This window comes from Hydrogenophaga sp. (genome assembly GCF_019635465.1).
Classification (GTDB): domain Bacteria; phylum Pseudomonadota; class Gammaproteobacteria; order Burkholderiales; family Burkholderiaceae_C; genus Hydrogenophaga.
Window position 1 is genome coordinate 57,341 of sequence record NZ_JAHBZK010000005.1, and the last position, 54,772, is coordinate 112,112.

Here is a 54,772-nt window from a genome sequence, read left to right on the forward strand (position 1 = left end):
GTGGCTCGAAGGCTATGAAAATTGGCTCGCGCAGAAGGCGGGAACCCAGGCCGCGAAGCACCCCACGCCGCCGATGCTGCTGCCGCTCAAGGTGCGCAGCGTCGAACTCAAGAACCGCATCGTCGTCTCGCCCATGGCGCAGTACAAGGCGGTCGACGGCGTGGTCGGCGACTGGCACTTCATGCACCTGGGTGCGCGCGCCGCGGGTGGTGCGGCGCTGGTGATGGTGGAGATGACCAGCCCCGCGCCCGAAGGCCGCATCACCCCCGGCTGCCCCGGGCTGTGGAACGACGAACAGCAGGCCGCCTTCGCGCGCATCGTGCGCTTCGCGCATGCCAACGGCGACGGCGCGAAGATCGGCATCCAGTTGGGCCACAGCGGGCCCAAGGGCTCCACACAACTCGGCTGGGACGACATCGACGAGCCCTTGCCGAGCGGCAACTGGCCGCTGCTGTCGGCCAGCGCCGTGGCCTATGGCGCGCAGAACCAGGTGCCGCGCGCCATGACCCGCGCCGACATGGACGCGATGACCGCCGCCTTCGTCGAATCCACGAAGCGCGCCGCCGCTGCGGGCTTCGACTGGCTGGAGCTGCACTGCGCACACGGCTACCTGCTCTCGGCCTTCATCTGCCCGCTCACCAACCAGCGCACCGACGACTACGGCGGCTCGCTGGAGAACCGCTGTCGCTACCCGTTGGAGGTCTTCAAGGCCATGCGCGCCGTGTGGCCGGCCGACAAACCCTTCAGCGTGCGCATCTCGGCGCACGACTGGGCGCCGGGCGGCAACACACCCGACGACGCGGTGGCGATCGCGCGCCTGTTCAAGGCCGCGGGCTGCGACGTGATCGATGTCTCGTCGGGGCAGACCACACGCCAGGCCAAACCGGTCTACGGCCGCATGTACCAGACCCCGTTTGCCGACCGCGTGCGCAACGAGGTCGACATCCTCACCATGGCAGTGGGCGCCATCAGCGAGGCCGACCACGCCAACAGCATCGTCGCCGCGGGTCGCGCCGACCTGTGTGCGGTGGCCCGCCCTCACCTGGCCAACCCGGCATGGACCCTGCACGAGGCCGCCAAGCTGCAGACACGCGCCATCCAGTGGCCCGCTCCCTACCTGAGCGGGCGCGACCAGCTCTACCGCGAGATTGCACGGCAACAGGCCATGAACGCGAAGGGGTCTGCTGATGCATAAATCGCCACTGCGTAGCCCCCCAGAACGCTCGCTCTCTAGGCGCCAAGCGCAGTCAGGCTGGAGGCCTGGCGAGCATTGGCAACGACGAGAGCGAGCGTTCTGGGGGACTACCCGAAGGGCCGGGGCTGCGAGCCAGGCATCGTGTTGTTGCAACCCTTGGCCGGGCAGCCAGCCCTGCCAGCGGGTCGCGCCGAACGCTGCCTGGCTCGCAGCGCCGGCGCAGCGGCGATTTGTGCATCAGCAGACCCCAAAAGAAGAGGAGGCAAGCAAGTGAGCGAACTGCAAGAAACGCTGGACATGGAGGCGCGTGCCCACAGCGAGCACGCCCAGGAATTGCGCCTGTGGCTGCGCCTGCTGACCTGCTCGCAACTGATCGAAAAGCGCGTGCGCGCCGGCCTGCGCGAGCACTTCGACACCACCCTGCCGCGCTTTGACCTGATGGCCCAGCTGGAGCGTCACCCCGAGGGTCTGAAGATGAAGGACCTGTCGCACCGGCTGATGGTCACCGGTGGCAACGTCACCGGCATCACCGATCAGCTGGTGGCCGAGGGCCTGGTCGAGCGCACCGGCGTCGAGGGCGATCGCCGCGTCTTTCGTGTGCGGCTGACCGAGCTGGGCCGCCGCAGTTTTGCCGACATGGCCGAGCAGCACGAGCACTGGATCGTCGAAGCCTTCGAAGGCCTGACCCCGCGCGAACTCGAACAACTTCACCGCCTGCTTGGCAAGGTCAAGCAGTACCAGAAAGAACTCGAATGAAGCACCCGATCCCCGACCACAACCCGATGCGCGGCCAGTACGGCCCCGCACCTGCAGCGCCCAGGCATTTTGCGCTCGCCATCGCAGACGGCGTGGCCACCGTGACACTGAACCGGCCCGACCGCAAGAACCCGCTCACCTTCGACTCCTACGCCGAGCTGCGCGACTGGTTCACCGGCCTGCAACGCGCCACCGACGTGAAAGCCGTGGTGCTGACAGGCGCGGGTGGCAACTTCTGCTCCGGTGGCGACGTGCACGAAATCATCGGCCCGCTCACCACCATGACCATGCCCGAGCTGCTGGCCTTCACCCGCATGACCGGCGCCCTGGTGAGCGCCATGCGCGCCTGCCCGCAGCCCATCGTCGCGGCCATCGACGGCGTGTGCGCGGGCGCGGGCGCCATGATGGCGCTGGCGTCCGACCTGCGCCTGGGCACGGCGCGCGCCACCACCGCCTTCCTGTTCACGCGCGTGGGCCTGGCCGGCGCCGACATGGGCGCCTGCGCGCTGTTGCCGCGCCTCATCGGCCAGGGCCGCGCCAGCGAGCTGCTGTTCACCGGCCGCGCCATGAAGGCCGACGAAGGCCTGGCCTGGGGCTTCTTCAACGCACTGCACGAACCCGATGCACTGCCCGATGCCGCCCAGAAGCTGGCGCGTTCGCTGGCCGAGGGCCCGACCTTCGCGCACGGCATGACCAAGACCATGCTGCACCAGGAGTGGGCCATGACGCTGGACCAGGCCATCGAGGCCGAGGCCCAGGCGCAAGCGATCTGCATGCAGACGCAGGACTTCCGCCGCGCGTACGAGGCCTTCGCGGCCAAGCAGCGCCCGGTGTTCGAAGGCGACTGATCGATCGAGAAAGTGAACCCACCCATGGTTGCCTTCGACCGTCCCCACGGCATGACCCCACCGCAATCGCAATGGGCCCTGCCCTTCTTCGGCGAACACCACCGCACACTCGCGCTGGGCCTGGCCGACTGGGCCGGGGCGCAGCAGGTCGATGAGACGGACGACCGGTGCGCCTGCCGCGACTGGGTGGCCCGCCTGGGCCATGCGGGCTGGTTGCGCTATTGCGTGCCCGCCGCGCACGGTGGTGCCCTGGACAAACTCGATTCGCGCGCCCTGGTGATCCTGCGCGAGACGCTGGCCTTTCATTCGCCACTGGCCGATTTCGCCTTCGCGATGCAGGGGCTGGGCAGCGGCAGCATCACGCTGGGCGGCACAGCTGCGCAGCGCGACCAGCGCCTGCCCGCAGTGGCCGAAGGTCGTCAGATCGCAGCCTTTGCGCTCAGCGAGCCCGACGCCGGCTCCGACGTGGCCGGCATGCAGACGCGCGCCCAGCCCATGGACGGCGGCTGGGTGATCGATGGCTGCAAGACCTGGATCAGCAACGGCGGCCTGGCCGACTTCTACGTGGTTTTTGCCAAGACCACGGCCGACGCCGGCGCACGTGGCATCAGTGCCTTCGTGGTGCCTGCCGACGCGCCGGGGCTGGACACCTCAGAGCACATCGACGTGATGGCCCCGCACCCGCTGGCCACCCTGCGCTTCAATCAATGCCGCGTGGGCGCCGACGCCTTGCTGGGCACGGTCGACACCGGCTTCAAGCTGGCCATGCAGACGCTGGACATCTTCCGCGCCTCGGTGGCCGCCGCCGCGCTGGGCATGGCGCGGCGCGCCTTTGCCGAGGCCGTGGCGCACGCCCGGCAGCGCAAGATGTTTGGCCAGCACCTGGCCGACTTCCAGCTCACACAGGCCAGGCTGGGCGAGATGAGCGCGCTGATCGATGCCGCTGCCATGCTGACCTACCGCGCCGCCTGGATGCGCGACGAGAGCACCACCGAGGGCGCCGGCACACCCGCCTACACAGCCGCGGCCGCGGCGGCCAAGCTCACCGCCACCGAGAACGCGCAGCGCGTGATCGACATGGCGCTGCAGATGTTTGGCGGCCGCGGTGTCCGGGTGGGCGAAGTGATCGAACACCTTTATCGCGACATCCGCTCGCTGCGCATCTACGAGGGCGCCAGCGAAGTGCAGTTGCTCATTCTCGGCAAGGCCGCATTGAAGACATGAACTCCGCGCAAACCGACCGCTTCGTGCACGACCGCCTGCCGCCACGCGATCAGTGGCCCGAGCTGCGCTACGACACGCCCGAGTTGCAGGCCATTCCCGAGCAGGTGAACCTGGTGCAGGCGCTGTTCGACCGCGCCTTCGTCAATGGCCACGCCGATCGCCCGTTTCTGCGCAGCGATGCGCGCACACTGACCTACGCCCAGGCACGCGAAAGCGTCAACCGCATCGTGGGCGTGCTGGTGAACGAGCGTGGTCTGGTGCCCGGCAACCGCGTGCTGCTGCGCGGCGGCAACTCGGTGGCCATGTCACTGGCCTGGCTGGCCATCGTCAAGGCGGGCCTGATCGTCGTGGCCACCATGCCCTTGCTGCGGGCCAAGGAGCTCACGGCCATCATCGACAAGGCCCAGCCCGCCTTGCTGCTGTGCGATGACGCGCTCACCGCCGAACTCGAAGCCACCGACAGCGGCCTGCCCATGCTGCGCTTCAACTGCGACGGCGCCGACAGCCTGGAGGCCCTGGCCGCCCGGCAGCCCGCGCGCGCCGCGCCCTGCCCCACCTCGGGCGACGACATCGCGCTGCTGGCCTTCACCTCGGGCACCACCGGTGTGCCCAAGGCCGCCGTGCACACGCACCGCGACGTGCTGGCCGCCTGTGAGTGCTGGCCACGCCACGTGCTGCGCGCCACGCCCGACGACATCGTCATGGGCTCGCCGCCGCTGGCCTTCACCTTCGGCCTGGGCGGCTTGCTGATCTTTCCGATGTGGGCCGGCTGCTCGGTCTACTTCCCCTCGATTCCGTACACACCCGAGGCCATGGTCAAGCTGCTGATCGCACAGGGCGCGACCATTTGCTACACCGCGCCCACCTTCTACCGGCAAATGGCCGCTTTCGCGCAGCAGCAGCACGCGACACAGGGTGGCGTGGGCCGCCTGCGCATCTGCGTGAGTGCGGGTGAGGGCCTGCCCGATGCGACCCGGCAGTTGTGGAAGCAGGCCACGGGCATTGAAATGCTCGACGGCATCGGCGCCACCGAGATGTTCCACATCTTCATCTCCGCGGCCCCCGAGGCTGTGCGCCGCGGCGCCATCGGCACGGTGGTGCCCGGCTACACCGCGCGCGTGGTCAACGCAGACGGTCAGGACGTCGCCGATGGCGAGATCGGTCGACTCGCCGTGGTGGGCCCCACCGGCTGCCGCTACCTCGACGATGCCCGCCAGACGCAGTACGTGCGCGACGGCTGGAACTTCCCCGGCGACGCCTTCACGCGCGACGCCGATGGCTACTACCACTACCAGGCGCGCACCGACGACATGATCATCACCGCCGGCTACAACGTGGCCGGTCCGGAGGTGGAGTCCGCCTTGCTGAGCCACCCGGCCGTGGCCGAGTGCGGCGTGATCGGCCGCCCCGACGAGGACCGAGGGCAGGTGATCGTGGCCTACGTGGTACTCAAGTCGGGCCACAGCGCCGACGCCGCCATGGTCAAGGCCCTGCAGGACCACGCCAAGGCCAGCATGGCACCGTACAAGTACCCGCGCGAGGTGGTGTTCGTCGAACGCCTGCCGCGCACCGAAACCGGCAAGCTGCAACGCTTTGCGCTGCGCCAGTCGACGTAAGAGGACTCATGCAGACACTTCACCCTCAGGGCTGGACGCCCCCCAAGGGCTACGCCAATGGCGTGGCCGCCCGCGGCACGCAGATCTTCGTCGGCGGCCAGATCGGCTGGAACGGCCAGCAGCAGTTCGAGAGCGACGACTTCATTCACCAGACACGCCAGGCCTTGCAGAACGTGCGGGACGTGCTGGCCTGCGCCGGCGCGGGCCCCGAGCACATGGTGCGCATGACCTGGTACATCCTCGATCGCGACGAATACAACGCCCGCCTGCGCGAACTGGGTGATGCGTACCGCAGTGTGATGGGCCGAGAGTTTCCGGCCATGACCTGCGTCGAGGTGCGCCGGCTGGTGGAGGCACGGGCCAAGGTGGAGATCGAGGTCACGGCGGTGCTGCCGGACTGAGGCGCTGAGCCCGCTCAGTACTCGCGAAGCAGTACGCCTTCGCTGACCAGATCGGGCAGTGTGAAGCGGACCTGACAACCCCCACCCGGTGTGGCGTCGCAATGGATGCTGCCCCCATGGTGCTCGACGATGCGCGCCGCCATGGCCAGTCCGACACCCAGGCCTTCGAAGTCCTGCGAATGGTGCTGCCGCTGGAACAACAGGAACAACCTGCTCGCGCGCTGGCGATCGAAACCCGTGCCGTTATCGCGCACGAAGAAGGTGAAGGTGCCGTCCGAGCCGCGCTCATGGCCCACCGTCACCCTCGGCTGCGCCGCATCGCGCGAGAACTTCACGGCGTTGTCGAGCAAATGGCGAAACACCTGCGCCAGCAGCATGGGGTCGGCTTGCACCGAGGGCAGGTCGGGCGCGATATCCCATTGCACGCGCACGTCCTGAGCGGCACTGGGCAGGTGCGCCTTCACCTCCTGCACCAGCGCGCCGAGCGGCACCTCCTGCAGGGCCGGCCGGGCACGGCAGAGGTACAGGTAGTCCTGCAAGGCCTCGACCATGGCGGTCATCCGGCTCAAACCCGCTTGCGCCTGCTCGGCATACGCCGCGAGCACGTCGTCGCTGATTTCGGTGGCCCGCTCCCGCGCCAGCCCAAGGTAACCCCCGATGTGGCGCAGCGGCGCACGTATGTCGTGGGCCACCGCCTGGGACAGGGACTCCATCTCGCGCTGGATGACAGCCAGCGCATGGCTGTTGGCCTGGCATCGCAGCCGCAGGCTCTCGTCTCGCGTGCGCACCACCAACGCCTCACGGTCCTGCCACCGTGACAAGTCCAGCAGCGTGGCGTCGAACCCGAGATAGGCCCCGTCGGGGCCGGCCAGCGGTGTCGCAATCAGCAGTGCCGAAAAGCTCTCACCGTCGTGGCGGTGGAGGGTCAAGCGCAGCTCCCGGCGCAAGCGGTGGGTCTTCAGGTCGGCGATGAACGCCTGCAACTCCCGTCGACGCAGGTCATCGATCACGCCCAGGAACCTGTCCAGGGCCTCCATGGGCTCGGCGGCAGCGTCGAACCAGGACCGGGCGGTATCGTTGACCTTGCACACCACACCGTCGGCCGTGACCACAAACAGCGCGGACACCGAATGGTTGCCCGGCACAGGCGGCCAGGTCAGCAGCGGCGGAACGGGTGAATGCGAATGGTCCATGGGGGCTGATCGGTGGATGCATCATGCATCGATCACCCCCCCCATGCCACTACGGCGAAACCCGCGTCGGAAACCAGCGTCAGGTGCGAACCTTGCCGTCGCCGGTGAGCATGGACAACTCGGCAAAGCGCGAGGCCACGTGGTTGGTGCTGCTCAGCGAGATGGCAAAGCCGCCGAGGCTGGTATCGCCCACCGCTTCCAGGCCATTGACGATGTTCTCCGAGTTGACGCCCTTGCCGCCGGCACGGCGGGCACCTTCGACGAACAAACGCGCTGCGAGGTAGCCCTCGAGGCTGGAGAAGTTGGGTTGCACCTTGTCGCCGCCGCGAGCAATGGCGTCGAAGAAGTCGCGCGTGATCGGGCGTGCGGTGGAAAACGGGTTGGGCACCACCTGCGAGATCGCCACACCGGCGCCCACCTTGCCGAGCTCGTCGGCCAGGGCCTGCGTGCCCACGAAGGACACGTTGAAGAAGGTGCCGCCGTAGCCGGCCTTGCGCGCCTCCTTGATGAAGGCCGCGCAGGATTTGTACGCACTGATCTGCACCACGGCCTGCGGCTTGGCGGCCACGATGGTCTCCACCGCCTTGGCCACGTCCACCGAATTGCGCTCCACGGTCGCCGTGACCTTGGGCTTGAGGTTGCGCGATGCCATGGCCAGGGTCACACCGTCGAGCCCGGCCTTGCCGTAGGAGTCGTTCTGGTGGAACACCGCGATGTCGTTGAGGCCGAGGCTGGTGAGCTGGCGCACGATCAGCGCCGTCTCGTCGTTGTACGACGCGCGCAGGTGAAAGGCGAGACGGTTGAAGGGCTGGCGCAGGCCCATGGCACCGGTGAAGGGCGCAATGAAGGGAATGCCGGCCTGCGTGGTCAGCGGCAGCGCGGCCAGGCTGGTCGGCGTGCCGATGTAGCCGAACAGCGCGGTGCAGCCGCGTGAGAGCAACTGGCGGGTGTTCTCGGCGCAGCGATCGGGCTCGTAGCCATCGTCGAGTTTGACGATCTCGATGCGCTGACCACCCACGCCACCTTGCTGATTCACAAGATCGAAGTACAACTGGGCGCCCGCATTGAACTGGATGCCCAGCTGAGCGGCGGGGCCCGTGAAGGCGGCCGATTGACCGAGCACGATGCGGTTGCTCTGCGCCAGCAGATGCGGGCTGGCCAGCGCCGCCGCGGCGCCTATGGCCACGCCGGTGAAACGGCGGCGCGTAAGGTCGGTCGAGGCGGAACGGATGGGGGCGTGAGACATCGTGAAAGGCTCCGGGAGGCAGGCGTGCAGCGTGGGGAAATGGATCGACGATCCCCTGTACCCCTATGGGGTATCAGAACGTTGCGCCATGCTACCGATCGTTCGGGAAATCGCAGGCGCGCTCGCCGCCCCCAGGCGACCGTTGATCGCAGGACCTCAGAAACGACGCGCCAGCTCCAGCCCCGCCGACCAGCTGCGTCCCGCCCCGGGCTCGAAGTAGCGCCCGTTGCCGTCGTTGACGATCACCGAGCCCGCGTGACGGCGATCGGTGAGGTTGTCGATGCGCACGAACTGGCGCCATGTCCAGGGGCCGACCCGCTGCTCGAAGCGGGCACCCAGGGACAGCAACGTGTGCGCGCCAGCCGCATCGGTGTTGAGGTCGTTGACATAGACCCGACCGGTGTGGCGCGCCTCCATTGAGAAGACACCGCCCACCGCGCGCGCCCAGGGTGGCGTCCAGGCCAGTTGCGCAAACAACTGCTGCGCGGGCACGCCGGGCAGGGCGTTGCCGGCGGGGAAGCGCGCATCGGCCGAGGCCAGATAGAGCGCCTGCAGCCAGGTCCAGGCGGAGGTGAACACGAGGTCGCCCCAGGCGTGCTCGGCCGAGAGTTCGACGCCACGCCGCTCGGTGCGCCCGGCGTTGGTGTACACCGTGCGACCACCGCTGCTGCTGTCCACCACGATCTCGTCGCGCGTGCGGGTGTGAAACAACGTGGCGCTCCACAGCCCATCGGCATGGCGCCCGCGCAGGCCGAGCTCGGCGTTGCTGCTGCGCGAAGGGCGCAGTGCGGTGTTAAGCCCGGTGGCGCCCGAGCTCTGGTATGCCACCTCGTTGAGCGTGGGGATCTCGAAGCCCTGTCCCAGGCTGCCATACAGCTGCAGATCGGGGTCCAGTTGCCAACGCGCACCGAGCACCGACACGGTGCGCGCGTACGACACGGCACCGCTGTCGTCGCCATTGGACAGAAAGCGGTCGCTGGAGCGGTAGTCGGCGTGGATGTGCCGCACACCGCCTTCGACGGTGAAGGCGTCGCGCGAGTAGCTGGCCCGCAGGTAAGGGTCGCGCGTGGTGGCGCGGTTGGTTTCGTCGCGCCGCAACAGGCCTTGCACACCGATGGCCGTCGGCGCGCCGCTGGGGCCCGTGAAGTTGTTGAAGCCCAGGCGCAGATCGCTCTGATGATCGACCGCCAGGCCGGCACTGAGGTCGGCGCGCCCGCTGCCCCAGGTCCCTTGCCAGCGCCAGCGCGCATTGAGCCCCTGGTAGACGCGATCGAGGTCGATCACGCCGCCCGAGCTGGTGGCGGCGTTCTGCGCCGTGGGCGGGATCGACTGGAACTGCATCACATGGCGCTGCCCGGCGTAACCCATCAGCTCAAGGCTGTGCCCGCCGCCCAGGGCGTGGTCCCAGGCCACACCCGCCTGGGCCTGCGACACCGACTTGCGTGTGTTGAAGTCGATCGCCTGGCTGGCGGTCTGCGTGGGATCGGCGTCGAACTGCGCGCGGGTGAGCCCCTGCGGGTCAAGCGCAAAGCCCGTCTGCCGGTTGAACAGCAGCACGGTACGGCCACCGTCGTGCGCGCGCACGAGCTTGGCGTTGGTGGTGCTGCGGTGTGCCGACGACTGCGGTCGCAGGCCATCGGTCTCGAAACGACCCGTGTCCAGTGCGTAGAGCCAACCCGGGTCGCTGTCGCCCCCGGTCGATGCGCCCACACGCCCGCTGAGCTGCGTCGACAGGCGCCACAGGCCATGGTCACCCAGAGCCAACCCGCCGCGCCACTGTGCGGGCTCGCCACCGTCCTCGGTGTACAGCAGGATGGCGGCACCGCTGGAAGCGCCGTAGAGCGTGGCCAGCGGGCCGCGAACCACCTCGATGCGCTGCGCGCTGCTCAGCGGGAAGTTGGCCGCCTGACCGGCACCGTCGGGGGCGCTGGCCGGAATGCCATCCACGAACAGACGCACACCCCGCACGCCGAAGGTGGACCGCGCGCCAAAGCCGCGCACCGACACCTGCAGGTCTTGCGCGTAGTTGTTGCGGTTGCGGATCACCAGGCCCGGCACCCTGCCCATGCCCTCGGACAGGTTGATCTGCAACTGCCCACTGCGCAGCTCCTCGCCCTCCACCACGTCGATCGACGCACTGCCACGCCAGCGCTGCTCGTACACGCTGCTGCCGGTGACCACCACCGGGGCCAGCGCACCAGGTTCCACTGGCAGGGTCTGGCCCAGCCCGGCGCCTGCCGACAGTGCCCCCCATGCCGGCCACAGGCGACGCGCGCGCTTCACGCACGGACCTCAGCGTGGGGGCAAACGGGTGCTGAGCAAAGGGGCGCCTGGGTCATGGGGTTCCTTGGTGGCGTTGGGCGTTGGGCGTTGGGTGATCGAGCGGCCGACCCGCAGAACGCTCAACGCCGAACCCTCAACGGCCCGGACGCTAGCGCGCATCGGCGGCGCAGCACAAGCCCCACGCCGCTTCGCGTCGGGTTGTGACGAAACGGAACACCCGCCCAGGGATAATGCGCGCCCGCCATGGCCCAGTCCCACCCCACCCCAGCGCGCGTGCTCAGCATCGCCGGCAGCGACGCCGGCGGCGGCGCCGGCATCCAGGCCGACCTCAAGACCATGGCGGCCCTGGGCTGCCACGGCATGAGCGCCATCACGGCCATCACCGTGCAGAACACCCTCGGAGTGCGGGCGGTCCAGGCTGTGGCCCCTGCGCTCGTGGCAAGCCAGATCGACGCGGTGATCGAGGACATCGGTGCCGACGCGGTCAAGATCGGCATGCTGCCCGAGGTCGCCACGGTGCACGCGGTGGCCGAGGCCATTCGGCGCCATCGGCTGGCGCGCGTGGTGCTCGACCCGGTGGCCGTTGCCAGCAGCGGCGACCGGCTCATCGACGCGGACGTGCCGCCCGCCCTGATGACCACGCTGCTGCCCCGCGTGACCCTGCTGACCCCCAACCTGAGCGAAGCGGCCAGCCTGGCCGGCCACGCGGTCAGCACCGTGGACGACATGCGCCGCGCCGCGCAGCGCTTGCGCGAACGGGGCGCCCAGGCGGTGCTGATCAAGGGTGGGCACCTGGACGGCCCCGCGCTCACCGACCTGCTGCTTGACGACAGTGGCTTCACGCTGTGGACAGACAGCCGCATCGACACGCGCAATACGCACGGCACCGGCTGCACCCTGTCCAGCGCCATTGCCTGCGGACTGGCGCGCGGGCTGACGCTGGTCGACGCCATCTCGCAGGCACGCACCTACCTGCGTGGCGCCCTGCAATCGGCCGCGCACTGGCGCCTGGGCCAGGGGCGCGGCCCGCTCGACCACGCCCACCGCAGCCGTTGACCCAGGTCATCACCGCGGCATGGGGCGGGCGCTATGCTGCGCGTCTGCCAATCGTCACATCCGAAATCGTCATCCCCATTAGGAGCCCGCATGAGCAAGAAGACCACCAAGCCCGTCATGGCCGTGAACATCGGCATCGCCGAAAAAGACCGCGCCGCCATCGCCAAAGGCCTGAGCCACCTGCTGGCCGACACCTACACCCTGTACCTCACCACCCACAACTTCCACTGGAACGTGACCGGGCCCATGTTCAACAGCCTGCACACCATGTTCATGGAGCAGTACACCGAGCTGTGGAACGCCGTCGACCCGATCGCCGAGCGCATCCGCTCGCTGGGTCATGTGGCGCCGGGCAGCTACGCCGAATTCGCCAAGCTGAGCTCGCTGCCCGATGCGCCCACCACGCCACCCAAGGCCCTGGAGATGGTGGCCATCCTGGCCAAGGGCCACGAAGGCGCCGCCCGCACCGCGCGCGCCATGTTCGATCTGGTCGACAAGGCCAGCGACGAACCCACCGCCGACGTGCTCGTGCAACGCCTCACCGTGCACGAACAGGCGGCCTGGATGCTGCGCTCGCTGCTCGAGGCGTGATCGGCGCGGCGGCCGGCCCGGGCGACACCGGCCGGCTGCCCCACCACAAGGCCAGCCCCATCAGGCCCACGCCCAGCCATTGGGCGGGTGCCAGCCAGCGCTGATACACCAGCGCATCGCACAGCAAGGTCACCGCCGGGTACACGAACTGCAGCAAGGCGGTGCGTGAGGTGCTCAGGCGGGCCATGCCACCGTAGATCAGCACATAGGCCAGGCCCGTGTGCACCACCCCCAGCGCCACCAGCCAGGCCCAGGGCGCACCCCATGCGGGCCAGCCCTGCGCCAACAGCCAGGGCCACAACAGGGCCGTGCCCAGCGCGCATTGCCACCAGGCCAGCGCCAGCGGTGGCACCGGTGTGCGGGCGCGCAGCAGCAGCCCGACCCCCGTCTGCGCAACCACCGCCACGCCGCACAGCAGCAGCCCCGCCACCGAGGTGGCGCCTGCGCCACCCATCAAGCCGGTGGCCAGCACCAGGCCGGCCAGGGCCAGCCACACGGCCAACACACGCGAGCGAGGCAGCGCCTCGCCCAGTACCCAGGCACCCGCCACCATCAGGCACAGCGGCTGGATGTGAAACACCACCGTGGCCAAACCCACCGACAACCGCTGGATGGCCGCAAAGAAGACCACCCAGCTCAACACCACCATGCCCGCCGCCAGCCCGACGCGCCAGCGGGTGCCAGGCGGCAGGCGCCACAAGGGTGCGCGGCCACTGCAACCAGCCCACAGGGTCAGCGCCAACAGGCCGAAGGCGCAACGAAACCAGGCCGCCGCCGCCGCGCTGCTGCCCGACTCGAGCAGGAACACCCCCAGCGTGCCGAGGATGGCGCCGCCCGCGGCCATGCGCCAGGCGGCGCGGCGCTCGGCGGAAGGCGATGGGCTTGTGGTGGTCATGCCCACAATGTCGCCGTCACTTTCGCATTCGAGAAGCGGATAATTCGTATCCCTGCCATCCGATCATCGAATCCATGCGCGCGTCCGACCTGCAGATCGACTGGCTCAAGTGCCTGGTGGCGGTCGTTGACGCCGGCTCGCTGTCGGCGGCCGCACCCGACCTGCACCGCTCGCAATCGGCGGTGAGCATGCAGCTGCAAAAACTCGAACGGGCCGTGGGCCACACGCTGCTGCTGCGCGGCCCCCGTCGCCTCGAACTCACCACCGAAGGACAGGCGCTGCTCGGTTATGCGCGCCGCCTGCTGGACCTGCACGCCGAGGCCCAGGCCGCGATGCAACCGGACACCCTGCAGGGGCGGGTGCGCCTGGGCGTGCCCGACGATTACGCCGCGCGCTACCTGACGCCGGTGCTGCGGCGCTACGCCGCCCGCCATGGTGGGGTCGAGATCGAACTGGATTGCGAACAATCGACCTCGCTGATCCCCCGCGTGGCACGCGGCGAGCTCGACCTCGCCCTGATCTCGCGCGACAACGCGCAGCGAGGCACCCTGCTGTTCCATGAACCCATGGTGTGGGTGGGCGCCCCCCAGGCCGAGGTGTGGCGCCGCGACCCGCTGCCCATCGCGGTGTACGAAGACGGCAGCCTGGCGCGCAAGCACGCGCTCACCACGCTGTCGCTTCAGGGTCGACGGCACAAGGTGATCTATCACAGCTCCAGCCTGGCGGGCCAGATCGCCGCGGTGGAAAGTGGCCTGGCCGTGGCCGCCCTCACCCAGTGCAGCGCGCCTGCGCATCTTCAGGTGCTGGGGATGGAACACGGGCTCGGCCCGATGGGGCCAATGGCGGTGGCCGCCTACCGCAGCCGGGCCTCCCGCGGCGCAGCGGCCGTGGACGAACTGCACCGCCTGCTGGTACAGACCCTGCGGCAAGCGGTCTGACCTGCCGATCGAGGGAACGCTGCGCGCCTTCGGCGACTCCATGCACCCATGACGCCCGCCGACACCCCCTGGCCCGACGACCTGCACGTGCTCGTGCTGTGCGCCGACTGGTGCACCCAATGCCGTGCCTTTCGCGAGGTGACGGCGTCGATGGACACCGTGCCACTGCACTGGATCGACATCGAAGACGCCGGCCTGGACGCCGACGAGTTGCAGATCGACGCCTTTCCCAGCGTGGCGATCTTCCGACCCGCCGGTGTGCTGCGCTACCTGGGCCCGGTGCGCGCCGACCGCGACGGCTTTCTGGCGGCGCTGGGCCAGTTGCACCGCCTGGCCGAGCGGCCCCTGCCATCCGCGCTGCGCGAGGTGCTGCCCGGTTGAGTCGGCAGACCCAGCCTGTCGCCGTCGCACCACGGCACCCGCTCTGCGGCGCCAGCAACCGCACACCGGCGACTTTCCGCTGATCCGCTCGCCGCGCCGTGTGAACGGCTTCACAGGCCAAACCGACACCTTTGCGCTAAGGTGCCCGGTTCACCATGGACAACGCCTTCGATCACCTCGTCGCCGTGTGCGAGCGCATGCGCCACCTCACCGGTGCGCTGGAGACCATCCGCAACCTGCTGATGGCCGACGTCATGACCACCTCGGACGACGCCCGAACCGCCATGGGCGACACCCAGGAAACGGCGCGCAGCCTGTTCATCCACGCGGTGGGTCTGCGCCAGCGCGCCGGCACCGACCTGGAAACCACGGTCACACTCATCACGTCCGACACCGACCCGGCGCACTCCGCACAGCGCCAGGAATGGCTCACGCTGTGCGGCGACCTGGCCGGCACGCTGCAAAGCATCGACGCGGTGCTGGCCGAGCTGGAACAGCACTTCCGGCGCTGAACCGTGCCGGGGCGACGCTGTCGCCTGCGCCCACGCCCCGCCGGGCACGATGGCGCATCATCGGCGCATGACCGATACCCTGTTGATGTCGCCCGCGGCCACCGCGGCCGCCCTGCCCTACCCGGCGCTCGCCGACGCCATTGCCGCCGTGTTGCGCGACCCCGATGTCCGCGTGCCGGCACGCATCGTGATGCCACTGCCCGCCGGCGGCAGCCTGTTCGTGATGCCCGCCACCGACAAGGTCGTGGCCATCACCAAACTCATCAGCTTCGTGGCCGACAACGGCGCGCGGCAGCTGCCCACCATCCAGGGCGACATCGTCATCTTCGACGCGCGCGATGGCCACCGCCTGGCCATGATCGACGGCCCCACCGTGACCGCGCGCCGCACGGCGGCGGTCTCCTTGCTGGCCGCGCGCGTGCTCGCGCCGCGCACCGACGGCCCGTTGCTCATCGTGGGCGCCGGGGTACAGGGTCGCGCCCACCTGGAGGCCTTCGCCAGCGGCCTCGGCGTGCGCGAGGTGCGCATCGCTTCGCGCAGCGCCCACAGCGCCCACGCGCTGGCCGAGCACGCCCGGGCCCTGGGTGTGTCGGCCTCTGTGGTGCCCGACGCCGATGCCGCCCTGGCCGATTGCCCGCTGGTGGTGAGCTGCACGCCGGCCCAGGGCGTGGTGCTGCGTGGCACGCCCCGCGACGACGCCTTCGTGGCCGCGGTGGGCGCGTTCACGCCCGCCATGGTGGAGTGGGCGCCCGAGGTGTGCCGCGATCTGCTCGCGCGCGGCCTGGTGGTGGTCGACACCCGCGACGCCGATCACGAAGCGGGCGACCTGCTGCAGGCCGGCATCGACGTGCCCGCCCTGCCCACGCTGGCGCAGCGGCTGGACGCCCCGCGCCCGGCGCGTGGCCCGGTGTTCTTCAAGAGTTGCGGCTGGGCCGGCTGGGACCTGGCCGCGGCGCGGCTGGTCAGCGCCCGCATGGGGTCGACAGGAGCGCGCGCATGAGCCACGACCTGCCCACCCAGACCGAGGTGCTCATTGCCGGCGGGGGCCCGTGTGGGCTGATGCTGGCCAACGAGCTGGGCCGCCGCGGCGTGCCCTGCCTGCTGCTCGACAGCAAGCCCGGCACCGCCTTCAACCCGCAAGCCAACGCCACCCAGGCGCGCACCATGGAGCACTTCCGGCGCCTCGGGTTTGCCGACGAGATCCGCGCGCAGGGCCTGCCACCCGACCACCCCACCGACATCGTCTACCTCACCCGCTATGCGGGCGACGAGCTGGCGCGCATCCAGCTGCCCACCGCCGCCCAGGCGGTGCAGCAGATCCGCAGCCTGAGCGGCTCCTGGAGCGCCGCGGAACTGCCCCACCGCGTGTCGCAGAAGTTCGTCGAGGCCACGCTGCGCCGCCACGCCGAGGCCTGGCCGGGCAACCAGCTGCGCTACAGCCACGAACTGCTCGACTTCTCGGTGCAGGCCGATGGCGTGGTGGCGCAGGTGCGCGCTGTGGGCAGCGACACCCCCCACACCGTGCGCGCGCGCTATCTGGTGGGTGCCGACGGCGCACGCAGCGCAGTGCGACGCGCCCTGGGCATCCGCTGGGGTGGTGAGACCGGTGTGCAGCGCGACTTCATGGGCGGCAAGATGTTCGCGATCTACCTGCGCGCACCGGGCTTCGCCGAGGTGCTGAAGCACCCGCGGGCCTGGATGTACGTGTCGGTCAACCACCAGCGGCGCGCCTTCATGGCCTCGGTGGACGGCGTGTCCGAGTACGCCTTTCACGCCGCGGTACACCCCGACGAAGACGCCGACCACTGGACCGAGGCCGACGCGCGCCGCGTGTTCGCACAGGCCGTGGGCCGCGAGCTGCCGATCGAGATCCTGTCCATGGGCACCTGGCTGGCGGGGCACTCGCTGGTGGCCGAGCAGTTCCAGGACGCCGGCGCGCGCGTGTTCCTGGCGGGCGACGCAGCCCACCTGTTCACGCCCACCGGTGGCCTGGGCTACAACACCGCGGTCGAAGACGCAGTGAACCTGGGCTGGAAGCTCGCCGCCGTGCTGCAAGGCCAGGCGCCGCACGCACTGCTGCACAGCTACGCGGTGGAGCGTCGGCCACTGGCCTTGCGCAACACCGGCTACGCGCGCCGCTTTGCCGATTCGGTGGGGCTGTTCAACGCCTCACCCTTGCTCGAAGCCGACTCACCCGAAGGCGCCGCTGCGCGCGCCGAGGCCAGCGCCTACCTCGATGCACACGCCCGGCTGGAGTTCAACATCCCCGGTGTCACCTTCGGCGGGCGCTACGACGGCTCACCCATCGTGGTGGCCGATGGCAGCGCGCCACCGCCCGATGAGCCCAACCGCTACACCCCCAGCGCCTGCCCTGGCGGCCGGCCACCGCACCAGTGGCTGGCCGACGGCTCGTCGCTGTACGACCGCTTCGGCCGCGACTGGACCCTGCTGCGCCTGGGTCCCGACGCACCCGATGGCACGGCCTTTGGCCAGGTCGCGGACCAATGGGGCGTGCCGCTCAACGTGGTGGCACTGCCCAATGACGCCCTGCGCGAGCGCTACGAAGCCCCCTTGGTGCTGATCCGCCCGGACCAGATCGTCGCCTGGCGAGGACACGACGACGCCAGCGCTGAGGCGGTGCTGGCGCAAGCCACGGGCCGCGCCATGGCGGCCGCGACAACGCCCGCCGTACCCGCTACGCCGTGAGCGCCGCCGCGTGGTGGGCCATGTGATCGGCCACCACGCTCTGGATGAAGAAGTAGCCGTGGTCGTAGCCCGCGTGCCGGCGCAGCGTGAGCGCCTGCCCCGCGGCCGCGCAGGCCTGTTCGAGGCGCTCGGGCCGCAACTGCTCGGCCAGGAAGTTGTCGGCCTCGCCCTGGTCAACCAGCAAGGGCGGCAGCCGCGCCCCGCCTTCGATCAAAGCCACGGCGTCGTGCGCGCGCCAGGCCGACCGGTCATCGCCCAGGTAACCGCCGAAGGCCTTGTGGCCCCAGGGCACTTCGCTGGGCGCGCAGATCGGCGCAAACGCCGACACGCTGAGAAAGCGCCCCGGGTGGCGCAGGGCCAGCGTGAGCGCACCGTGCCCGCCCATGGAATGCCCGCACACACCGGTGCGCTCGGCCGCCACCGCAAAGTGCGCCGCCAGCACCGCAGGCAGCTCGTGCATCAACCAGCTCTGCATGCGCCAGTGCGTGGCGTACGGTGCCTGCGTGGCGTCGAGGTAGAAGCCCGCGCCGTGGCCAAAGTCCCAGTGCGCATCGGCCTCGGCCACGCCGGTGCCGCGCGGGCTGGTGTCGGGCGTGACCAGGATCAGCCCGTGCTGCGCCGCGTATTGCTGCGCGCCGGCCTTGATCGCAAAGGTCTGCTCGTTGCAGGTCAGGCCGGCCAGGCACAGCAGCACCGGGCGCGGCCCGGGCTGCGGCGGCACGAACACGCCAAAGCGCATCGGCAGGCCGATCTCGCTGGACGCGTGCTCGTAGAAGCCCTGCACGCCGCCGAAGCAGCGGTGTGCTTCGAGTGTCTTGAGATCGGCCATCTCAGAACTCGACGACGGAGCGGATCGACTCGCCGGCCTTCATCAGATCAAAGCCCTTGTTGATGTCCTCTAGCTTGAGCTTGTGCGTGATGAGGTCGTCGATGTTGAGCTTGCCCTCCATGTACCAGTCGACGATCTTCGGCACATCGGTGCGCCCGCGCGCGCCGCCGAAGGCCGAGCCTTCCCACTTGCGGCCGGTGACCAGCTGGAACGGACGCGTGCTGATTTCGGCGCCGGCTTCGGCCACGCCGATGATGATGCTGCGGCCCCAGCCCTTGTGCGTGCACTCCAGCGCCTGGCGCATCACCTGGGTGTTGCCGATGCATTCGAAGGAGTAGTCGGCGCCGCCGTCGGTGAGCTGCACGATGGCGTCGACGATGTTTGCGTGGTCCTTGGGGTTGAGGAAGTGCGTCATGCCGAACTTGCGCGCCATGGCCTCGCGCCCGGGGTTCAGGTCCACACCGATGATCTTGTCGGCGCCAACCATCTTCGCGCCCTGAATCACGTTGAGGCCGATGCCGCCCAGGCCGAACACCACCACGTTGGCGCCCGCCTCGACCTTGGCGGAGTAGATCACCGCGCCCACGCCGGTGGTGACGCCACAGCCGATGTAGCAGACCTTGTCGAACGGCGCGTCGGGGCGGATCTTGGCGAGCGAGATCTCGGGCGCGACGATGTGGTTGCTGAAGGTGGAGGTGCCCATGTAGTGCAGGATGGGCTTGCCACCGAGCGAGAAGCGCGATGTGCCGTCGGGCATCAGGCCCTTGCCCTGCGTGCCACGGATGAGCTGGCACAGGTTGGTCTTGCGGCTCAGGCAGAACTTGCACTGGCGGCATTCGGGCGTGTAGAGCGGGATCACGTGATCGCCCGGTTTGAGCGAGGTGACACCGGCGCCCACTTCGAGCACCACGCCCGCGCCTTCGTGGCCCAGCACGGCCGGGAACAGGCCCTCGGGGTCGGCGCCCGAGAGGGTGTAATAGTCGGTGTGGCAGATGCCGGTGGCCTTGATCTCCACCAGCACCTCGCCGGCGCGCGGGCCTTCCAGGTCCAGTTCTTCGATCGTCAGGGGTTGGCCGGCCTGCCAGGCCACGGCGGCGCGTGTCTTCATCGGTGCTCCTCGGTGCAGTAAGTCAAACAGCCGGCATCGTAGGCCACTCTGTTTGTCCCACCGCGACCGAGGGCCGACTCAGGCGGCCGGTCCCGGCACAAAGGCGTCGCTGTGAAAGCGCTCGGGCGCCAACCCCAGTTGCTGCAGGCACACCGCCTTGACCGCATTCACCATGGGCGGTGCCCCGCAGCAGTACACGTCGGCCAGTGCCGCATCGATGGCCAGGGTGGTGATCGCGGCGTCCACGCGGCCATGAAAGGCCTGCAGCGCGGCCGCGTCGTCGGCGTCCTCCACGGCGGCCACAAAACGCAGGCCAGGCAAGCTGCGCTGCCAGCGGGCCACCTGTTCGTGCAGGTACAGGCCCTGGCGATCGCGGCTGCCCCACACCAGCACGACCGGCCGCGTTGACCGGCGCTTGGCCAGATCGTCCAGCAGCGACTTGACCGGCGCGAAACCGGTGCCGCCGCACACACACACCAGCGGCGTCGGCGCGGCAGGGTCGATGGCCACCTGGCCGAAGGGCAGTTCCACGTCGAGCTCGTCACCCGCTTGCAGCGAGGCCAGGCGCTGGGTGAACTGGCCGCCGGGCACGTGGCGCACATGCAGTTGCAGGGCGTCGCTCTCGTGCGGTGCATTGGCCATGGAATACGCGCGGCGCGAGCCGTCCGGCAGACGCACCTGCAGGTACTGCCCGGCGCGAAACTTTGCGCGCTGTCCGGTGGGCAGGCGCAGTTGCAGCACGCTCACGTCCGGCGCGGCCAGGGTGTGGCGAAACACCTTCACCCGCAGCTGCTTGCGGGCGTCGGGCTCGCTGCGCCGCCAATGGCCGGGCGCGATGGTCAGGTCGCCCAAGGGCCGGCACTGACACAGCAGCTCCTGGCCGTCGGGCACCGCCTCGGCGTTGGCGACGCCGCGCGCCACCGGTGCACCGCGCACCGCGGCCGCGCAGTTGCCGCACACACCCTTGCGGCAGGAATAGGGCAACTCGATGCCGGCCTTGAGTGCGGCGTCCAGCAAGGTTTCGTCGGGCGCGCAGGGGAACCGGACGTCGCTGTCGGCGATGTGGATCTGAAAACTCATGGAGACGCGTGAGAGGAAGAAAAGTCGGACCAGCCACCCACCAGTTGCAGGCTGCGCAGCATTGCGTCGGGCCGCGCGCGACCGGTGCCGGCGATGTCCATGGCGCTGCCGTGGCCGGTGCTGGCCAGCAGCACGCGCGCGCCGATGGACAGGGCGCTGGCCCCCTGCGGCGCCAGCAGCTTGACGGGGATGTGCCCCTGGTCGTGCAGCATGGCCACGTACAGGTCAAAAGGCCGCGTGGCGCGGTCGGCAAGCAGCACGTCCGCACCCTGCGGATCGGCCACGTCGTGCCCGAGTTCGCGCAGGCGGGCGGCGGCGGGGCGCGTGCAGCGGCGGTCGTGCGGGCCGAACAGCTCGCCTTCGGAGGCGTGCGGATTGATGCCGAACAAGGCCGCGCGCGGCCGGGCAATGCCCATGGCCGTGCAGGCGCGCAGACCGGCCGTGGCCGCCGCCACCACCAGTGCCGGCGTCAGACGCTGCAAGGCGTGCTCGACGCTTTCGTGCAAGGTGGCGTGCACGATGCGCAGGCCCGCGCCCACCAGCATGAGAAACACCGCGTCCTCAGGCACGCCGCTCACGCGCGCCACCAGGCCGGGGTAGCCGTTGAAGGCGATGCCGGCCCGCGCGATCGCGGTCTCGTGGTGCGGGCCGGCCACCACCGCGTCGAACCCGCCGGCGCAACAGGCTTCGATTGCGGCACTGGCACTGACCACCGCGCTGTGCCCTGCCTCGGCGCACACCTCGCCCGGTCGGTGCGCGGCATCGGGCAGGTGGCCCACGGGCACCACCGCCACCTCGGCCAGTAGCGCCTGCAGGTTCAGCGTTTGCGCTGTGCGCGCCAGCACCGGCTCGGGTCCGAAAAGGGTGATCTGTGCGCGCTGCGCCGGCGACAGGGCCGCCAGCGATTTCAGTGCGATCTCGGGACCGATGCCGTTGGGGTCGCCCACCGTCAGGGCAATGCGCTTCACCGATGACCTCCGGACTACAGCGGCAGGGCCATCAAGGTGTCGGTCACGGTGCTGTCGCACACCGCCACGCGTTCGGCCAGCAGCAGCCGGCCTTGCGCCCGCACGAAGCGATCGCGGTACACGCCCGAGGCAAACAGCACCGTCTCACCGGTGGCCATGATGCGCGCCACCATGAAGGGCGTGCGCGCAGAGAGGCCACCCGGCTGCGACTCGCCCAGCACCGGCACGCCCAGCAGGTGCCGGTAGCGCTGGCGTTCGTACACGTTGGCCTCGCGCAGCGCGGCCACACGATCGATCAGCATGTCACGCGAGTCGGCCCAGATGACGCCTGCCGGCAAGCCTTGCTGCTCGTTCTCGATGTGCGTGACGCGGTAGTGCGCGTCGGGGGTGAAGAAGTCGGGCCACTCTTCCAGGTGGTCGCTGTCGATGGCGTCGGCATACGCGGCGTTGAACGCCAGCACGCTGGTCAGGTCGATCACGCTGCCACCCCCATGTGCTGGCGGTAGGCCTTCCAGAAGCCACGCACCGAGGTTTCGGTGGCGCGCCCCTCACCGGAAGCCACGGTGTCGCCCCCCATCTCGATGACGGCGTCCAGCCCCTGCGCTCCCGCAATGCCGCGTTGCACGAAACCGCCCACCGCGCCGTCCTCCATCGAGATGAAGCCCGCCGGCCCGACGAGGTTGCACTGCTTCAGTCGCACCCGGGTCTGCTCGGGCGTGTCGTCCTCGAAGCCCAGATAGACCCAGTTGAGCTCACTGCGATCCGGCCCCTTGGGCAGCACCTGCCGAACCGCGAGGCAGTTCTGGATCTGCTGCAGCACAAAGCCGGGGAACACCGAGAGGATCTGCAGCGTGATGCCGTCCGGCCATTCGTCGAAGCCCGCCAGCAGGCTCGGGTCCTTCAGGCGGTAGCGATCGTGGTCAGAGCGCAGGCCTTGTTCCTTGTACGACGCGTCCTTGGCGGCCGGATCGATCATCGAGTAGCTCACATGGTTGCCACCCGATTCGTCGACGATGACACCGCCCTTTTGCGAGAGGCGGTTGATCTCGAAGGTGGTGAAAAACAGGTGCAACAGGCTGGCGTGGTAGCTGTCGCGCACGTTCTCCACATAGAGCTTCCAGTCGTTGGGCAGGGCCTGGGTGAAGCGCCCGATGACCTTGACCGGTTTGTGCAGCACGCGTTCGATGCGCGCACAGATGTCGTCGCCGAGGTACTCCTCGATCGGCGGCACCTCGTCGCTGAAGCTGCCGAACACCAGGCCGCAGTAGCTGGCAATGCGCAGCTTGCGCGGGCCGTGGTCCTGCTTGCAGAAGTGCGGCGGCATGCCGCCCTGCCCCTTCACCCCCTGCTCGAAGGCCACGCCGGTGAGGTCACCCTGGCGGTTGTAGCTCCAGGCGTGGTACACGCACTGGAAGCTGTCGGCCCGCCCGGCCTTCTCCAGCGCAATCAGCGCGCCGCGGTGCGCACAACGGTTCTCGAAGCCGTAGATCTCGCCGTCACTGTCGCGCACCACCACCACCGGCGTCCCGCCGATGAAGGTGGTGCGGTACTGACCCGCCTCGCCCAGCTCGGCCTCGAGGCACAGGTAGTGCCAGCTCGGCCCGTGAAAGATGCGCGCCTGTTCCTGCTGGTGCACATCGGCATCGGCGTAGACGTCAAAGGGCACGCGGCTGAGCCGGTCGGCCCAGCGGATGGTCTGCACTTGCATGGGAAAACTTCGTTCAGTCGATGGTGACGTTGGCGGTCTTGATCACGCGGGCCCACTTCTCCGATTCACCCCGGATGAAGGTGGCGGTGTCCTGCGGCGACTGACCACCCGGATCGGCGCCCTGGGCCGCAAACTTCTGACGCACCTCGGGCAAGGCCAGGGCGGCGGCGAACTGCTGCTGGATCTGCTGCACCACCGGCATCGGCGTGCCGGGCGGCGCGACCACGCTGAAGAAGGTGACCGCCTGCATCGCCGGCAACTGCAGCTCAGTGAAGGTCGGCACCTGCGGCAGCGCGTTGGAACGCTTGCTGTCAGCGACCGCCAGCACCTTGATGCGGCCAGCGGTGTGGTACTGCGCCGAGGACGCGATGTTGTCGAAGAACACATCCACCTGGCCCGCCACCAGATCGGTGAGCGCCGGCGCCGTGCCCCGATAAGGCACGTGGACCATCTTCGTCCCGGTGAGCTGCATGAACAGGTTGGCGGTCAGGTGCGAGGTCGAGCCGTTGCCCTGCGAGGCATAGGTGACCTTGTCGGGATTGGCCTTGAGGTAGGCGATGAACTCGGCCAGGTTGTTGGCCGGCACCTTGCTGCTGACACCGAGCACGTTGGGCACCGAGGCCACCACCGTGACCGGCACCCACTTGGTGGGGTCGAAGGTCATCGACTTGTACAGGTGGTGGTTGATCGCAATGGGGCCCGGGGGCGACACCAGCAAGGTGCTGCCATCGGGCTCCGAACGCGCCACGAACTCGCCGCCGATGTTGCCGCCCGCACCGGTCTTGTTCTCGACCACGATGCCGGCGGGGAATGCGTCGCGCATCTTCTCGGCCAGGATGCGCGGCAGCACGTCGGCCGTGCCACCCGCCGGGAACGGCACCACCAGCCGCAACAGCTTGTCGGACACCGGCTTCTGCGCCAGCGCCTGCGCAGGCACCAGGGCGGCGGCCATGCAGGCCAGGGACGACAGCGCCACCTGGCGCCGGGTCAATCGAATGCGAACGGTCATTGTCTGTCCTCTACTCATCGGGTTGTCGTGGGTGTGCGTGGCTATCGACCACTGCGGGCAGTCTAGGTTTGGGGCTTGATCAGGGTCAAACAAAACGCACAAAATGTTCGCTATGCGAACTCCAGCCATCAACACCACCAAAGCCAGAACCCGCGAAGACACATCGGCCATCGATGATCGCGAGTACGTGATGGCGCTTGAGAAGGGGTTGGCCCTCATCGAGGCCTTTGGTCAATTGCGCGGCAGCGCCACACTGAGCGAGCTGGCCGAGCTCACCGGCAACACCAAGGCCTCGGTGCGACGGTCATTGCTCACTTTGTGTCGCCTGGGCTATGCGGCGCAAAGCGGTCGTCAGTTCCGCCTGGCCGCGCGCACCCTGCGGTTGGGCGAAGCCTTCGTGGTATCGGATCAGCTCACCCGCATCGCGCAACCCATCCTCGAAACCCTGGCCGAGCGAACGAAGGAGTCGGCATCGATGGCGGTGCTCGATGCGCAGGAGGTGGTGTTTGTGGCGCGCGCGACGCACCGGCGCAGCCTGTCGGTGGGCCTGGGTGTCGGTGCGCGTCTACCCGCGTTTGCCAGCGCGACAGGCCGCGTGCTGCTGGGTGGCCAGCCGCGCGACTGGGTGCGTTTCATGCTCAACCGCATGAGCCGCCCGGCCCTCACGCCCAAGTCGATCACCAGCGTGCCCAAGATCGTGCAGCAGATCGACATGGCACAGCGTCAGGGTTTCGCGCTGTGCGATCAGGAACTGGAGGTCGGCCTGCGCTCGATCGCGGTACCCATCCGCGATGCGCAAGGCACGGTGGTGGCGGCCATGAGCCTGTCGGTGGCGACCAGCCGCATGGACGCCAACACCATCGTGGACAAGCTGCTGCCGGAGCTGGAGCGTTCGCGGCAGCGGTTTCCGATGCTGCTCTGAGCGGCTGCGCCCGATCAGGCCGCTGGCAACTGCGCGCGCCGCGGCAGATCGGCACCGCGGCGCGCACAGGTAATGGCCGCGGCCTGGACCGCGAAGCCCAGCAGAGACCGCAACGCGTCCCCGCTCAGCGAACGCAGGCGCTCCACCCGCAGCGCCTCGTGCTCGGCCAACCAGGCGAGCGCCGCGGCCTGAAAGGTGTCGCCCGCGCCCACGGTGTCGATGACCTGCGTCGCTGGCGCCGTCACCTCGCAGCGCTGGCTCGACGTCCAGGCGGTCGCGCCGGCGGCACCGCGGGTGAGCAACACCAGCGAGACGCCCTGCGCAATGGCCTGCTGCGCAAAGCGGTCCGGGTCGCCGCCGTCGATCAGGCGCAGGTCTTCGTCACTGAGTTTGAGCACATCGGTGTGCGGCAGCATCCAGTCGATCTGCGTGCGCCACACCGCGACGTCGTCGACCACGTTGCGGCGGATGTTGGGGTCGTAGGCAATGAGCACGTTGGGGCGCTCGCGCGCGACCAGGGCGCGCAAGCTGACCGCCACCTCGCCCACCACCGTGGTGTACGAACCCAGGCACAGCACGCGCGCATCCGCGGGCAGCGTGGTCGGCACCTGCAGCAGGCGATCCGCGCAGCCTTCACCGTAGAACGCATAGGCGGGCACACCAGCCGCGTCGGTGCCAACGAGGCTGAGCGTGGTCGCCGCGTCGCTGCGCTGCACCAGCGCGGTCGACACGCCTTCGTCCAGCAGCGTCTGCAACAGGCGTTCGCCCAGAAAGCCGCGCGACAAGGTGGTGAGCATGGCCACCGGCTGTGCCATGCGCGCCAGCCCCACCGCCAGGTTGAAGGGCGCGCCACCGATGCGCGCGTCCAGCGCGAAGCCGGTGGGCGTGGCGGTTTGCGCAAAGACGTCGAAGAGGGCCTCACCGCAGACGATGAACATGGGGACTGTGGGGTTGTGGGTTGGCGAATCGCAAGTGTGTGTCAGACGGCTGGACCGGGCGCGCGCGCCGCGCCGGCGTACATCGCGCGCCAGCGCGCATGGCGCAACAGGTGGCGGGCGTGGGCGTCGCGATCCGGCTGCAGCGTCGAAGCCGCAGCAACCGGGCGGCAGACCTCGGCGATGTCGCCACCCGCAGCGAGCCAGCCCAGCCGCGCCGCACCCATGGCCGCGGCCACGCCGGCGTGCGCCGGGCGCCACAGCGGCAGGCCCAGCACATCGCTGAGCACCTGCCCCCACCACAAACTGCGCGCGCCACCCCCCACCAGGGCCAGCCCCCTGTTGTCGATGGGGCCGCCCAGGGTCAGCAGACCATCGCGCAGACCGAAGCTCACGCCTTCGACCACTGCCCAGGCCAGGTCGGCCCGCGTGTGCGCGGCCGTCATGCCCAGCCAGGCCGCACGCGCCTGCGGATCGTTGTGCGGCGAGCGCTCGCCGCTCAGGTACGGCAGGAACATCGGTGCCTGCGCCTGTTGCTGCGGTGTCAGCGTGGCGGCGTCGGCCAGCAAGGCGGCCTCGTCGGCGTAGCCGAGTCGCGAGGCCGCCCAGGTGACGGCGCTGGCAGCGCTGAGCATCACGCTCATCTGGTGCCAGCGCTGCGGCACCGCGTGGCAGAACGCGTGCACCGCATGGGCCGGGTCGGGCGCGAAGCGCTCACCGACCACGAAGACCACGCCCGAGGTGCCCAGCGACACGAAGCCCTGACCGGGTTCGACCAGCCCCAGACCCATGGCGCTGGCGGCGTTGTCGCCCGCCCCGCCGGCCACCGCCACCTGCGCCGGCAGACCCCAGCGTGCGCACAGCTGCGGCAACACCTGCGCGGACAAGGCGCTGCCCTCCACCAGGCGCGGCATGTGCGATCGATTCAGACCACACGCGGCCAGCATCCGGTCCGACCAGTCGCGGCGCGCGGTGTCGAGCCACAGGGTGCCGGCGGCATCCGACATGTCGCTCACCGCCTCGCCAGTGAGCTTGAGCCGCAGCCAGTCCTTGGGCAGCAACACGCGCTGCGTGCGGGCAAACAGTTCCGGCTCGTTCGCACGCACCCACAGCAGCTTGGGCGCGGTGAAGCCGGGCATGGCCAGGTTGCCCGTGATGTCGCTCAACTGGGGCACCAGGCGCTGCAGTTGCGCGCACTGGTCGGCGCTGCGTCCGTCGTTCCACAGGATGGCGGGGCGCAACACCTCGCCCGCCTGGCCGAGCAGCACCGCGCCGTGCATCTGCCCCGACAGGCCCAGGCCCTGCACCTGCGCCATCGCCGGGGCATGCGCGCGTTGCAACTGGCCCATCACGTCTTCCAGCGCGCGCCACCAGTCGGCCGGTGCCTGCTCGGCCCACAGCGGCTGAGGGTGCTGCACCGACAGCGGCGCGTGCGCCGTTGCGATCACCTCGTGCGAGGGCGACAGCAGCAGCGCCTTGAGTTCGGACGTGCCGAGGTCGAGGCCGAGAAACATGGGAGGGGGTCAGGGTTGGCCGCTGCGCTCAGGCCGCGCCGCGAAAGCGGTTGAGCGACTGCCGTCGGAACTCGGACGGCGTCATGCCTTTGATTTCGAGAAAGCGGCGGTTGAAGTTGGCCACGTTGTTGTAGCCCACCTCGTAGCAGATGTGCGTGATCTGCTGTTCGGTGTCCATGAGCAACTGGCAGGCACGGCTGATGCGCACGCGGTTGACGAAGTCGGTGAAGGTGTTGCCCGTGGCGCGCCGGAAAAAGCGGCTGAAGCGGCTCTCGCTCATGCCAAGTTCGGCCGCCAGCGCAGCCACCGAATGCTCGTCCGCCAGGTGATCGGTGATGCGACTGACCACGGCATCGATCTGGTCGAGCTCGGCCGCGTCGTCGTCGCTTTGCAGCTGCACCGAAGACAGCAGCCGGTAGTCGGTACTGGCCGCCAGATCGGCCATGAAGTCGCAGAAGGCGGTGAAGCGCCGCAGCCCGCGCGATCCCTTGATGCGGTACCAGTGCGCCTCGGCCGCCTCGGACAGGCCGAAGAACTCGATGCCATGGCGCGCGCGCTCCAGCATGGGCAGCACATCGGCCAGCTCCGGAATGGTCTCGCTGGCGCGGGCCAGCGGCTCGTGCGCAAACTGGATCACCAGGTCGCGCAGCGCCACACCGCCTTCGGGCAGGTCCATGCTGACCCAGTTGTGGGGCAGGCGCGGGCCGGTGAGCACCAGTTGGCCCGGCTGGAAAGGGCCGATCCAGTCGCCCACGAACAGCTTGCCCGAGGTGGCGGTGATGAGGTGCAGCTCGTATTCGTCGTGGTAGTGCCAGCGCGCCAGCGGCGTGGGAAACCCGTGCGACAGGCAGCGCACGAAACCAACGTCGCCCGGAGGCTCGTAGCCCAGATCGGGCGAACGCGCGTATTCGCTCTCCAGCTCGGGCCGCAGCTGGCGGGGCACGGAAGATGTCTTGCTGGTCATGGTGTGTCGGTGCAGTCTGCCCGCCACGCGTCCGCTGCGCAAGCGCTCGCGCGATAGGGCTGGGGACCCTTCAACTCATCACGTTGCCACCGTCGACATTGAGCGTCTGCGCGGTGATGTAGCGTGCCTCGTCACTGGCGAGGAACACGGCCGCGCCCGCGATGTCGCGCGGCACGCCCATGCGGCCCAGCGGCACCGCCGCGCCGACGCGCCGCTTCTTCTCGCCGGGCGAGAGTTGCTCGTGCCGCGCAAACAGGGCGTCGACCTGGTCCCACATCGGGGTGTCGACCACGCCGGGCGAGATGGCGTTGACCCGGATGCCGTGGGGCGCCATGGCCAGCGCCGCGCTCTGGGTGTAGCTGATGACCGCGGCCTTGGTGGCGCAGTAGTGCGCCACGAGCGCTTCGCCGCGCCGACCGGCCTGTGAGGCCATGTTGATCACCGACGCCCCCGGTGTGGCGGCCTGCACCATGTGGCGCAGCAGCGCCTGCATGACGAAGAACATGGCCTTGACGTTGATGTTGAACAGGCGGTCGAAGGAGGCCTCGTCGCACTCGAGCAAAGGCGCCAGATCGAACACCGCCGCGTTGTTGATCAGCGTGTGCACCGGGCCGGCGTGCGACTGCGCCTCGGCCAACATGCGGCGCACGTCGGCGGTGTCGGTGATGTCGGCGGCCACATAGCGCAACGCGGCAGCGTGGGTCGACTGCAGCGCCAGCACCGCCTGCGGCGGCGTGGGCGCGAGATCGACCACGGTAACGCGGGCCCCTTCGGCGATGCAGGACTCGGCGATGGCCAGACCGATGCCACCACCGCCGCCGGTGATGAGCACATGGCGGCGCAACAGGCGCTGGCTCATGCCACTGTCAGTGATTGCACCACGGCGCCCGCGCGCACGCCGGCGCGCCGCACCGCGTCAACCAGGCGGGCGTCGCCCGCCACATCGCCCCACAGGCCGCGGTCGCGGCACAGCGCGTCCACCGGATCGTCGGCGTCGCAGATCGCGTGCGCCACCGCCGGGTCCATGCCCTGGTCCTGGTAGGTGTAGGGCAACTGGCCCCGGTGCCACAAACGCAGAAAGGCCAGAAACAGCGCCGGCAACACCGCCACGGCGTCGATCGACGCCTGGCGGGCCAACCGCTCGCGCACCGTGGGGGCAATGAAGCCGGGGATCTTGGAAAAGCCGTCCATGGCCACGCGCTGGTTGGTGTCGCGGATGGCGGGGTTGGCAAAGCGGTCAAGCACCACGTCGCGGTAGGCGGCCAGGTCCACCGGGCTGGGCGCGTCGGGACGATCCAGGCAGGGCATCACGTCCTGCGTGACGTAGTCGTGCGCCAGTTGCCGAATGGCCGGCACCGCCGTGCCTTCGTGGATGTACTGCAGGCCGACCAGGGTGCCGGCCCAGGCGATGCAGCTGTGGCTGGCGTTGAGGATGCGGATCTTGGCCTCCTCATAGGGTGCGACCGAAGCCACCATCTGCACGCCCACCGTCGCCCAGTCGGGACGGCCCGCAATGAAGTCATCTTCGATCACCCACTGGATGAAGTGTTCGGCGGTGACTGGCGCCGCGTCGTCGCGGCCGGTGGCCTGCCGCACGCGCTCGCGCAGCTCGGGCGGTGGGCGTGGCGTGATGCGATCGACCATGGCGTTGGGGCAGGTCGTCTGGCTGCGCACCCAGTCGGCCAGCGACGCGTCGCCCACTTGGTCGATGAAGGCCAGCAAGCCGGCCCGCACGCGTTCACCGTTGTGGCGCAGGTTGTCGCAGTTGAGCAGGGTCAGCGGGCCGGCCTTGGCGTCGCGGCGCGCCCGCAGCAGCGCCCAAAAGGCGCCATAAATGGTGTTGCCCGCCTGGCCTTGCCGTGCGCGCTGCAGATCGGCCGCCAGATCGGGGTGGGTCAGGTCGAGGCGGTGCTGGTCATCCAGGTAGTAGCCCGCCTCGGTGACGGTGAAGGACACGATGCGCGTGGCGGGATGGGCGCCCCGCGCCACGATGGCCGCCTGATCGTCGGTGCGCGGCAGCACCTCACGGATCGAAGCGATCTGCTCGTAGCGGTACTCGCCTGCGGGTGAGACGGTCTCCAGCGTGTAGGCGCCACCCTGCTGGCGCAAGGCGTCCAGCGTGCCGTCCATGTCGCCGCGCAGGCTGCCGCTGGCAAACGACCAGCGACGGTCGCCCGAATCGATCAGCCGCTGGAGATACACCGCCTGATGGGCACGGTGAAACGAGCCCAGACCCAGGTGCAGGATCACGAACTCGGAAGCGGGCGGCGGCAGGTTCACGGCGGCAATCACTGAACGGAAACGGGGTGGGCCACGGCCTGACCGGCCTTGTCGAACAGGTGCAGTTGCGCGGGGTCGAGATCGACACCGACCGCGTCGCCAGCGCGCAGCGCGGTGCGCTCGCTCTGGCGCACCACCAGCGGCACGCCATTCAGGTCGACGTGGATGAGCGTGTCCGCGCCCAGCGCTTCGATCAGATCGACGCGGGCGGGCTGGCCACCGTCGGCGGGCGCGGCCACGCGCAGCGCCTCCGGGCGAATGCCCAGAAAGCCGTCGCGCGTGAGCCGGTCACCGGCGCGGGCCGAGAAGGCCGGAATGGCGTCGGCGGAGACCATGTTCATCGACGGCATGCCAATGAACTGCGCGACGAATTGGTTGGCGGGCCGGTCGTAGAGTTCCAGCGGCGTGCCGACCTGCTCGATCAGACCGTCCTTGAACACCACCACACGGTCGGCAAGGGTCATGGCTTCGACCTGATCGTGCGTGACGTAGATCGTCGTGGCACCCAGCGACACGTGCAGCTTGTGGATTTCCACCCGGGTGTTGCCGCGCAGTGCGGCGTCGAGATTGGACAGGGGTTCGTCGAACAGAAACACCTTGGGCGCGCGCACGATGGCGCGGCCGATGGCTACGCGCTGGCGCTGCCCGCCCGAGAGTTCGCGCGGCGTGCGCGTCAGGTACTGGGTGAGGTTGAGTTGCGCCGCGGCGCGCTCGACCTTCTGGCGGATCTCGTCGCGCGGCACGCCGGCCAGCTTGAGCGCGAAGGACATGTTGTCGAACACGCTCATGTGCGGGTAGAGCGCGTAGCTCTGGAACACCATGGCCAGGTCGCGCTTGCCGGACGGCAGCTGGGTGATGTCGCGACCGTCGAGCATCAGGCTGCCGCTGGTGGTGGATTCCAGGCCGGCGATGAGCCGCAGCATGGTCGATTTGCCGCAACCCGACGGGCCCACGAAGACGATGAACTCGCCTTGCTGGATCTGCAGGTCGACGCCACGGATCACGTGCACGTCGTCGAAGCGCTTGTGGATGGCGTTCAGCTCGAGGTAGGCCATGCGGGGGTTCCTGTGTTCACTTGACGGCGCCGAACGTGAGGCCTTGCACCAGCTGCTTCTGGCTGAACCAGCCGAAGACCACGATGGGCGCAATCGCCATCAGCGAGGCAGCGGACAACTTGGCCCAGAACAGGCCTTCGGGGCTGGAGTACGACGCGATCAGCGTGGCCAGCGTGCCGGCCTTGGCCGAGGTGAGGTTGAGCGCCCAGAAGGCCTCGTTCCAGCTGAGCACCAGGCACAGCAGACCGGTGGATGCCAGGCCGCCCACCGACAACGGCATCACCACGTGGCGGAACTCCGACCACAGCGTGGCGCCGTCCATGCGCGCGGCCTCGAGGATCTCGTTGGGGATGTCCTTGTAGCTCGTGTAGAGCATCCAGACCATGATGGGCAGGTTGGACAGCGTGAAGACGATGGTGAGCGCGCTCAGCGAGTCGAGCATGCCCGCGGTCTGCGCCAGCACGTAGATGGGCACCAGGGCACCCACGGCCGGCATCATCTTGGTGGACAGCATCCACATCAGCACGTCGCGCGTGCGCTTGGTGCGAAAGAAGGCCATCGAGTACGCCGCGGGCGCGGCGATCAGCAGGCCGATGACGGTGGAGGCCACGCTGGTGATGAGCGAGTTGCGCGCGTACAGCAGGTAGTCGCTGCGGCGCTGTACCTCGCTGAAGTTTTCCAGTGTGGGCTCGAACACGAACAGCGGCGGCACGGCGATCGCCTGCAGCTCGGTCTTGAACGCGGTCAGAAACAGCCAGCCCAGCGGAAAGAACAGCAGCAGCGTCACGCACCAGGCCAGCAGTGTGCGCAGCAGCGTGAACCAGACGTTGTTCTGCATGGTCAGTCCAGGTTCTTGCCGATGATGCGGATGAGGAACACGGCAACGATGTTGGCCAACACCACCGCGAACAAGGCACCCGCCGACGCCACACCGACGTCAAAGTTCATCAGCGACTGCTTGAAGATCAGGTAGGTCAGGTTGGTGCTCTCGTTGCCCGGACCGCCCGCGGTGGTGATGGCGATTTCGGCGAACACGCTGAGCAGGAAGATCATCTCGATCATGATCACTACCGCCATCGGGCGCGCCAGGTGGGGCAACGTCAGGTAGAAGAAGCGCTGAAAAGCGTTGGCCCCGTCCATGCGCGCGGCCTCCATCTGCTCGCGATCGAGCGACTGCAGCGAGGTGATGAAGATCAGGCAGGCGAAGGGCAACCACTGCCAGGCCACCATGACGATGACCGAGAACAAGGGCACATCGGTGAGCCAGTCCACCGGCGTCAGGCCGAAGAACTTCCACAGGTTGGCCAGCACCCCGTAGATGGGGTTCATCATCATGTGCTTCCACAGCAGGGCGTTGACCGCCGGCATGACGAAGAAGGGCGAGATCAGCAGCACCCGCACGATGCCGCGACCCGGGAACGGGTCGTTGACCAGCAGCGCCAGCAACACCCCCAGCACCACGGTGATGACGATCACGCTGCCGATGAGCAGCAGCGTGTTGCTCACCGCGGGCCAGAAGTCGGGGTCGGTGATGAAGTACTCGTAGTTGGCCAACCCCGCAAAGGGGTGGTCGCCCGGCTGCAGCAGGTTGTAGTTGACCAGCGAGAACCAGATGGTCATCAGCAGGGGAACGAGCATCCACAACAGGAGCGCGATCACCGCTGGCGCCATCAGGGTTCTGGGTAGCAGCCGGGTCATGGTGAGGTAGCGTGGAAACAGGCGGGAAGCGGGTCGGCTTACTTGTAGTAGCCGGCCTTCTTCATTTCACGTTCGGCCAGGGTCTGAGCCGTCTTGAGTGCCTGCGCCACGCTGACCTTACCTGCCAGGGCCGCGCTCATCTGCTGCCCCACGCCCACGCCAATGGCCTGGAACTCGGGGATCGCCGCGTACTGCACACCCACGTAGGGCGATTTGGGCAGTGTGCTGTCGTTCGGGTTGGCCGAATCGATGGCCTTGATCTCGGCCGCGGCGAAGGTGGCGACCTTCTGGAACTCTGGGTTGGCGTAGGTCGACTTGCGCGTGCCGGTCGGCACCGCGGCCCAGCCGTTTTCCTTGGCTACCAGCTGGATGTAGTCCTTGGAGGTGGCCCACTTGATGAAGGCTTGCGCGGCGGCGTCCTTGGTGCTGCTGGCGGGGATGGCCAGGTTCCACGACCACAGCCAGTTGGCGCCTTTGGGCGTAACCGCCACCGGCGACTGGGCGAAGGCCACTTTGTCGGCCACCTTGGACTGCTTGGGATCGCTGATGAACGAAGCGGCGATGGTGGCGTCGACCCACATGGCGCACTTGCCTTCGTTGAACAAGGCCAGGTTCTCGTTGAAGCTGTTGGCCGACGCGCCGGGCGGGCCGTACTTGTTCATCAGGTCAACGTAGAAGGTGATCGCGTCCTTCCAGGGCTTGGTGTCGATCTGCGGCTTCCACTGCATGTCGAACCACTGGCCACCGTAGGTGTTGACCATGGTGGTCAACAGCGCCATGTTGTCGCCCCAGCCCGGCTTGCCACGCAGGCAGATGCCGTAGACCCCGGCCTTGGGGTCGTGCGCCTTGGCGGCGAAGTCCTTCACCTGCGACCAGGTCGGGCGCTCGGCGAAGCTCACACCGGCCTTGTCGGCCAGGTCCTTGCGGTACATCAGCATGGAGCTCTCGCCATAGAACGGCGCGGCGTAGAGCTTGCCTTCGTGCGACAGGCCGCTGCGGATGGCGGGCAGCAGGTCGTCGACGTCGTACGCCGCGTCGGTGGCAATGGGCTTGAGCCAGCCCTTCTTGGACCAGATCGGCGCCTCGTACAGGCCGATGGTCATGATGTCGAACTGGCCGCCCTTGGTGGCGATGTCGGTGGTCACGCGCTGGCGCAGCACACCCTCTTCCAGCGTCACCCACTTGAGCCTCACGCCCGGGTTGGCGGCCTCGAAATGCTTGCCGAGTTTCTGCATCTCGATCATGTGCCCGTTGTTCACGGTGGCAATGACCAGCTCGGTCTGCGCGTGTGCGGCACCGGCGGCCAGCACGGCCGCCGCGAGAACGGATAAGAGGCGAGGTTTCACGTTTGTCTCCATGTCGTTTGAGCGGAATCGGACAGCGGCCGTCGGGACCGTGGGCACGGATTCTGGCGACGCCGCCGCACCCAATCGGTACGCATTCGGGTGCGATCCGTACTTTCATGCATGGGAATCCTGGGAATTACCCTAGGAATTGACGGAGAGTTTTGGTGAAGGCGCCCATCCGGTAGCGGATTGGCGGCGCACCCCTGGCGTCACAAAGGGGTCACAGCGGCGGCCTAGATTTTCGAACGAACCCACCGATCGTTCGAATGCCGCATGCCAACGCCACCGCTCAGTTCACGTGAACGCGACATCCTGGACCTCGTCGCCGCCCAGGGCTTTCTGGGCATTGACGAGCTGGCGCGCCGTTTTGACGTGACGCCGCAAACCATACGCCGCGGCGTCAACCAGTTGTGTGACAGAGGCCTGCTGCGGCGGCGCCACGGTGGCGTGGGACTGCCTGCGGCCACCGACAACCTGCCGTATCAGCGTCGACAGGTGCAACAGCTTGAGGGCAAGCGGCGCATTGCCCAGGCGGTGGCGGCCTTCATTCCCAACGGCAGCACGATGTCCATCGGCATCGGCACCACGCCGCAGCAGGTGGCCATGGCGCTGCGTACACACGCCCATTTGCGGGTGGTGACCAACAGCCTGAATGCAGCCAACGTGCTGGTGGGCTGCCCGGGCATCGAGATCACCTTGGCCGGTGGCACGCTGCGCCCGGACGAGCTCGATGTGGTTGGCTTGCCGGCCGCGCAATGCTTCTCGTCGTTCAAGACCGACTTCGCCGTGTTCGGCGTGGCCGGCATCGACGACGACGGCACGCTGCTCGACTTTGACGCCGACGAGGTGATGGCGCGCCAGGCCATGCTGGCGCATTGCCGCAGCTCGCTGCTGGTGGCCGACGTCACCAAGTTTGGCCGCTCGGCCCTGGCGCGTGGCGGCCAGTTGGGTGACGTGGCGCACCTGTTCTTGGACGCTGCGCCGCCCACTGCGTTTGCACCGGTGCTGGCCGCGGCCGGCAACACGCTGCATGTGGCGGCCCCCACCGACGAGGCAGCACTCGCATGAGCAGCATCACCCTCACGAAGGTGCGCAAGCAGTGGGGCAATGCCCCTGCGGTGGACGACGTCTCGCTGAGCGTGGCGCCCGGGAGCTTCGTCGCCCTGCTCGGGCCATCCGGCTGCGGCAAGTCGACCACACTGCGGCTGATTGCCGGGCTGGAGGCCTGCGACAGCGGCCGCATCGACATTGGCGGCCAGGACGTGACCGACCTGCCACCGGCGCGGCGCGGGGTGGCCATGGTGTTTCAGAGCTACGCGCTGTTTCCGCACCTGAGCGTCGCGGAGAACATCGTTTTTGGTCTGGCGGTGCGCCGCGTGCCGCGCGCCGAGCGCGAGGCGCGGCTGGCGCAGGCGGCCGAGCTGCTGGGTCTGAGCGGGCTGCTCGATCGCAAGCCTGCGCAACTCTCGGGCGGGCAACGGCAGCGCATTGCGCTCGGGCGGGCCATCGTGTCGCGCGCACCGGTGTGCCTGATGGACGAGCCACTGTCCAACCTGGACGCACAGCTGCGCCAGCAGATGCGCACCGAGATCCGCGCGCTGCAGCGCCGCCTGGGCATCACGATGGTCTACGTCACCCACGACCAGACCGAGGCCATGACCATGGCTGACCACGTGGTGCTGATGCGCAACGGCAGGGTCGAACAACAGGGCACGCCGGCCGAGCTCTACGAGCAACCCGCCAGCACCTTTGCCGCGGCCTTCATCGGCGCACCCGCCATGAACCTGATGCCGTCCGCGCTGCTGGCCAACCACGCGGGCGCACCCAGCACTGTGGGCGTGCGACCCGAACACATCGGTGTGTGCGGCCATGACGATGACCTGTCCGCGCGATTGCAGGTTCACGTGCAAAGCGTCGAGTACCTCGGCGCCGAATCCATGCTGGTGTGTGCCGCGACGGCGGACGCCAGCACGCGCGTCGTCGTGCGCCAGCCCGGGCGCAGCGCCTGTGCCACGGGCGACGCCATCGACCTGCACTGGCCTGCCAGCCACCAACACCACTTCGATCCCGAAAGCGGACGTCGCCTGATCACCGACGCCTCGCTTGTCCCCTCCCCCCCTTCCGTTCACTCCCCAACCCTGGAGCAACTCGCATGAAGCACCCTTTTACGGTGATGAGCCGACTCTCGGCCGGCCTGGGCCTGGCCGCCGCCCTCACGGCACTGCCCGCGGCGGCGGTCGACCTGAGCTTCTACTACCCGGTGGCCGTCGGCGGCCCGGTGACCAAGCTCATCGACGGAATGGCCGCCGAGTTCGAGAAAGAGAACCCGGACATCAAGATCAAGCCGGTCTATGCCGGCAGCTACCAGGACACGATTGCCAAGGTGTTGACCGCCGTGAAGGCCGGCGACGCCCCCAACGTGGCTGTGCTGCTTTCCACCGACATGTACACCCTGATCGACGAACAGGCGGTGGTGCCCTTTGACGGCCTGCCCGGTGCCGACAAGGCCTGGTTCGACAGCTTCTATCCTGGCTTCATGGCCAACAGCCAGACGGGCGGCAAGACCTGGGGCATTCCGTTCCAGCGCTCCACCGTGGTGATGTACTGGAACAAGGAGCTCTTCAAGGAAGCCGGCCTCGACCCGACCCAGCCGCCGCGCAACTGGGACGAGCTGGTGAGCATGGGCAAGAAGCTGACCCGCCGTGACGCGAGTGGCAACGTCACCACCTGGGGCGTGCAGGTACCGTCGTCGGGCTTTCCGTACTGGCTGTTCCAGACCTTCACCACGCAAAACGACGTGGCGTTGATGAACGCCGAAGGCACGCAGACCTTCTTCGACAAACCTGCGTCGGTGGCGGCGTTGCAGTATTGGGTCGACCTGTCGCGCAAGCACCAGATCCATCCGCCTGGCATCGTTGAATGGGGCACCACGCCCAAGGACTTCTTCGAGCGCAAGGCGGCCATCATCTGGACCACCACCGGCAACCTGACCAACATCCGCAACAACGCCAAGTTCGACTTCGGCGTGGCCATGCTCCCGGCCGGCAAGCAGCCGGGCTCGCCCACCGGCGGCGGCAACTTCTACCTGTTCAGGAAGAACACGCCCGAGCAGCAGGCGGCTGCGCTGAAATTCGTCAAGTGGATGAGCTCACCGAAGAAGGCGGCCGAGTGGTCCATCGGCACTGGCTACGTGGCGGTGAGCCCGGCCGCCTGGGATACGCCCGAGATGAAGCGCTATGTGGCCGAGTTCCCGGCACCGCTCGTGGCGCGCGACCAGCTCAAGCACGCGGTGGCCGAGCTGTCCACGCACGAGAACCAGCGCGTCACCAAGGCGCTCAACGATGGCCTGCAAGCCGCATTGACCGGCGCCAAGACGCCGGAGCAGGCGCTCAAGGACGCGCAACGCGAAGCCGAGCGCATTCTGCGCAGCTACCGCTGAGCCTATGCGCCGCTCCGCCGCCTCGGTTCAAGCCCTGCAGGGCTGGCTGCTGCTGCTGCCCGCAGCCGTGTTGCTGGTCTTGTTCACGCACTACCCGGCGGTGGCGGCGCTGTGGCACAGCTTCTTCAGCACGCCCAAGGGAGAACGGCCCGCGCGCTTCATCGGCGTCGCGCACTACCAGGACATGGCCAACGACCCGGTGTTCTGGGCGTCGCTGGTCAACAACCTCTGGTACGCGGCGGGCACCATCCTGCCGTCGATCGCGCTGGCCATGGGCATGGCACTGTGGGTCAACGACCGGTTGCCCGGCCGGGGTGCGTTGCGCCTGGCCTTCTTCACACCCACCGTGCTGCCCATGATCGCGGTGGCCAACATCTGGCTGTTCTTCTACACGCCCGACTACGGCTTGCTCGACCAGGTGCGCAGCTGGTTTGGTGGTGCACCCCACAACTGGCTGGGCTCGCGCGAAACCGTGCTGGGTTGCCTGATGGTGGTATCGGTGTGGAAGGAATCGGGCTTCTACATGATCTTCTACCTGGCGGCGTTGCAGCAGATGTCACCCGATCTGCGCGAAGCGGCCGCACTGGAAGGCGCGAGCCGCTGGCAGTTCTTTCGCCGTGTCACCTTTCCGCTGTTGATGCCGACCACGCTGTTCGTGCTGGTCAACGCCGTCATCAACGCCTTTCGCCTGGTGGACCACATCGTGGTCATGACACGTGGCGGGCCAGACAACGCCAGCAGCATCCTGCTGTACTACATCTACGAGACCGGCTTCAAGTTCTGGGATTCCGGCTACGCCGCTGCGCTGACCATGGTGCTGCTGGCCCTGCTGGCATTCATCGCCTTCGCCCAGTTCGCCTTGCTGGAGCGCCGGACGCACTACCAATAGAGCACGAGCGCCAGGGCCGCACATGCATCGCACACGGTTTGATCTTTCGCTCCACACGGTGGCCGCCTGGACCTTGGGCCTGCTGTGGGTGCTCCCGCTTCTGTATGCCTTCTGGAGCGCGTTCCATCCCGGCGAATACGCCACCCGCTTCGATCTCGCCGCTCCCCTCACGCTGGCCAACTTCCGCACGGCCTGGGAGGCGGCCCCATTTGCCCGCTACTTTCTCAACACCTTCTGGTTGGTCAGCAGCATCCTGGTGGGGCAGTTGTTGCTGTGCACGCTGGCCGCCTACGCCTTCGCTCGTTTCGCCTTTGCCGGCCGGTCGGTGGTGTTCGCGCTGGTGCTGATCCAGCTGATGGTCATGCCCGATGTGGTCATCGTTGAAAACTACCGCACCGTGCACGCCCTGGGCATGAGCGACAGCGTGGCCGCCATGGCACTGCCCTACATGGCGTCGGCCTTCGGCATCTTCTTGCTGCGGCAGACCTTCATGACCATCCCTACCGAGCTGGAAGATGCGGCGCGCATCGAAGGCTGTGGGTCTCTGGGTGTGCTGTGGCGGGTGTATGTGCCCTTGGCGCGTCCCGTGTACCTGGCCTATGCGCTGGTCTCAGTCAGCTACCACTGGAACAACTTCCTCTGGCCCTTGATCGTGTCCAACTCCCCGCAAACGCGGCCACTGACTGTCGGGTTGGCGGTGTTTGCCGGCACAGATCAAGGCATCGACTGGGCCATCATCAATGCCGCGACACTGATTGCCGCGGCCCCTTTGTTGATCGCGTTCCTGCTGTTCCAGCGGCAGTTCGTTCAAAGCTTTCTGCGCGCCGGTATTCGCTGAAGGCGGCACACTTGCCACCGTCGACTTCATCGAGGAGGCATCGGCATCCACAAACAAAAAGGCCCTCGATTCCGAGGGCCTTGATGACAAGCTTGCGCTTGATTTGATTGGTTGCGGAGGCAAGATTTGAACTTGCGACCTTTGGGTTATGAGCCCAACGAGCTACCAGGCTGCTCCACTCCGCGTCAAGCCGAAAATTATATCACGCTTTGTCGGCTTCGCCGGCTTCAGCAGCAGGCTCTGCACGATCAACCAGCTCCACCAATGCCATCGGCGCGTTGTCGCCCACGCGGAAGCCCATTTTCAGGATGCGGGTGTAGCCGCCCGGACGGGCCTTGAAACGCGGGCCCAGTTCGTTGAACAGCTTGACCACAACGTCGCGATCGCGCAGGCGATCGAAAGCCAGACGGCGATTGGCCACGGTCGGCACCTTGGCCAGCGTGATCATGGGTTCAACCACGCGGCGCAATTCTTTGGCCTTGGGCAGCGTGGTCTTGATGACTTCGTGCGTGAGCAGCGAGTTCATCATGTTGCGCAGCATCGCCTGGCGGTGCTCGCTGGTGCGGTTGAGTTTGCGAAGTCCGTGTCCGTGACGCATGGTGATTCCTTTCAGTCTTTTGCCGCCGGCCGTATCAGGTACCGGCAGTTCGTCAGGGTCTGGCCCGAAGGCTCAGGGGGAAAAACGATCAGTGCTTATCGAGACCAGCGGGCGGCCAGTTCTCGAGCTTCATGCCCAGCGTGAGACCACGCGAAGCCAGCACTTCCTTGATTTCGTTGAGCGACTTGCGACCCAGGTTCGGGGTCTTCAGCAGCTCGTTCTCGGTGCGCTGAATCAGGTCACCGATGTAATAGATGTTCTCGGCCTTGAGGCAGTTCGCCGAACGCACGGTGAGTTCGAGCTCATCCACAGGGCGCAGCAGGATCGGATCGAACTGTTGCGAGCTGCGCTGCTGCGGGGCTTCGCTGAACAGTTCGGCACCTTCGAGCTGAGCAAACACCGCCAGTTGTTCGACCAGGATCTTGGCCGATGCACGAACGGCTTCTTCCGGGCCGATCGAACCATTGGTCTCGATCTCGAGCACGAGCTTGTCCAGGTCGGTGCGCTGTTCCACGCGGGCGCTTTCGACCGTGTAGCTCACGCGCTTGACCGGAGAGAACGATGCGTCCAGCACGATGCGACCGATCGAGCGCGCAGCGTCGTCACCGCGACGCAGCGTACCAGGCACGTAGCCGCGGCCTTTCTCGACCTTGATCTGCATGTCGAGCTTGGCACCGGCCGACAGCGTGGCGATAACGTGCTCCGGATTGACGATCTCGACGTCGTGCGGCGTCTGGATGTCGGCAGCGGTCACCACGCCTTCACCATCCTTGCGCAGGCTCAGCGTGACTTCGTCGCGGTTGTGGAGCTTGAACACCACACCCTTGAGGTTCAGCAGCAGGTTGACCACGTCTTCCTGCACGCCGTCGATGGAGGAGTACTCGTGCACCACGCCGGCGATGGTCACTTCGGTGGGCGCATGTCCCACCATGGACGACAGCAGCACGCGACGCAGCGCGTTGCCGAGGGTGTGCCCGTAGCCGCGCTCGAAAGGTTCGAGAGTGACCTTGGCGCGATTGGTCGAGAGTTGCTCGACGTTGATGGACTTGGGCTTGAGCAGGTTGTTGAGCATTCAGACTTCCTTCAGTTCCCTCGGCTCGTTACACCGATAAGGCAGACGGAGCATGGAATGACCCGGCGCGCAGGCGAACGCCTGGCATCACCGGGGACGGGGATTAACGCGAATACAGTTCGACGATCAGCGACTCGTTGATGTCCGAGGCGAATTCGTCGCGGTCAGGGGTCTTCTTGAAGACGCCTTCGACTTTGTCGACCGACACATCAACCCAGCCGGGGAAGCCGATCTGCTTGGCCAGCTCGAGGGCTTCGATCACGCGGGCCTGCTTCTTGGACTTCTCGCGAACAGCCACGACGTCACCAGCCTTGACCAGGAACGAAGGAATGTTGACCGGTTGGCCATTCACAGTGATGGCCTTGTGGGACACGATCTGACGGGCTTCGGCGCGGGTCGAGGCAAAGCCCATGCGGAACACCACGTTGTCCAGGCGCGATTCCAAGAGGAACAGCAGGTTGGCGCCGGTGTTGCCACGTCGGCGATCCGCTTCGGCAAAGTAGCGGCGGAACTGGCGCTCAAGAACGCCATAGGTGCGCTTGACCTTCTGCTTTTCGCGCAGCTGGATACCGAAGTCGGAAGTGCGCTGGCCAGAGGTGCGGCCGTGCTGACCCGGCTTGGAGTCAAACTTGGCTTTGTCGCTGATCGAGCGGCGTGCGCTCTTGAGCAGCAGGTCGCTGGCCTCGCGACGGGAGAGTTTGGCCTTCGGGCCGAGGTAACGTGCCACGTTGGTTTCCTTGTGATTTCTGCCGCAACCCACAGGAGCCTGTGATTGCGGGAGCCTTCCACGATGGTGGGGGCAGTGGGCTTAGCAAAAATGCCACCGCAGCGTAACCACGGTGGCTCTCGAAAAACCGGCCATTATACCGCGATTGCGGCAGAAGCCGGTTGACACTCAGATGCGGCGGCGCTTCTGCGGGCGGCAGCCGTTGTGCGGCACGGGCGTCACGTCAGAGATGGACGTGATACGGATGCCCAACGCTCCCAGCGCACGAACCGACGATTCGCGGCCAGGACCAGGGCCCTTGATCTCGACGTCCAGGTTCTTGATGCCTTGCTCCATGGCGGCACGGCCCGCCACTTCGGAGGCCACCTGGGCAGCAAACGGGGTCGACTTGCGCGAACCCTTGAAGCCCTGGCCACCCGACGAAGCCCAGGACAGTGCATTGCCCTGACGATCGGTGATGGTGATGATGGTATTGTTGAACGACGCGTGCACGTGCGCAATGCCGTCCGCAATGTTCTTGCGGACTTTCTTGCGAACGCGGGCTGCGGCGCTGCTGGACGGGGACTTGGCCATGGTTTTCCTTCGAACCGATTACTTCTTCAGCGACTGGGCAGCCTTGCGGGGGCCCTTGCGCGTGCGTGCGTTGGTCTTGGTGCGTTGACCGCGCACGGGCAGGCCACGGCGATGGCGGAAGCCGCGGTAGCAGCCGATGTCCATCAAACGCTTGATGTTCATCGTGGTTTCACGACGCAGGTCGCCTTCGATGGTGAAGGTGTTGACCTGGTCGCGGACTTTTTCGAGCTCGGCGTCGCTCAGATCCTTGATCTTCTTGCTGTATGCGATGCCGCAAGCCTCGCAGATCTGGCGCGCACGGGTGCGGCCGATACCGAAGATTGCCGTCAGACCGATCTCGGCGTGCTTGTGCGGCGGAATGTTGATGCCTGCAATACGGGCCATGTGAAATCCTCTTACGAAACGATCAGCCTTGACGCTGCTTGTGGCGGGGATCGGTGCAGATCACGCGCACGATACCGTTGCGCTTGATGATCTTGCAGTTGCGGCACATCTTCTTGACCGAAGCCGAAACTCTCATTTGTCTTCTCCTAGAAATCCAGTAAACGTTCAGATCATGCGCTTCACTTGGCGCGGAACACGATGCGGGCCCGGGTCAGGTCATAAGGCGTCAGTTCAACTTTCACCTTGTCACCAGGCAGGATGCGGATGTAATGCATGCGCATCTTTCCCGAGATGTGACCAAGCACAACGTGACCATTTTCGAGTTTGACCCTGAAGGTCGCATTGGGGAGGTTTTCAACCACCTCACCCTGCATCTCGATCACGTCATCCTTGGCCATCGCTCAACCACCAAGCGAAGTCTTGAAATTCGCCTTTTTCAGCAGTGACTCGTACTGCTGCGACATCATGTAGTTCTGAACCTGGGCCATGAAGTCCATGGTCACCACCACAATGATGAGAAGCGAGGTGCCGCCAAAATAGAACGGCACGTTGTACTCAAGAATCAAAAATTCGGGCAACAGGCAGACGGCGGTGATGTAGATCGCACCGGCCATCGTCAGTCGAAGCAGGATCTTGTCGATGTGCCGCGCCGTCTGGTCGCCCGGACGAATGCCCGGAATGAATGCGCCACTCTTCTTCAGGTTGTCTGCGGTTTCGCGGCTGTTGAACACCAAGGCCGTGTAGAAGAAGCAGAAGAAGATGATCGCGGCAGCGTACAAGGCCACATAGATCGGCTGGCCCGGAGACAGCGCAGACGCAATGTCGCGCAGCCAGCGGGTCGAGTCCCCTGTGCTCACCCAGCTGACCACCGTGGTGGGCAGCAGGATGATTGACGAGGCGAAGATTGGCGGAATCACGCCAGCCATGTTCAGCTTGAGCGGCAGGTGCGACGATTGGCCGCCGTACACCTTGTTGCCCACCTGACGGCGTGCGTAGTTCACCAGAATCTTGCGCTGTCCGCGTTCCACAAACACCACGAAGTAGGTCACCAGGACCACCAGCGCGATGATGAAGAGCGCCACCAGAATGTTCATGGCCCTGGTGCGGACCAGTTCAAGCAATCCACCAACCGCGTTGGGCAGACCCGCAGCAATGCCGGCAAAGATCAGCAGAGAGATGCCATTGCCCAGGCCGCGCTCGGTAATCTGCTCACCCAGCCACATCAGAAACATCGTTCCCGCCACAAGGCTGACCACGGCCGTCAGACGAAAGCCCATACCGGGGTCAATCACCAGACCCTGCTGGCCCTCAAGCGCCAGAGCAATACCCATCGCTTGAAAGATGGCCAGCGCCAATGTGCCGTAGCGGGTGTACTGGGTGATCTTGCGACGTCCGGCCTCGCCCTCCTTCTTCAACTGCTCGAACGTGGGAATCACGTACGTCATGAGCTGCATGATGATGGAGGCCGAGATGTACGGCATGATGCCCAGCGCAAACACGGTGAACCGCGACAGCGCACCACCCGAGAACATGTTGAACAGGCTCAGGATGCCGCCCTGCTGTCCCTGGAACAGTTGTTGAAGCTGCTCCGGGTTGATGCCAGGGACGGGAATGTGCGCACCGATGCGATAGACCACCAGCGCCAGCAACAGGAAAACCAGCCGGCGACGCAGGTCGCCGAACTTGCCGGTCTTTGCCAGAGATGGGGAAGCGGTTGCCACGGGTTCCTTCCGATCGTGCGGGATCAGGCTGCGGCCACTTGGCCACCGGCCGCTTCAATGGCAGCCTTGGCGCCAGCGGTGGGCACAACATCCTTGAGCGTCACGGCGCGCGTGATCTCACCAGACTTGATGACCTTCACGCGCTTGGCGAGCTGGGGCACCAGACCAACCTGCTTGAGCAGCAGCACATCGATCTCGGCAGCGTCCAGGCCATTGATATCGGCCAAGGTGACTTCGGCGTTGAAAGCCAGCGTGGTCGATTTGAATCCACGCTTGGGCAGGCGACGCTGCAGCGGCATCTGACCGCCTTCGAAGCCCACCTTGTGATAGCCACCGGCGCGCGACTTTTGACCTTTGTGGCCACGACCTGCGGTCTTGCCCAGGCCCGAGCCGATACCACGGCCGACACGGCGCTTGGCGTGCTTGGCACCCTCGCCCGGCTTGATGTTGTTGAGTTCCATGTCGTCGACTCCGATCAGAGCACTTTGACCAGATAGCTGATCTTGTTGATCATGCCGCGCACGGCAGGGCTGTCCTGCAGTTCGCTGACGCTGTTGAGCTTGCGCAGACCCAGGCCGCGCACGGTGGCACGGTGGCTTTCCTTGCAGCCGATCGGGCTGCGCACGAGCTGAACCTTGACGGTGTTCGATTGGCTCACGATGAATCCTTTCAGCCCAGGATTTCCTCGACCGATTTGCCGCGCTTCGCAGCAACTTCAGCCGGGGTGGTGGACTTCTCGAGTGCGTCCAGCGTGGCGCGCACCAGGTTGTATGGGTTGCTCGAGCCATGGCTCTTGGCCACGACGTCGGTCACACCCAGCACTTCGAAGACGGCGCGCATCGGGCCGCCAGCGATGATGCCGGTACCCTTGACTGCCGGCAGCATCATGACGTTCGATGCGCCGTGCTCGCCGTGCACCGCATGGTGCAGCGATCCGTCCTTGAGCGAGACCTTGATCATGTTGCGGCGAGCCTGCTCCATGGCCTTCTGCACGGCGACCGGCACTTCACGCGCCTTGCCTTTGCCCATGCCCACGCGGCCATCGCCATCGCCGACCACCGTCAGCGCAGCGAAACCGAGGATGCGACCGCCCTTGACCACTTTGGTCACGCGGTTGATCGCGATCATCTTTTCGCGCAGACCGTCGTCGTTCGCTTCGTTCTTGATGTTTGCCTGAAACTTAGCCATGTCGTGTATCCCGTGTCATCAGAACTGCAGGCCGGCTTCGCGGGCTGCGTCGGCCAGGGCCTTGACGCGACCGTGGTAAGCGAAGCCAGCGCGGTCGAACGCGACTTTCTCGATACCGGCAGCTTTTGCCTTTTCGGCAATACGCTTGCCGATCAATGCAGCAGCAGCCACGTTGCCACCCTTGCCCGAAGCGCCCAGCTGGGTGCGCACTTCTTTTTCGGCAGTGGATGCGGTTGCCAACACACGGCCGCCATCGGCGGAAATGACGCTGGCGTAGATGTGCAAGTTGGTGCGATTCACGGTCAGGCGCACCGCCGCCTGTTGGGCGATGCGGATGCGGGTCTGACGCGCGCGGCGCAGGCGTTGTTCTTTCTTGGTCAACATGATCGGACTCCTTATTTCTTCTTGGTTTCCTTGATCACGACCTTCTCATCCGCATAACGGATGCCCTTGCCCTTGTAGGGCTCGGGCGGACGCACGGCACGCACCTCGGAGGCGATCTGACCCACGCGCTGGCGATCCGCACCCTTGATGATGATTTCGGTCGGCGCAGGCGTTTCCACCTTGATGCCGGCTGGCATGTCCATGATCACGGGATGCGAGTAGCCCACCGTGAGGTTGAGCTTGGCGCCCTGGGCCTGGGCCTTGAAACCCACACCGACCAGGTTCAACTTCTTTTCGAAGCCCTTGCTCACGCCGGTCACCATGTTGTTCACCAGCTGGCGCATGGTGCCGGACATGGCGTTGGCGTCGCGCGACTCATCCACGGGGGCAAAGTTGATCTTGCCGCCGTCGATGTCGATCTTGACCAGGGAGTTGAGCGCCAGCGTCAATGCGCCATTGGCGCCCTTGACGTTGATCAACCCATCCTTGACGGCCACCTCAACCCCAGCGGGGACGGTCACCGGCAGTTTTCCAATACGTGACATTCAATTTCTCCTTGATGCCCGCATCAGGCGACGTAGCACAGGACTTCGCCGCCGACTCCAGAAGCGCGGGCCTTGCGATCGGTCATCACGCCACGCGGCGTGGTCACGATGGCCACGCCCAGACCATTCTGGACCTGGGGAATGGCGTTGCGCCCGCGGTAGACGCGCAGGCCAGGGCGGCTGACGCGCTCGATGCGCTCGATCACCGGGCGACCGGCGTAATACTTCAGGGCAATTTCGAGTTCGCTCTTGCCACCGTCATTGGTGACTTTGAAGCCGTCGATATAGCCCTCGTCCTTCAGGACCTGGGCAATCGCCGCTTTGACTTTCGATGCCGGCATCGACACGGTGGCCTTCTCGACCATCTGCGCGTTGCGGATGCGGGTCAACATGTCGGCGATGGGATCACTCATGCTCATGTGGGGATCTCCTGAGGCTTACCAGCTGGCTTTGGTGATGCCGGGAATTTCACCGGCAAACGCCATCTCGCGCACCTTGGCGCGACCCAGACCGAAGTGGTTGAAGGTGCCACGCGGACGGCCCGTGATTTCGCAGCGATTGCGCTGACGGGTCGGGTTCGCGTTGCGCGGCAGCTTCTGCAGCGCCAGGCGGGCGGCATCGCGCTCTTCGTCGCTCTTCTTGGCGTCGTTGGCGGTGGCCTTCAGTTCGTTGTATTTCTTGGAGAACTTGGCTGCGAGCTTCTCGCGCTTGAGTTCACGTTGGAGCAGTGCTTGTTTTGCCACGCGATACCTCAGTTCTTGAAGGGGAAACGGAAACCCGCCAACAGAGCCTTGCACTCATCGTCGGTCTTGGCGGTCGTCGTGATGCTGATGTTCAAACCGCGCAGGGCATCAACCTTGTCGTACTCGATCTCGGGGAAGATGATCTGTTCCTTGACGCCAACGTTGTAGTTGCCGCGGCCGTCGAACGAACGACCCGAGATACCACGGAAGTCGCGCACACGCGGCAGCGCCACGGTGACAAAGCGGTCCAGGAATTCGTACATGCGGGCGCCACGCAGGGTCACCATGCAGCCGATGGCCTGTTGCTCACGGATCTTGAAGCCGGCGATGGCCTTGCGGGCCTTGGTCACGACGGGCTTCTGACCAGCAATCTTGGTCAGGTCGCCCACAGCGTTGTCCATCACCTTCTTGTCGGCGACGGCCTCGCTCACGCCCATGTTGAGCGTGATCTTGGTGATGCGCGGCACCTCCATCGTCGACTTGTAGTTGAACTTGGCGGTCAACTCGGGGACCACCTTCTCGCGGTAGTGTTGTTGCAGTCGTGCCATGGTCATGCCACCTTGATTTCTTCGCCGCTGGACTTGTAGACGCGCACGTTCTTGCCATCAACGGCCTTCACGCCCACGCGATCGGCCTTGCCGGACGTCGGGTTGAAGATCGCCACGTTGGACTGGTCGATGGGCATGGTCTTCTCGACGATGCCGCCGGTCACACCCTTCATGGGGTTCGGCTTGGCGTGCTTCTTGACGGTGTTCACACCTTCGACGACCACATGCTGCTCGTCGGCACGGGAGAGCACCTTGCCGCGTTTGCCCTTATCGCGGCCGGCGATCACGATGACTTCGTCACCGGTACGGATCTTGTTCATGTTGCTTCCTCAGAGGACCTCAGGGGCCAGCGACACGATCTTCATGAACTTCTCGGTACGCAGTTCGCGCGTGACCGGGCCGAAGATGCGGGTGCCGATGGGCTCCAGCTTGGCGTTGAGCAACACCGCGGCGTTGCCGTCGAATTTGATCAATGCGCCATCCTGGCGACGGATGCCCTTGGCGGTACGCACCACCACGGCGTTGTAGACCTCGCCTTTTTTGACGCGGCCGCGCGGTGCTGCTTCCTTGATGCTGACCTTGATGACATCACCCACGCTGGCGTAGCGGCGCTTGGAACCACCCAGCACCTTGATGCACATCACGGACTTGGCACCCGTGTTGTCAGCAACATCGAGTCGAGATTGCGTTTGAATCATTTGATTTAAGTCCCAACTTGAATCCTGAAGGCCACCGCGGCCGACAGCGATCAGTCTTGGGCCCGTCGTCGGAAGACACCTGCTGCAAGCGGCTGCTGCCGCGGCGGATGCCACCCTTCGGTGGGCAGACGGCGCACATTGCTGCACGCCAGAAACTCCACCCCGTGAGGGGCGAAGCCGCGGATTATGGCACGAGCTGAAAGGCGCGTCAAACAGCGGGGGCCGCGTAACGCGCCGCCAACGCCTGAAATTCGTCGGCACGCGGGTCGGATACGCCCTCCTGGCGCAGGATTTCCGCGACGCCTGGCGCCATCCGCGCGGCTTCCTTTGCATCCAGAAACAGTGCGCGCCATCGGCGGGCGAGCACGTCTTCGACAGTGAGTGCAAACTCACTTTTGACTGCAAACCGCACCATCGCGGCCTGCAAACCCATGCCGAGGTGATCGTCGGCGCCTGGCAACGCACGCACCGCGTCAGCATCCGCACCATACAAATGCCACCCGGGCGAAGCATGTATCGGCACCGACGCCTGCACAGGGGCACCCGCCAGGCGATGCTTTTCGCTGTGCCCCGCCGCCCGCACCGGCAATCGCCCAGCGTCAAAACACTGTTGAAGCACGTCCTCGGCCATGGCGCGGTAGGTGGTCCATTTGCCACCGGTCACGGTGACCAGCCCATTGGGATCCACCACCACCGTGTGCTCGCGCGACAGCGACTGGGTGCTGCCGCCGCCTTCGGTTGGCGGCGCCACCAACGGTCGCAGGCCGACCCACACGCTGCGGATGTCGGTGCGTTGGACCTTGCGCTTGAGCGCACGTGAAGCCTCGTCCAGGATGAAGGCCAACTCTTCGGCAAACGGCTGCGGTTCGCGCGCCAGATCCTGTCGCGGGGTGTCGGTGGTGCCCAGAATGAGCTTGCCCAGCCAGGGTACGGCAAACAGCACACGGCCATCGCGGGTCTTGGGCACCAGGAGCGCGTGGTCGCCGCCCAGGAATTCGCGGTCGACCACCACATGCACCCCCTGGCTGGGGCTGACCATGTGCGAGGGCGTGCCCGCCGCCTCTCGCACGGCGTCGACCCACACACCCGTGGCATTGACCACGCAACGGGCGTGCACGCGGTGCTCGGCGCCGCCGATACGATCGCGCACCGTCACAGCGTGCCCATCGCCATCGGACGCAATGGCCGTCACTTCGGCGTGGTTGAGCACGCATGCGCCCGCTGCTTGCGCGCTGCGCGCCAACGCAATGGCCAGCCGTGCATCGTCAAACTGACCGTCCCAGTAGCGAACGCCGCCGCGCAAGCCTTGCGGGTTGACCCCCGGCAAGGCAGCCAGCGTCTGCGCCCGGTTGAGAAATTCGGTACGCCCCAGGCCGGCGCGTCCGGCCAGCAGGTCGTACATCTTGAGGCCCACCCCATAAAACGGGGTCTGCCACCACTGGTGGCTGGGCATCACGAAAGGCAAGGGCTGCGCCAGGTGCGGCGCAATCGCCATGACGGTCGTGCGCTCGGCCAATGCCTCGCGCACCAGCGACACGTTGCCTTGCGCCAGGTACCGCACGCCACCGTGCAACAACTTGGTGGCGCGCGACGACGTACCACCCGCGAAATCGTGCGACTCGAACAAAGCCACAGAGAATCCGCGCAGGCTGGCATCAAGCGCCACGCCCAGCCCGGTGGCCCCACCGCCGACAACGACCATGTCGAAGCGGGCGCCGTCGGTCAGCGAAGCGATGTGTTGTTCTCGGTTCATGGGCGTGGCGGTCTGACCCCGGCGCGGGGAAGCGCCGGGGGGCGGAGGTCAAGGGCGCGATCAGCGGACCTTGCCGGCCTTCCAGGCGTTGAGCAGCGAATCGTAGGCGATGGTCTCGCCCTTGGGCTTCTCGTTGGCCAGCTTCTTCCACGGCGCGGCCTTGTCGCTCAGCCACTTGCCGGGATCGCTCTTGGGGTTGAGCTTGGGCGCGCAGCGCTCCATGCCGGCGCGTTCCAGACGGGCCATCACCTGGTCCATCTGATCAGCCAGCGAGTCCATGGCTTGCTGCGGCGACTTCTCACCCGTGACTGCCTGCGCCACGTTCTGCCACCACAGCTGCGCCAGCTTGGGGTAGTCGGGCACGTTGGTGCCGGTCGGGCTCCAGGCCACGCGTGCGGGCGAGCGGTAGAACTCCACCAGACCACCCAGCTTGGGCGCCATGTCGGTCATGGCCTTGCTCTGGATGTCGCTTTCGCGGATGGGCGTCAGACCGACCATGGTCTTCTTGAGCGAGGTGGTCTTGGCGGTGATGAACTGCGCGTAGAGCCAGGCGGCTGCCGTCTTGTTGGCGTCGTGGTTCTTGAAGAAGGTCCACGAGCCCACGTCCTGGTAGCCGTTCTGCATGCCCTGCTTCCAGTACGGGCCATTGGGGCCAGGGGCCATGCGCCACTTGGGCGTGCCGTCGGCATTGACCACCGGCAGGCCGGGCTTGGTCATGTCGGCGGTGAACGCGGTGTACCAGAAGATCTGCTGCGCGATCTGCCCTTGCGCGGGCACCGGGCCGGCCTCGCCGAAGGTCATGCCGGTGGCTTCCTTGGGCGCGTACTTCTTCATCCAGTCGACGTACTTGGTGAGCGCGTAGACCGCTGCTGGCGAGTTGGCCGCACCGCCGCGCGCCACCGACGCACCCACCGGCGTGCACTTGTCGTCGGCCACGCGGATGCCCCACTCGTCAATGGGCAGGCCATTGGGGTTGCCGATGTCGGCGGTGCCGGCCATGGACAGCCAGGCATCGGTGAAGCGCCAGCCCAGCGACGGGTCTTTCTTGCCGTAGTCCATGTGACCGTAGATGGGCTTGCCATCGATCATCTTCACGTCGTTCGTAAAGAACTCGGCGATGTCCTCGTAGGCGCTCCAGTTCAGCGGCACACCCAGGTCGTAGCCGTACTTGGCCTTGAACTTGTCCTTCAGGTCCTGGCGCGCGAACAGGTCGGCACGGAACCAGTACAGGTTGGCGAACTGCTGGTCGGGCAACTGGTACAGCTTGCCGTCCGGCCCGGTGGTGAACTTGGTGCCGATGAAGTCCTTGAGGTCCAAGCCCGGGTTGGTGAAGTCCTTGCCAGCGCCCGCCATGTAGTCGGTCAGGTTGAGAATCTGGCCGTAGCGGTAGTGGGTGCCGATCAGGTCGGAGTCGCTGATCCAGCCGTCGTAGATCGACTTGCCCGACTGCATCGAGGTCTGCAGCTTCTCGACCACGTCGCCTTCCTGGATCAGGTCGTGCTTGACGGTGATGCCCGTGATTTCGCTGAAGGCCTTGGCCAGCGTCTTGGACTCGTACTCGTGGGTGGTGATGGTCTCGGACACCACCGAAATCTCGTTCACGCCCTTGGCCTTGAGCTTGGCCGCGGCGTCGATGAACCACTTGAGCTCGGCCGTCTGCTGGGCCTTGCTCAGTGTGGAGGGCTGGAACTCGCTGTCGATCCAGCGCTTGGCGGCGGCCTCGTCCGCCCAAGCCGGCGCGGCCGCCCCGATCGCGATCAGCGCTGCCAGCGCCGTGTGTCGCAGTTTCATGTCGTCGTCTCCTCGTTGGTTTCCGCCCCCCGGCATACACATCGACGCGGCACCGGGGAAGCGGCGGGCCGGTCGCACAGAAACAAGTTCAGCTCGGCACCATTGCCTCAACCCTTTCGCATCACCCAGGCCATCCAGACCATGGAGACCACGAAGCTGACCCACACCGAAGGCTCCTGCTCCATCGTCAGGCGCTCGGCGATCCAGCCGGCCGCGCCGACGAACGCCAGGTTGATGTAGGCCGCGCCCAGCAGGCCAATGAACAAGCGGTCGCCGCGCGTGGTCTTCATGGGCAGAAAGCCTTTGCGCTCCGTGGTGGGCTGGCGGATCTCCCACACCGTCATGCCAATGAGCATGAGCAGGATGCAGCTGAAGAAGACCGCCACCGGCGTGGTCCAGACCATCCAGTCGAACATGTCAGACCCTCCCCATGGCGAAGCCTTTGGCGATGTAGTGGCGCACGAACCAGATGACGATGGCACCCGGCACGATGGTCAGCACACCCGCTGCCGCCAGCGTGGCCCAGTCCATGCCGGAGGCACTCACCGTGCGCGTCATGGTGGCCACGATGGGCTTGGCGTTCACGCTGGTGAGCGTGCGCGCCAGCAACAGCTCCACCCAGCTGAACATGAAGCAGAAGAAAGCCGCGACGCCCACGCCGGCCTTGATCAGCGGCAGAAAGATCGTGAAGAAGAAGCGCGGGAAGCTGTAGCCGTCGATGTAGGCGGTCTCGTCGATTTCGCGCGGAATGCCGCTCATGAAGCCTTCGAGAATCCACACCGCCAGCGGCACGTTGAACAACAGGTGCGCCATGGCCACCGCAATGTGCGTGTCCATCAGGCCCATGGTCGTGTAGAGCTGAAAAAACGGCAGCAGGAACACCGCCGGTGGCGTCATGCGGTTGGTGAGCAACCAGAAGAACACATGCTTGTCGCCCAGAAAGCGGTAGCGCGAGAACGCGTAGGCCGCGGGCAGCGCCACGGTGAGCGAGATCACCGTGTTGATGCCCACATAGATCAGGCTGTTGATGTAGCCCGAGTACCACGATGCGTCGGTGAAGATGGTGCGGTAGTTGGCCCACGTGAACGTGGCCGGCCACAGGGTGAACGAGGACAGAATCTCCTCGTTCGTCTTGAAGCTCATGTTGACCATCCAGTAGATGGGCAGCAGGGCGAACACCAGGTAGGCGATGAGGAACAGGCTGCGTTTGCGAAAGCGACGCTCATTCATGGCCGTGTTCCTTCTGCGACGTGCCCAGGCTCTGCATCCAGTTGTAGAGCACGAAGCAGAACAACAGGATGATGAAGAAGTAGATCAAGGAGAAGGCCGCCGCTGGACCGAGGTCGAACTGGCCGACCGCCTTGGTGGTGAGGTACTGCGATAGGAAGGTGGTGGCGTTGCCGGGCCCGCCACCGGTGAGTACGAAGGGCTCGGTGTAAATCATGAAGCTGTCCATGAAGCGCAGCAGCACCGCGATCATCAGCACGCCCCGCATCTTGGGCAGCTGGATGTAGCGGAACACCGCCCACTTGCTCGCGCCATCGATGCTGGCCGCCTGGTAGTACGCGTCGGGAATGCTGCGCAGACCGGCATAGGCCAGCAGCGCCACCAGCGGCGTCCAGTG

The 54,772-nt window shown here is 66.8% G+C and carries 62 protein-coding genes and 1 tRNA gene (2 of these 63 cut by a window edge); 19 read left to right on the plus strand and 44 right to left on the minus strand.

All coding sequences use genetic code 11. The features are described from left to right. The 6 genes from KF871_RS05650 to KF871_RS05675 form a co-directional block, all read left to right on the plus strand. Positions 1–1,195, plus strand: the 3' portion of a protein-coding gene (locus KF871_RS05650) for a bifunctional salicylyl-CoA 5-hydroxylase/oxidoreductase (RefSeq protein ID WP_291139428.1). It extends 1,163 nt beyond the left edge of the window; the window shows 1,195 of its 2,358 coding nt (coding positions 1,164–2,358); its start codon lies beyond the left edge, outside the window; it ends in the stop codon at positions 1,193–1,195. 291 nt (positions 1,196–1,486) lie between these two features. Then, positions 1,487–1,951 carry a MarR family transcriptional regulator gene (locus tag KF871_RS05655; protein WP_291139883.1) on the plus strand — a complete coding sequence of 155 codons (465 nt, stop codon included), beginning with the start codon at positions 1,487–1,489 and terminating at the stop codon, positions 1,949–1,951. Then, positions 1,948–2,799, plus strand: coding sequence for an enoyl-CoA hydratase family protein (locus KF871_RS05660; protein ID WP_291139430.1), 852 nt, complete (start codon positions 1,948–1,950; stop codon positions 2,797–2,799). The genes KF871_RS05655 and KF871_RS05660 overlap by 4 nt, the downstream gene beginning before the upstream one ends. Positions 2,800–2,850: 51 nt before the next feature. Beyond that, positions 2,851–4,023, plus strand: a complete 1,173-nt coding sequence (locus tag KF871_RS05665; protein WP_291139433.1) for an acyl-CoA dehydrogenase family protein — start codon at positions 2,851–2,853, stop codon at positions 4,021–4,023. After that, positions 4,020–5,639, plus strand: a complete 1,620-nt coding sequence (locus KF871_RS05670) for an AMP-binding protein (RefSeq protein WP_291139436.1) — start codon at positions 4,020–4,022, stop codon at positions 5,637–5,639. The genes KF871_RS05665 and KF871_RS05670 overlap by 4 nt, the downstream gene beginning before the upstream one ends. Positions 5,640–5,647: 8 nt before the next feature. Next, positions 5,648–6,040, plus strand: a complete 393-nt coding sequence (locus KF871_RS05675; protein WP_291139439.1) for a RidA family protein — start codon at positions 5,648–5,650, stop codon at positions 6,038–6,040. Positions 6,041–6,054: 14 nt separating this feature from the next. On the opposite strand, the gene KF871_RS05680 is transcribed toward KF871_RS05675, so the two are convergent. The 3 genes from KF871_RS05680 to KF871_RS05690 all read right to left on the minus strand — a co-directional run bounded on the left by KF871_RS05680 (position 6,055) and on the right by KF871_RS05690 (position 10,762). Continuing rightward, positions 6,055–7,233, minus strand: a complete 1,179-nt coding sequence (locus tag KF871_RS05680) for an ATP-binding protein (protein ID WP_291139443.1) — start codon at positions 7,231–7,233, stop codon at positions 6,055–6,057. Positions 7,234–7,312: 79 nt separating this feature from the next. Further along, positions 7,313–8,479 (minus strand): ABC transporter substrate-binding protein, encoded by a 1,167-nt coding sequence (locus KF871_RS05685; protein WP_291139446.1) that lies wholly within the window; start codon positions 8,477–8,479, stop codon positions 7,313–7,315. A gap of 156 nt (positions 8,480–8,635) precedes the next feature. Further along, a complete protein-coding gene (locus tag KF871_RS05690) occupies positions 8,636–10,762 on the minus strand; it encodes a TonB-dependent receptor (RefSeq protein WP_291139449.1) in 2,127 nt (708 codons plus the stop codon). A gap of 243 nt (positions 10,763–11,005) precedes the next feature. Between KF871_RS05690 and thiD the strand changes: the two genes are divergently transcribed. Then, entirely contained in the window at positions 11,006–11,818 is an 813-nt protein-coding gene (gene thiD / locus KF871_RS05695) for a bifunctional hydroxymethylpyrimidine kinase/phosphomethylpyrimidine kinase (RefSeq protein ID WP_291139453.1), read from the plus strand. A gap of 90 nt (positions 11,819–11,908) precedes the next feature. After that, on the plus strand, positions 11,909–12,409 hold the full coding sequence (locus tag KF871_RS05700; RefSeq protein WP_291139456.1) for a Dps family protein: 501 nt from the start codon (positions 11,909–11,911) through the stop codon (positions 12,407–12,409). Here the strand turns inward: KF871_RS05700 and KF871_RS05705 are convergent. After that, the gene (locus tag KF871_RS05705) at positions 12,357–13,304 is read right to left on the minus strand and encodes a DMT family transporter (protein ID WP_291139459.1); all 948 of its coding nucleotides are present in this window, start codon (positions 13,302–13,304) and stop codon (positions 12,357–12,359) included. The genes KF871_RS05700 and KF871_RS05705 overlap by 53 nt on opposite strands. A gap of 74 nt (positions 13,305–13,378) precedes the next feature. On the opposite strand from KF871_RS05705, the gene KF871_RS05710 reads away from it, so the two are divergent. From KF871_RS05710 to KF871_RS05730, 5 genes are all read left to right on the plus strand, one after another. Beyond that, entirely contained in the window at positions 13,379–14,242 is an 864-nt protein-coding gene (locus KF871_RS05710; RefSeq protein WP_291139462.1) for a LysR family transcriptional regulator, read from the plus strand. 48 nt (positions 14,243–14,290) lie between these two features. Then, entirely contained in the window at positions 14,291–14,623 is a 333-nt protein-coding gene (locus tag KF871_RS05715; protein ID WP_291139464.1) for a hypothetical protein, read from the plus strand. A 155-nt stretch (positions 14,624–14,778) separates the two neighbouring features. Continuing rightward, complete coding sequence (locus tag KF871_RS05720; RefSeq protein ID WP_291139467.1) at positions 14,779–15,135, plus strand: hypothetical protein; 357 nt, start codon at positions 14,779–14,781, stop codon at positions 15,133–15,135. A gap of 67 nt (positions 15,136–15,202) precedes the next feature. Next, complete coding sequence (locus KF871_RS05725) at positions 15,203–16,135, plus strand: delta(1)-pyrroline-2-carboxylate reductase family protein (RefSeq protein WP_291139470.1); 933 nt, start codon at positions 15,203–15,205, stop codon at positions 16,133–16,135. After that, a complete protein-coding gene (locus KF871_RS05730) occupies positions 16,132–17,841 on the plus strand; it encodes an FAD-dependent oxidoreductase (protein ID WP_291139473.1) in 1,710 nt (569 codons plus the stop codon). The genes KF871_RS05725 and KF871_RS05730 overlap by 4 nt, the downstream gene beginning before the upstream one ends. On the opposite strand, the gene fghA is transcribed toward KF871_RS05730, so the two are convergent. From fghA to KF871_RS05765, 7 genes are all read right to left on the minus strand, one after another. Further along, positions 17,831–18,670, minus strand: a complete 840-nt coding sequence (gene fghA, locus KF871_RS05735; RefSeq protein WP_291139476.1) for an S-formylglutathione hydrolase — start codon at positions 18,668–18,670, stop codon at positions 17,831–17,833. The genes KF871_RS05730 and fghA overlap by 11 nt on opposite strands. Before the next feature lies 1 nt (position 18,671). Beyond that, positions 18,672–19,778, minus strand: a complete 1,107-nt coding sequence (locus KF871_RS05740; RefSeq protein WP_291139481.1) for an S-(hydroxymethyl)glutathione dehydrogenase/class III alcohol dehydrogenase — start codon at positions 19,776–19,778, stop codon at positions 18,672–18,674. Between the two features lie 78 nt (positions 19,779–19,856). Then, entirely contained in the window at positions 19,857–20,858 is a 1,002-nt protein-coding gene (locus KF871_RS05745; protein WP_291139485.1) for an FAD-binding oxidoreductase, read from the minus strand. Further along, complete coding sequence (locus tag KF871_RS05750; protein WP_291139487.1) at positions 20,855–21,826, minus strand: 4-hydroxythreonine-4-phosphate dehydrogenase PdxA; 972 nt, start codon at positions 21,824–21,826, stop codon at positions 20,855–20,857. Before KF871_RS05750 ends, KF871_RS05745 begins: the two co-directional genes overlap by 4 nt. 14 nt (positions 21,827–21,840) lie before the next feature. Beyond that, positions 21,841–22,305 (minus strand): aromatic-ring-hydroxylating dioxygenase subunit beta, encoded by a 465-nt coding sequence (locus KF871_RS05755; RefSeq protein ID WP_291139490.1) that lies wholly within the window; start codon positions 22,303–22,305, stop codon positions 21,841–21,843. After that, positions 22,302–23,534, minus strand: a complete 1,233-nt coding sequence (locus tag KF871_RS05760; protein WP_291139493.1) for an aromatic ring-hydroxylating dioxygenase subunit alpha — start codon at positions 23,532–23,534, stop codon at positions 22,302–22,304. The genes KF871_RS05755 and KF871_RS05760 overlap by 4 nt, the downstream gene beginning before the upstream one ends. Positions 23,535–23,547: 13 nt before the next feature. Further along, positions 23,548–24,543 (minus strand): tripartite tricarboxylate transporter substrate binding protein, encoded by a 996-nt coding sequence (locus KF871_RS05765; RefSeq protein ID WP_291139496.1) that lies wholly within the window; start codon positions 24,541–24,543, stop codon positions 23,548–23,550. Between the two features lie 112 nt (positions 24,544–24,655). Between KF871_RS05765 and KF871_RS05770 the strand changes: the two genes are divergently transcribed. Beyond that, entirely contained in the window at positions 24,656–25,465 is an 810-nt protein-coding gene (locus tag KF871_RS05770; protein ID WP_291139499.1) for an IclR family transcriptional regulator C-terminal domain-containing protein, read from the plus strand. A 14-nt stretch (positions 25,466–25,479) separates the two neighbouring features. Here KF871_RS05770 and KF871_RS05775 read toward each other — a convergent pair whose 3' ends face one another. From KF871_RS05775 to KF871_RS05815, 9 genes are all read right to left on the minus strand, one after another. Next, positions 25,480–26,403: a carbohydrate kinase gene (locus tag KF871_RS05775; RefSeq protein WP_291139502.1), complete on the minus strand. Its 924-nt coding sequence runs from the start codon at positions 26,401–26,403 to the stop codon at positions 25,480–25,482. 41 nt (positions 26,404–26,444) lie between these two features. After that, entirely contained in the window at positions 26,445–27,914 is a 1,470-nt protein-coding gene (gene xylB / locus KF871_RS05780; protein ID WP_291139505.1) for a xylulokinase, read from the minus strand. Positions 27,915–27,942: 28 nt separating this feature from the next. After that, a complete protein-coding gene (locus tag KF871_RS05785) occupies positions 27,943–28,878 on the minus strand; it encodes an AraC family transcriptional regulator (protein ID WP_291139508.1) in 936 nt (311 codons plus the stop codon). Positions 28,879–28,948: 70 nt separating this feature from the next. After that, positions 28,949–29,737, minus strand: a complete 789-nt coding sequence (locus KF871_RS05790) for an L-iditol 2-dehydrogenase (protein ID WP_291139511.1) — start codon at positions 29,735–29,737, stop codon at positions 28,949–28,951. Then, entirely contained in the window at positions 29,734–31,125 is a 1,392-nt protein-coding gene (gene dalD / locus KF871_RS05795; protein WP_291139885.1) for a D-arabinitol 4-dehydrogenase, read from the minus strand. Before dalD ends, KF871_RS05790 begins: the two co-directional genes overlap by 4 nt. Positions 31,126–31,166: 41 nt before the next feature. Beyond that, positions 31,167–32,213 (minus strand): ABC transporter ATP-binding protein, encoded by a 1,047-nt coding sequence (locus KF871_RS05800; RefSeq protein WP_291139513.1) that lies wholly within the window; start codon positions 32,211–32,213, stop codon positions 31,167–31,169. A gap of 16 nt (positions 32,214–32,229) precedes the next feature. Then, the gene (locus tag KF871_RS05805; protein ID WP_291139516.1) at positions 32,230–33,051 is read right to left on the minus strand and encodes a carbohydrate ABC transporter permease; all 822 of its coding nucleotides are present in this window, start codon (positions 33,049–33,051) and stop codon (positions 32,230–32,232) included. Positions 33,052–33,053: 2 nt separating this feature from the next. Then, complete coding sequence (locus KF871_RS05810) at positions 33,054–33,911, minus strand: carbohydrate ABC transporter permease (RefSeq protein ID WP_291139519.1); 858 nt, start codon at positions 33,909–33,911, stop codon at positions 33,054–33,056. Between the two features lie 38 nt (positions 33,912–33,949). Continuing rightward, the gene (locus KF871_RS05815) at positions 33,950–35,257 is read right to left on the minus strand and encodes a sugar ABC transporter substrate-binding protein (RefSeq protein WP_291139523.1); all 1,308 of its coding nucleotides are present in this window, start codon (positions 35,255–35,257) and stop codon (positions 33,950–33,952) included. 273 nt (positions 35,258–35,530) lie between these two features. Between KF871_RS05815 and KF871_RS05820 the strand changes: the two genes are divergently transcribed. From KF871_RS05820 to KF871_RS05840, 5 genes are read left to right on the plus strand one after another with little or no spacing between them, the layout of a single operon-like run. After that, a complete protein-coding gene (locus KF871_RS05820) occupies positions 35,531–36,325 on the plus strand; it encodes a DeoR/GlpR family DNA-binding transcription regulator (RefSeq protein WP_291139526.1) in 795 nt (264 codons plus the stop codon). After that, the gene (locus KF871_RS05825) at positions 36,322–37,413 is read left to right on the plus strand and encodes an ABC transporter ATP-binding protein (protein WP_291139529.1); all 1,092 of its coding nucleotides are present in this window, start codon (positions 36,322–36,324) and stop codon (positions 37,411–37,413) included. Before KF871_RS05820 ends, KF871_RS05825 begins: the two co-directional genes overlap by 4 nt. Next, entirely contained in the window at positions 37,410–38,696 is a 1,287-nt protein-coding gene (locus KF871_RS05830; RefSeq protein ID WP_291139532.1) for an ABC transporter substrate-binding protein, read from the plus strand. Before KF871_RS05825 ends, KF871_RS05830 begins: the two co-directional genes overlap by 4 nt. 4 nt (positions 38,697–38,700) lie before the next feature. Next, the gene (locus tag KF871_RS05835) at positions 38,701–39,585 is read left to right on the plus strand and encodes a carbohydrate ABC transporter permease (RefSeq protein ID WP_291139535.1); all 885 of its coding nucleotides are present in this window, start codon (positions 38,701–38,703) and stop codon (positions 39,583–39,585) included. Positions 39,586–39,607: 22 nt separating this feature from the next. Next, positions 39,608–40,423 (plus strand): carbohydrate ABC transporter permease, encoded by an 816-nt coding sequence (locus tag KF871_RS05840; protein WP_291139538.1) that lies wholly within the window; start codon positions 39,608–39,610, stop codon positions 40,421–40,423. Positions 40,424–40,531: 108 nt separating this feature from the next. On the opposite strand, the gene KF871_RS05845 is transcribed toward KF871_RS05840, so the two are convergent. From KF871_RS05845 to KF871_RS05960, 24 genes are all read right to left on the minus strand, one after another. Beyond that, a tRNA-Met gene (locus KF871_RS05845) sits at positions 40,532–40,608 on the minus strand. A gap of 17 nt (positions 40,609–40,625) precedes the next feature. Next, positions 40,626–41,021: a 50S ribosomal protein L17 gene (rplQ, locus tag KF871_RS05850; RefSeq protein ID WP_291139541.1), complete on the minus strand. Its 396-nt coding sequence runs from the start codon at positions 41,019–41,021 to the stop codon at positions 40,626–40,628. Between the two features lie 88 nt (positions 41,022–41,109). Continuing rightward, a complete protein-coding gene (gene rpoA, locus KF871_RS05855; protein WP_291139544.1) occupies positions 41,110–42,093 on the minus strand; it encodes a DNA-directed RNA polymerase subunit alpha in 984 nt (327 codons plus the stop codon). Between the two features lie 103 nt (positions 42,094–42,196). Then, positions 42,197–42,820: a 30S ribosomal protein S4 gene (gene rpsD / locus KF871_RS05860; protein WP_291139547.1), complete on the minus strand. Its 624-nt coding sequence runs from the start codon at positions 42,818–42,820 to the stop codon at positions 42,197–42,199. Between the two features lie 168 nt (positions 42,821–42,988). Beyond that, a complete protein-coding gene (gene rpsK / locus KF871_RS05865; protein ID WP_009514913.1) occupies positions 42,989–43,393 on the minus strand; it encodes a 30S ribosomal protein S11 in 405 nt (134 codons plus the stop codon). A gap of 18 nt (positions 43,394–43,411) precedes the next feature. Beyond that, positions 43,412–43,777, minus strand: a complete 366-nt coding sequence (gene rpsM / locus KF871_RS05870) for a 30S ribosomal protein S13 (RefSeq protein WP_291139550.1) — start codon at positions 43,775–43,777, stop codon at positions 43,412–43,414. A 22-nt stretch (positions 43,778–43,799) separates the two neighbouring features. Next, on the minus strand, positions 43,800–43,913 hold the full coding sequence (gene rpmJ, locus KF871_RS05875; RefSeq protein WP_291139553.1) for a 50S ribosomal protein L36: 114 nt from the start codon (positions 43,911–43,913) through the stop codon (positions 43,800–43,802). Positions 43,914–43,956: 43 nt separating this feature from the next. Then, entirely contained in the window at positions 43,957–44,175 is a 219-nt protein-coding gene (gene infA / locus KF871_RS05880; protein ID WP_009514918.1) for a translation initiation factor IF-1, read from the minus strand. A gap of 3 nt (positions 44,176–44,178) precedes the next feature. Then, positions 44,179–45,498, minus strand: coding sequence for a preprotein translocase subunit SecY (gene secY, locus KF871_RS05885; RefSeq protein WP_291139557.1), 1,320 nt, complete (start codon positions 45,496–45,498; stop codon positions 44,179–44,181). A gap of 23 nt (positions 45,499–45,521) precedes the next feature. After that, entirely contained in the window at positions 45,522–45,959 is a 438-nt protein-coding gene (gene rplO, locus KF871_RS05890) for a 50S ribosomal protein L15 (protein ID WP_291139560.1), read from the minus strand. Positions 45,960–45,973: 14 nt separating this feature from the next. Beyond that, complete coding sequence (gene rpmD / locus KF871_RS05895; protein WP_291139563.1) at positions 45,974–46,156, minus strand: 50S ribosomal protein L30; 183 nt, start codon at positions 46,154–46,156, stop codon at positions 45,974–45,976. An 11-nt stretch (positions 46,157–46,167) separates the two neighbouring features. After that, entirely contained in the window at positions 46,168–46,686 is a 519-nt protein-coding gene (gene rpsE, locus KF871_RS05900) for a 30S ribosomal protein S5 (RefSeq protein WP_291139566.1), read from the minus strand. Positions 46,687–46,704: 18 nt separating this feature from the next. Beyond that, a complete protein-coding gene (gene rplR, locus KF871_RS05905; protein WP_291139569.1) occupies positions 46,705–47,070 on the minus strand; it encodes a 50S ribosomal protein L18 in 366 nt (121 codons plus the stop codon). Between the two features lie 11 nt (positions 47,071–47,081). Beyond that, the gene (rplF, locus tag KF871_RS05910; protein WP_291139573.1) at positions 47,082–47,615 is read right to left on the minus strand and encodes a 50S ribosomal protein L6; all 534 of its coding nucleotides are present in this window, start codon (positions 47,613–47,615) and stop codon (positions 47,082–47,084) included. 23 nt (positions 47,616–47,638) lie between these two features. Beyond that, entirely contained in the window at positions 47,639–48,034 is a 396-nt protein-coding gene (gene rpsH, locus KF871_RS05915) for a 30S ribosomal protein S8 (protein ID WP_291139576.1), read from the minus strand. Positions 48,035–48,052: 18 nt separating this feature from the next. Beyond that, positions 48,053–48,358: a 30S ribosomal protein S14 gene (gene rpsN / locus KF871_RS05920; RefSeq protein ID WP_291139579.1), complete on the minus strand. Its 306-nt coding sequence runs from the start codon at positions 48,356–48,358 to the stop codon at positions 48,053–48,055. Between the two features lie 8 nt (positions 48,359–48,366). Continuing rightward, positions 48,367–48,906, minus strand: a complete 540-nt coding sequence (gene rplE, locus KF871_RS05925; RefSeq protein ID WP_291139582.1) for a 50S ribosomal protein L5 — start codon at positions 48,904–48,906, stop codon at positions 48,367–48,369. 2 nt (positions 48,907–48,908) lie between these two features. Continuing rightward, on the minus strand, positions 48,909–49,226 hold the full coding sequence (rplX, locus tag KF871_RS05930; protein ID WP_291139585.1) for a 50S ribosomal protein L24: 318 nt from the start codon (positions 49,224–49,226) through the stop codon (positions 48,909–48,911). Between the two features lie 9 nt (positions 49,227–49,235). Next, positions 49,236–49,604, minus strand: a complete 369-nt coding sequence (rplN, locus tag KF871_RS05935; RefSeq protein ID WP_009514936.1) for a 50S ribosomal protein L14 — start codon at positions 49,602–49,604, stop codon at positions 49,236–49,238. Positions 49,605–49,812: 208 nt separating this feature from the next. Continuing rightward, the gene (locus KF871_RS05940) at positions 49,813–51,357 is read right to left on the minus strand and encodes a glycerol-3-phosphate dehydrogenase/oxidase (RefSeq protein ID WP_291139588.1); all 1,545 of its coding nucleotides are present in this window, start codon (positions 51,355–51,357) and stop codon (positions 49,813–49,815) included. A 60-nt stretch (positions 51,358–51,417) separates the two neighbouring features. Then, on the minus strand, positions 51,418–53,148 hold the full coding sequence (locus KF871_RS05945; protein ID WP_291139591.1) for an ABC transporter substrate-binding protein: 1,731 nt from the start codon (positions 53,146–53,148) through the stop codon (positions 51,418–51,420). A gap of 107 nt (positions 53,149–53,255) precedes the next feature. Further along, positions 53,256–53,564 (minus strand): DUF2160 domain-containing protein, encoded by a 309-nt coding sequence (locus KF871_RS05950; protein WP_291139593.1) that lies wholly within the window; start codon positions 53,562–53,564, stop codon positions 53,256–53,258. 1 nt (position 53,565) lies between these two features. Next, the gene (locus tag KF871_RS05955) at positions 53,566–54,378 is read right to left on the minus strand and encodes a carbohydrate ABC transporter permease (protein WP_291139597.1); all 813 of its coding nucleotides are present in this window, start codon (positions 54,376–54,378) and stop codon (positions 53,566–53,568) included. Next, positions 54,371–54,772 carry the 3' end of a carbohydrate ABC transporter permease gene (locus KF871_RS05960; protein ID WP_291139600.1) on the minus strand. It continues 492 nt past the right edge of the window, so the window shows 402 of its 894 coding nt (coding positions 493–894); its start codon lies off the right edge, out of view; the stop codon is at positions 54,371–54,373. Before KF871_RS05960 ends, KF871_RS05955 begins: the two co-directional genes overlap by 8 nt.

Bases quoted from the DNA above. Each gene is read 5' to 3' on its own strand.
- KF871_RS05660 (WP_291139430.1), top strand. From the start codon at position 1,948: ATGAAGCACCCGATCCCCGACCACAACCCGATGCGCGGCCAGTACGGC.
- KF871_RS05665 (WP_291139433.1), top strand. From the start codon at position 2,851: ATGACCCCACCGCAATCGCAATGGGCCCTGCCCTTCTTCGGCGAACAC.
- KF871_RS05670 (WP_291139436.1), top strand. From the start codon at position 4,020: ATGAACTCCGCGCAAACCGACCGCTTCGTGCACGACCGCCTGCCGCCA.
- KF871_RS05675 (WP_291139439.1), top strand. From the start codon at position 5,648: ATGCAGACACTTCACCCTCAGGGCTGGACGCCCCCCAAGGGCTACGCC.
- KF871_RS05680 (WP_291139443.1), bottom strand. From the start codon at position 7,233: ATGGACCATTCGCATTCACCCGTTCCGCCGCTGCTGACCTGGCCGCCT.
- KF871_RS05685 (WP_291139446.1), bottom strand. From the start codon at position 8,479: ATGTCTCACGCCCCCATCCGTTCCGCCTCGACCGACCTTACGCGCCGC.
- thiD (WP_291139453.1), top strand. From the start codon at position 11,006: ATGGCCCAGTCCCACCCCACCCCAGCGCGCGTGCTCAGCATCGCCGGC.
- KF871_RS05700 (WP_291139456.1), top strand. From the start codon at position 11,909: ATGAGCAAGAAGACCACCAAGCCCGTCATGGCCGTGAACATCGGCATC.
- KF871_RS05705 (WP_291139459.1), bottom strand. From the start codon at position 13,304: ATGACCACCACAAGCCCATCGCCTTCCGCCGAGCGCCGCGCCGCCTGG.
- KF871_RS05710 (WP_291139462.1), top strand. From the start codon at position 13,379: ATGCGCGCGTCCGACCTGCAGATCGACTGGCTCAAGTGCCTGGTGGCG.
- KF871_RS05715 (WP_291139464.1), top strand. From the start codon at position 14,291: ATGACGCCCGCCGACACCCCCTGGCCCGACGACCTGCACGTGCTCGTG.
- KF871_RS05720 (WP_291139467.1), top strand. From the start codon at position 14,779: ATGGACAACGCCTTCGATCACCTCGTCGCCGTGTGCGAGCGCATGCGC.
- KF871_RS05725 (WP_291139470.1), top strand. From the start codon at position 15,203: ATGACCGATACCCTGTTGATGTCGCCCGCGGCCACCGCGGCCGCCCTG.
- KF871_RS05730 (WP_291139473.1), top strand. From the start codon at position 16,132: ATGAGCCACGACCTGCCCACCCAGACCGAGGTGCTCATTGCCGGCGGG.
- fghA (WP_291139476.1), bottom strand. From the start codon at position 18,670: ATGGCCGATCTCAAGACACTCGAAGCACACCGCTGCTTCGGCGGCGTG.
- KF871_RS05740 (WP_291139481.1), bottom strand. From the start codon at position 19,778: ATGAAGACACGCGCCGCCGTGGCCTGGCAGGCCGGCCAACCCCTGACG.
- KF871_RS05745 (WP_291139485.1), bottom strand. From the start codon at position 20,858: ATGAGTTTTCAGATCCACATCGCCGACAGCGACGTCCGGTTCCCCTGC.
- KF871_RS05760 (WP_291139493.1), bottom strand. From the start codon at position 23,534: ATGCAAGTGCAGACCATCCGCTGGGCCGACCGGCTCAGCCGCGTGCCC.
- KF871_RS05765 (WP_291139496.1), bottom strand. From the start codon at position 24,543: ATGACCGTTCGCATTCGATTGACCCGGCGCCAGGTGGCGCTGTCGTCC.
- KF871_RS05770 (WP_291139499.1), top strand. From the start codon at position 24,656: ATGCGAACTCCAGCCATCAACACCACCAAAGCCAGAACCCGCGAAGAC.
- KF871_RS05775 (WP_291139502.1), bottom strand. From the start codon at position 26,403: ATGTTCATCGTCTGCGGTGAGGCCCTCTTCGACGTCTTTGCGCAAACC.
- xylB (WP_291139505.1), bottom strand. From the start codon at position 27,914: ATGTTTCTCGGCCTCGACCTCGGCACGTCCGAACTCAAGGCGCTGCTG.
- KF871_RS05785 (WP_291139508.1), bottom strand. From the start codon at position 28,878: ATGACCAGCAAGACATCTTCCGTGCCCCGCCAGCTGCGGCCCGAGCTG.
- KF871_RS05790 (WP_291139511.1), bottom strand. From the start codon at position 29,737: ATGAGCCAGCGCCTGTTGCGCCGCCATGTGCTCATCACCGGCGGCGGT.
- KF871_RS05800 (WP_291139513.1), bottom strand. From the start codon at position 32,213: ATGGCCTACCTCGAGCTGAACGCCATCCACAAGCGCTTCGACGACGTG.
- KF871_RS05805 (WP_291139516.1), bottom strand. From the start codon at position 33,051: ATGCAGAACAACGTCTGGTTCACGCTGCTGCGCACACTGCTGGCCTGG.
- KF871_RS05810 (WP_291139519.1), bottom strand. From the start codon at position 33,911: ATGACCCGGCTGCTACCCAGAACCCTGATGGCGCCAGCGGTGATCGCG.
- KF871_RS05820 (WP_291139526.1), top strand. From the start codon at position 35,531: ATGCCAACGCCACCGCTCAGTTCACGTGAACGCGACATCCTGGACCTC.
- KF871_RS05825 (WP_291139529.1), top strand. From the start codon at position 36,322: ATGAGCAGCATCACCCTCACGAAGGTGCGCAAGCAGTGGGGCAATGCC.
- KF871_RS05830 (WP_291139532.1), top strand. From the start codon at position 37,410: ATGAAGCACCCTTTTACGGTGATGAGCCGACTCTCGGCCGGCCTGGGC.
- KF871_RS05835 (WP_291139535.1), top strand. From the start codon at position 38,701: ATGCGCCGCTCCGCCGCCTCGGTTCAAGCCCTGCAGGGCTGGCTGCTG.
- KF871_RS05840 (WP_291139538.1), top strand. From the start codon at position 39,608: ATGCATCGCACACGGTTTGATCTTTCGCTCCACACGGTGGCCGCCTGG.
- rplQ (WP_291139541.1), bottom strand. From the start codon at position 41,021: ATGCGTCACGGACACGGACTTCGCAAACTCAACCGCACCAGCGAGCAC.
- rpoA (WP_291139544.1), bottom strand. From the start codon at position 42,093: ATGCTCAACAACCTGCTCAAGCCCAAGTCCATCAACGTCGAGCAACTC.
- rpsK (WP_009514913.1), bottom strand. From the start codon at position 43,393: ATGGCCAAGTCCCCGTCCAGCAGCGCCGCAGCCCGCGTTCGCAAGAAA.
- rpsM (WP_291139550.1), bottom strand. From the start codon at position 43,777: ATGGCCCGTATTGCAGGCATCAACATTCCGCCGCACAAGCACGCCGAG.
- rpmJ (WP_291139553.1), bottom strand. From the start codon at position 43,913: ATGAGAGTTTCGGCTTCGGTCAAGAAGATGTGCCGCAACTGCAAGATC.
- infA (WP_009514918.1), bottom strand. From the start codon at position 44,175: ATGGCCAAGGATGACGTGATCGAGATGCAGGGTGAGGTGGTTGAAAAC.
- rplO (WP_291139560.1), bottom strand. From the start codon at position 45,959: ATGGAACTCAACAACATCAAGCCGGGCGAGGGTGCCAAGCACGCCAAG.
- rpsE (WP_291139566.1), bottom strand. From the start codon at position 46,686: ATGGCTAAGTTTCAGGCAAACATCAAGAACGAAGCGAACGACGACGGT.
- rplR (WP_291139569.1), bottom strand. From the start codon at position 47,070: ATGTTGACCAAGAAAGAACAACGCCTGCGCCGCGCGCGTCAGACCCGC.
- rplF (WP_291139573.1), bottom strand. From the start codon at position 47,615: ATGTCACGTATTGGAAAACTGCCGGTGACCGTCCCCGCTGGGGTTGAG.
- rpsH (WP_291139576.1), bottom strand. From the start codon at position 48,034: ATGAGCATGAGTGATCCCATCGCCGACATGTTGACCCGCATCCGCAAC.
- rplE (WP_291139582.1), bottom strand. From the start codon at position 48,906: ATGGCACGACTGCAACAACACTACCGCGAGAAGGTGGTCCCCGAGTTG.
- rplX (WP_291139585.1), bottom strand. From the start codon at position 49,226: ATGAACAAGATCCGTACCGGTGACGAAGTCATCGTGATCGCCGGCCGC.
- rplN (WP_009514936.1), bottom strand. From the start codon at position 49,604: ATGATTCAAACGCAATCTCGACTCGATGTTGCTGACAACACGGGTGCC.
- KF871_RS05940 (WP_291139588.1), bottom strand. From the start codon at position 51,357: ATGAACCGAGAACAACACATCGCTTCGCTGACCGACGGCGCCCGCTTC.
- KF871_RS05945 (WP_291139591.1), bottom strand. From the start codon at position 53,148: ATGAAACTGCGACACACGGCGCTGGCAGCGCTGATCGCGATCGGGGCG.
- KF871_RS05950 (WP_291139593.1), bottom strand. From the start codon at position 53,564: ATGTTCGACTGGATGGTCTGGACCACGCCGGTGGCGGTCTTCTTCAGC.
- KF871_RS05955 (WP_291139597.1), bottom strand. From the start codon at position 54,378: ATGAATGAGCGTCGCTTTCGCAAACGCAGCCTGTTCCTCATCGCCTAC.